The following is a 47,035-nucleotide window of genomic DNA, read 5'->3' as shown; positions in this document are numbered from 1 at the left end:
GGTCAACGCCTTCGCGATCACCTTCGCTGACCGCTGGCCCAACGCCCAAACCTACTGAGAGAAACCGCCGGAAACACCGTTAGCGAGATAGTCCCGCCACGGCGGCTCACGACGCCTTACTCACGTCGGCGGATCCGGATCAGCGGCTCAGGTTGCGGAAGGCGTTGATGGACAGCGGGATGAATATCAGGAGCAGGGCTGCTGGCCAGAGTACGGCCATCAGGGTGGCGTGGGCGGTGACCCAGGAGTCGGTGACGACGCCTGGGTTGCCGAACAGGGCGCGGGTGGCGTTGACGGTGGCGGACAATGGGTTCCAGTCGGCGAGGGTGCGTAGCCAGGTGGGCATGGCGGTGGTTGCTACGAAGACGCCGGATAGGGAGCCGATGGGGAATTCCGCGGTTTGTACGCCGATGATGGCTGCGCTGCTGGTGAAGGCCAGGCCTAGGTAGACGCCGATCCAGATCAGGGCGAACCGTAGTAACAGGATTAGGGCGATTGCGGTGCAGAGGTCGCCGAGTGAACCGTGGTGGCGCCAGCCGAGGACCAGGCCGGTCAGCATCATCACTGTCAGCGTCAGCACCGATAGCAGCATGTCCCCCGCTGCCCGGCCGATCAGTACCGCGGCCGCTGAGATGGGCATGGAGCGGAAGCGGTCGGTTACGCCGCGGTCGACGTCGGTGGTCACTGCCAGTGCGGTGGCGCCGATGCCGAATAGCATTGTCATGGTGAACATTCCGGGGACCAGGTAGTCGCGGTAGTCGCCGCCGCCCGGGACTCGCATCGAGCCGCCGAACAGGTAGACGAACATCAGCACGACGACGATGTTGAACGCCAGGGCGAAGACCACCGGTCCGGGATTGCGCCGCCAGTGCGCCAACCCTCGCAGGGTGAGTGTCCAGCTGTCGAGCAGCATCCAGCGGACGCCACCGATGGATGGAATATCAACTGGTGCAGTCGTACTCATGCCGCTACCGCACTGACGCCAGGCTCCGACATGTGAACGGCACGCTGTATCACGCTGCACTCGTTCATGCCCGCCCCTCGCTAACGCTCGGCTCCGGCACGAGCGAGTGCTCGGCTGTGTCTATTGTTCGCTCGCTCATGCGGTGACCACCTGTTCAGCTTGGCTTCCCGTGAGGTGGAGAAAGACTTCGTCCAACGTCGGACGCCGCAGGATGAGGTCGTCGAACTGGATGCCCGCGTCGTCCAGGGCCCGGACCGCCGCGGACAACGCGCTCGCCTTGTCGGCGACCGGCAGACTCACCTGCCTGGTGTCGAGATCGAGCACCGGATCCGCGGTGCCGAGCCGGGCCACCGCCGCGGCCGCGTCCGCGATCCGGCCGTGCACTACGAATTCGATACGGTCGCCACCGATTCGGGATTTGAGCTCGCTCGGCGTGCCCTCCGCGATCACCTTGCCCGCGTCGATGACATTGATCCGGTTCGCCAGCTGATCGGCCTCATCCAGGTACTGGGTGGTGAGCAGCATGGTGGTGCCCATCGCGACGAGATTGCGGACCGCCTGCCAGACCTCGTTGCGGCCGCGCGGATCGAGGCCGACGGTCGGCTCGTCCAGGAACAGCACCGCCGGTGCCAGGATCATGCTCGCCGCGAGATCGAGGCGGCGTCGCATGCCGCCGGAGTAGGCCTTGACCGGTTTGTCGCCCGTGTCGGCCAGCTCGAACTGCTCGAGCAGTTCGACCGCGCGTCGCACGGCCGCCCGCCGGGACAGATGGAACAACCGGCCGAACATGATCAGGTTCTGGCGGCCGCTGAGCACCTCGTCGAGTGCCGGATGCTGGCCGACCAGCCCAATTCTGCTGCGCACCAAGGCAGCCTGGCGAGCCACGTCGTAGCCGGCCACCCTGGCCTGCCCGCCGTCGAAGCGCAGCAGCGTCGCGAGGATCCGCACCGACGTCGACTTGCCCGCACCGTTGGGTCCGAGCAGCCCGCAGACGGTGCCCTGCGGCACGGCGAGATCGAAACCGTCCAGTGCCTTCTTGGCGCCGTACTGTTTGCGCAGTCCTTCAGCGACCACCGCGAACTCACTCGACATCATCCTAATTCCTAATGCCGTTGCAGCAGTGTGTGCTTCACTTCGTCGGCGGCCGGTTGAGCGCATCGAGGAACAGCAGGCCACCGAATACCGCCATGGGCAGCCCGATCACGATGGTGCCGACCGCCGCACCGATCGTCGATCCCACCAATCCCGTTGCCAGGCAACCACCGAGGAATCCGGGAATGGCCAGCACGCCGATGGTGGCGACCAGCCCGGCCGCCGCACCGACGACACCGCCTACCAGACAACCGATCCCGGCGCCGACGGCGGTGCCGAGCAGCGTGCCGAGCAGCACGCCGACGTTCAACTGCGTGGAGAACTGCATGAGCGCGTTGTTGAAATCAGCCGAACGCGGGTCGAGCCCGATATCGCTGGGCTGGGCGATCGGCTCGGGTTCGGGCACTGCGGTATTCGGGTCGACGCTCGGCCGCAACGTGGCGGTATTGCCGTCGACGGACGCGGCGATCGGCCAGCGCAGGCCGTCTCGAACGTAGGACAGCGGGAGCTCGATCATCGCCCGGCCGTCGTCGTCATTGATCCGGAAGCTCGTGGCATCGGCGCTCAGCGATCCGCCGTCGGTCCGAAGCACCACCGCCCCGTCGACAACGTCGGCGGCATAACCTATTTCGCCGCGCGACTCAGCCCTCCCCTCGGGTGCCGAACTGAGCAGCCCGGCAGCCATGGCAACCACAACCACCGGCAATGCGATCCGCATCTTCCACATAACGTTCACTCTCCTCGAAACGAAGCCGGATACGGCGCGAACAGCTCGCGATAGAACGGGCTGGACCGGAACTCCGGCCCACCCAAATAGGTTCCATCCCAATCTATTTCGGCCTCGGACTGATCGGCAGAGCGCGCGGTCAGCCAATAGTCCGGATGGATACGGTCCGAGCTCAACCCGACCGTGAAGGTCAACGCCACCTCGTCACCGACCGCGACGGCGCGCTGCTGCTCCACCGAGGCAGGCACGAACACCGGAAGCCACGACGTTTGCTGCTCCAGCGAATCGATGGGATCGCGGTCCTCCGGCGAGACCCAGAGCCGGATCCCGAGCGCGATACCACCGAGCCGACCGGGCCGCGTTATCCGGACCCGCGATTCGTGCACCGCGTATTCGTATTCCGCGACACCGAATTCCAGCACCTCAACTGTGGTGGGCTCCGCCAGCCTTGCCTCGTGCGGTATTTCGGTCCAGCAGAGGCGGAGATCGAAAGGCCGCCCCACGGCCTGAAATACCCGGTCGACATAGGTCGCGTATTCCGCCTGGAATGCCGGACCCGTGTCGCCGAGCACAGCCGCGTAATCGAAAGGCACGGCGACGGTTTCCACCCGGTGCGGTATGAAAATGCCGGACTCACGCACCAAACGCCTTTTCGCGTCGGCGAATATTTCGCACACGCCTTCGGAACTGGCTATGGCACCGATGGTCTCGGAGACACACACGTCCGCCTTTTCCGGCAGTTCGATCTCCCGCGAGTCGCCGGTGACCACCGTGATGACATCCGCGAAGCCCCGCTCCGCGATCAACGCCCGCGCCTTCTCCGCCGACTCCGGCAGCGCTTCGATCGCCCACACCCTGGTCGCGCCCGACTCCGCGGCCGCGATCGCCCAGTTAGCCTCGGCGCCGGTCCCGATGTCGACTACCGTCCGCCCGGGCGCGCAGCGGCGGACGGCGCGATCGAACGCTGCGACCCGCACCTCGTCCGCGGTCATCATCGAATACAACAGCTCGTCATAGATCGGATATTCGCCGACCGACGGTATCAACGTGATGCGGGGACCGTCATCCCCGACCGCCGCGACATTCGCGCGCAATCGACCGCCGTATCCAATGGATCTAGACCGCAGACCAGCCACCCGAATTCCCTTCCACAAAGCATATCGACAGCTCGGCGATATGCCGTATTGCCATGCAGGCGAATGAGTTTCACCGTTCGAAACCTTCGCATCCGACTCTAGGCAACCCCCGGCAACACCGTCAACGTTCACAAACCCCGACTATTGGACGGCCGAAAAAGGGCAGCGGCGAGCCAGAAAGGTGAATTAGCGGTCCCGGAAATCGGGATCAGGCAGTGAGTCCACCGTCTACGCAGAACGTATGCCCGGTGATATAGCTGGCCTCGGCCGAAGCGAGGAACGCGACCAAGTTCGCCACCTCACGCGGCTGCCCGAAACGCCGCAGCGGGATGGACTTTCGAGCCGCAGTGGCCGCAGCGGCATCGAGCGCCTCGGTCATATCGGTGGCAATGAAGCCAGGCGCGACGGTATTCACCCGAATACCGAACCGCGCGACCTCGGCCGCGAGCGCCTTGCCGAAACCGATCAGGCCCGCCTTCGTCGCGGCATAGTTGGTCTGCCCGAGCGCCGCCGTCAGGCCCGACACCGACGACAGCGTGACGATCGCGCCCGACCGGCGCCGCATCATGGCGGGCACGACGGCCTTGCACACATGACGCGTGCCCGACAGATTCGTGCGGAGCACGTCGTCCCAGTCCGGCTCCGAGGACCCGAAAAGCAGTCCGTCCCTGGTGATTCCCGCCGCAGCCACCAGCACCTCGGCATCGCCGAGCCGTTCCTGCGCGGTCTCGACGAAATCCGCGACGGCCCCAGCGTCGCCCACGTCGCAGACCGCTCGATACACCTGCGCCCCGCGCGCCTCGCAGTCGGCGGCGACCGCATCGGCGGCGGCACTCGGCCGCAGATGACAGAACGCGATGTCGTATCCGTCGGCGGCGAGCCGGACGGCACAGGCGGCACCGATGCCGCGGGCACCGCCGGTGACGATCGCCAGCGGTCGCTGGCCCGTCACCGCCGCGCCTCCGTCGCGCCCTTAACCCACGCCGGGCCGGTCAGGAACCAGATGACAGTGATGAGTCCCAACGGCTGCACCACCTCACGCAGCGCGGCGGCCTGCTGCGCGTCGGCCACCGTCACCGAGAGACCGAAGCACACGACCAGCGCGATCGCCGCCGCGACCAGCCATTTGACGAACGATTTCGTCTCGTTCTTCACGGCTTCCGGCCCCTGCTTGGGGCGTTTCACCGGACGCGGCGCGCCGGCGAACCGGTACGCAAACCAGCCGTCGAGCCAGGCGATGGTCGATTTACCGAAGACAACGGTCCAGCCGAGATAGATCCCCGCGAGCCGGTGTATGCCGTTGACCTCCGCACCTTGGTACACATCGATGGCCACGGCGGTGACCAGACACCCGTCGATCAACGGAACCATCGCCAGCACAACCGAACTCGCCTGTCGCCAGCGCGCCACATACCGCAACAGCAGCCCGCCCGCGGCAAGAATCCAGAACGCGACCTCACAGGTCAGAATGACCGTCACCATCATCGATATCACCGCACCTGTCGAAGTGTGCTCGAGCAAGCGAGCAGATAGACAACCAACCCGACCGCGATCAACCCGGCACCGGCGACAGCCGAGGTGACCGGATCGAGCACAACATCGGTGAGCCCAGCCCAGCTCAAGTACTTGCAGACCGCGTAACCGAACGCCGAGCCGACCGCGAGCCCGGCCACGACGCCGACGATGGCGACCACCGTCGCCTCGACCCCGACGCTGCGCAGCACCAGCCCTCGGCTGAACCCGATCTGCCGCAACGTCGCCCACTCCTTGGCACGGCCGCCGGTCAGCACACCGAGCACCACGCCGAGGGCAAGCAACAGCCCCGCCCCGACCACCCCGGACAGCTGGGTCAGCGCCGCGATGATGGTCCGCGACTCGGCCTTCTGCTTGACCCGATAGTCATCGATGGAGCGCACCACGAGATTCGGCAGCCCCGCCGCGACCGTGCTGACCTCGGCGACGGCCGTCTGTTGCTCAGCACGGATCAGCACGTACTGGAATCCGGCACCGGCGGCGTAGTCGGACGACACCACGAAATCGCCCAATGTCGGCGCGTCGACATAGATCCCGGCAACCTGCACCGATCCCGCCGTCAGTCGAATCGAATCACCCACCACGACACCGATCTTCGCCGCTTCCGAGGCGGAAACCATGGCATGCTCCCGGTCCACGGTCGCGGTACCGCCGACCATCGTGAGCTGCAGCGCACCGCTGCCGAGCGGACCGTCCACCGCCACACCGTTACTCGTACGGCCCGACACGTCGGCGCCGTTCTGCGGGGCGACCGCCACCACGCCAGTCGCCCCCGGCGCGCCGCGCAGGGTGGCGACGTCGTCGGCCGAGATCGCGAAGCCGGTCTTGGGCTCCACCACCATCTGCGCGCCGACGTTCGCATCGATCTGGCGGTTGATGGAGGTGTCGGTGGAAGTCGCGAACACCGAGATGATCGCGACCAGGGTGGCGGTGAAACCGATGCAGGACACGGCAACCGCGGCCTGGGTGCGCACCCGGCCGACGCTGCCGAGCCCGAACCACGGCAGCAGCACCCCGCGCGTCCCGCCCACCTCGGTGAACGGAGTGAACACCCGCAGCGCGGGAGCGGCAAGGACGAACAGCCCGAGCAGCACCAGGCAGTAGCCGATGACCAGTCCGGTGAAGCCGAAGCGCTCGGCGACCGTGCACCAGATGCCGAGCCCGATCGCGGCCACAGCGACGACGGGCAGCACCGCTCGGCGGACAAGCGCGAATCGCGCTGCCGCACCGGTGGTTTCCGCGCGCTTCGGCCCCGAGATCGCGTCCCCGAGGAACCAGGCGCCGCCGATCGCGGCCGCGAGAGCGAGCACGGCACCGGCCCACGTCCACCCGTCGACCGCGACACCGTCGACGGCAAAAGTGCCGAGCAGCAGCCGGTTCGCGGGCAACAGCGCATCGACCACCAGGGTGATGACCGTCCCGACGACCGCAGCGGCGAGCACCATCGCCCCGGCCTGAATGGCCTTGACGCCCCGGATTTCCCGATTCGGCACCCCGATCCGCCGCAGGATGTCGAACTGCGGCCGCAGGCTCATGGCCAGCAGCACCAGCGAGAACACCAGCGCCGCAGTCAATCCGCAGATCAGCACCACGGCAAAAATAATGGCGATGACCCCGATAAAGCTGATCGCAGCGATCTGCTGGGAGGTCAGCTCGCCGAGGTAGTCGGCACGGGTGCTTACCGTCGCGCCCGCAGCGGCGAGCCGGTCGGCGGCCCCTCGCGCACCGGATCCGCTGAGCGCCACCATCGTGTATCCATCTGTGGCGCCAAGGATCTCGCGTGCCATCGGCTCGTCGGCGAAGCGCACCGACGTGGCCTCCGCAAGAACAGGACTGTTCGTCTCGACAGCGCTCCGCGCACCGCCGATCCCCATCACCTCCGCGCTGCCCCGACCGGTCGCGGGCTGGGCCACGATGTCAGCGGCACCGAACACCGGCGCGGCACCCGGATCGGCGCAGGCTCCGTCGGCTCGCTCGAAGTACCCCGGAATCGACTGCGAGGCAACACCTCCCGCATACACCACCACTTGACCCGAGAACTGCGACAACGCGCACACTCCCGGTGCCGCACTCACCGCATCGGCCACCGCGGCGGCAGGCAGCGCCGTGCTCGCCGTGACGATCAACTCCCCCGGCAGCACGGTCGCCGCGATGGCCTCAGAAATCTTGTCCCGGTAGGACATATACAGCCCCGCCGGAATCAGCAGCGAAACCAGCAGCGCGATAGAGATAACCAGCACCAGGAATGTCTGGCGCCGGAACCGCCGAAGCTGACCGACGGCGAGGCCGAACATCATCTGCGCCCGTGGCATGACTACACCGCCACCCGGTCCTGCGAGTACGCCACGACCTCTTTCACCGTGGCGCCGACCAGGTCGTGCTCGATGCGGCCGTCGCGGATGAGCAGCACCCGGTCGGCATATTCGACGAACTGCGGGTCGTGGCTCACCGTGACGATCGAGATCCCGCGCTCGTCCACGATCCGGCGCAGCAGCTCCCGGATGCGGGCCGCGTTGTGCGAGTCGAGCGCGCCGGTCGGCTCGTCCGCGAAGATCACGTCCGGCTCGGCGACCAGCGCCCGCGCACACGCCACCCGCTGCTGCGTGCCGCCGGACAGCTCATCGGGCAACATCCGCAGGTACTGCGCGATCCCCAGGTCCGCGCACAGCGCGCCGAGCTTCTGCTCGTCGACCTTCTTCCCTGCGGCGCGGGCGGGCAACAGGATGTTGCCGCGCGCCGACAGCGAGTCGAGCAGCCCGTACTCCTGGAACACGAAGCCGAAGTGCTCGAGCCGCATCCGGGACAGGTCCCGATCGGATTGTTCGTACACATTGCGGTCGGCGTAGAAGGCCTCCCCGCTGGTCGGCCGCAACAGTCCGCTCAGGCAGGAGACCAGCGTCGTCTTCCCCGAGCCGGAGGGGCCCATGACCACGGTGAACGAACCGGCGCCGATGGCAAGATCGACATTGTCCAGCGCGACCACCGACGCATCCTTCTTACCGAAGCTCTTGGTGACACCACGCAACCGCAACACCGGAGCCGACGGATCTGCCGAGACCTTCACAGCACCAATTCCTTTCGCTCAGAAGCCACCCCCGAGGACGCGCAGCCCGCGTTCCACAGTGATCATGGTCCCGTCGCGGGGCCGCCGCCGTCGTCCTCCTTTATGACTACTTCGGGTACCAGATCAGCCGATCTCACCGGCGGAAAGGCTGGACGGTCGCTCAGCCGGACCACGACCAGCCGCGCTCCGCTACCCGCCAGCGCATCGCCGAGGGTCTTGGCCAGCAGGTGCGGTTCCGACACCACCGCCGTGGTGTATCCGGCCGCGTCGGCCAGCGCGATGATCGACGCGCCCGCATCGAAATCGACGATCGCCGTATCGGTCCTGGACAGCGACGGCCAGCCGAATCCGCCGTTGTCCAGGCAGATGTAGCAGATATCGGCCGCCATCCGGGCGGCCGCGAGAATGCTCGGCAGGTTGGTCAGAAACGCACCGTCGCCGCCCACCGCAACCACCCGGCGTCCGTCGGACGCGGCACCGAGCGCGGCGCCGAGGCCGAAGCCGAGCGGCGTCTGCTCGCTCGGCACCAGGGGCCGCACGCCGGGCGGGAGGGTGAAGCACGGCGCGTAGTAGCCCCACAGATCGGCCAGGCCGTTCTCCTGCGCGAGCACATCCACGCGCTGGTCCCGCAGCGCCGCCCGCAGCGTGGTCCAGAACAGCACGGTCCCGAGGCCCGCGCCGTCGTCTCGCATCGGCTGCCACGGCCGCCACCACGGTGCCGACGCACTCGGCGGACCCGCGAAATCGGCTGCCAGCCGCAGGAATACGCCCGAATCGCACACCACCGGATAACGCGCGGGCACCGCGCGATCGAGCACGGCCGGGTCGGTGTCGACATGCGCCAGCAGCGCCCGCTCCGGCGCGTCCCAGCCCATCAACGCGGTTTCCTCGAGCTGACTGCCGAGCACCACGACCGCATCGGCTTCGGCGAGGGCCGCGCGCGACTCCTCGGGCAGATACAGCCCGGCCAGGCCGCCGAAATGCGGGTCGTCCTCGGGGAACACGCCACGGCCAGACGCGGTGACCAGGCACAGCGCGTTCAACGCCGCAGCGAGCGGCAGACCGTAGTCGGCCACGTCCGCCTGACGAGTGCCGCCGCCGAACAACAGCACCGGTCGTTGGGCCGCCCGCAGGGCCTCGAATACCGGAGCCAGCGTCTCTGCGGTCTGTCCCAGTGGCATCGGCGCCCGCACGAGGGTCTCGGCCAGGCCGTCAGGCACCCGTGCATCGGCCAGCTCGGGCGAAATCATCAGATGAACCGGCCCACGCTGTCCGTTTTCGGCCAGATAGCGGGCACGAGAAACGGCCCAGGCCAGGTCGGCGGCGCTCGCCACCCGGTGCGTCCAGACGAACAGGCCCTCACTCAATGCCGCCGCCGGAAACTCCTGAAAACCGCCACGGCCGACCTCCGTGTCCCGGTTGATCGTGCTCACCACCAGCAGCGGGGTCCGCGAGGTGTACGCCTCGGAGATACCGATCAGCGCGTTTAGCAGATTGGGCCCGGTGGCGGTCGCGAGCACGGCGGCCCGGCCGTTCAGCCGCGACCAGCCAACGGCCGCGAACGATGCCGAACGCTGATCCTGCAAGGCGGCGAATTGCGCACCCGCCGCCCGCGCGGCATCGATGATGTCCGGATCGTCACCGGGTACCCCGGCATACAGCCGCGGCCCGGTCCGCTCCAGCAGCCCGACGATGTCGCCCCAGATCCCTTTCACCACAAGTCCTTTCACACTACGAATCGCAACCGCAGCACACCGGCCGCGCACACCCGCGGCCGCGCGGCGTCGAGCCACACCGTCACGTCACAGCGCACGTCCACGTGTCCCTTACCCGGCTGCGCGTCGATCATCTTGGCGTCCAAGCAGATCGCGCTGCCGACGGGTGCCGGCGACGCGAAGCTGAGCCGGTCGAACCCGAGGTTGATCACCCGATCACACTCGGGGGCCTCGATCACCTCGTCCAGCAACCCCGGTATCAGCGCGGCGATCAGCATGCCGTGTGCGAGCGTGCCGCCGAGCGCCGCGGCCCGCTCCGGATCGGTGTGGATCCATTGCATGTCTTCGGTAAGTTCGCCGAAGGCAGTCACGCGTTCCTGAGTCAGCTCGATCGACCTGGACCGCCGCGGCGGCTTACCGACCTGTTCGAGCAGCGTGGACGCGACCTCGACCGTGCTCATAACCGCGCTCCGATCTCCGCGACCACCCGCTGCCGGACGGAACGCCAGCGCTCATCACTGAATTCACTCGCGCCGGGCACCTGATAGCCGACCTCGGCGAACTCCGGCTCGGTCAGCGTCCCCACCGCCCGCGCGGTCAACCGCGGCCCGTCCGCGACGCAGTCGGCGAGCAGCGCCTCCGGCCGCACCGCCTTGTGCACGAAGATCCGGATGGTATTCGGATTGTGCACGGCCGCAGTCATTTCGAACCCGCGCCTGCCGTCGAAGTGATACAGGTACCGCAGCAGCGCCAACATCGCGTCCATCCCGACGCCGTTGCCCCACTCGGCATCTCCGGCCAGCACCACCCCGACGTGCATCCGCGCGGGCTCGGCCAATCGGCAGTCATAGATGCCGATCGGCCGCTGCCCGGCCGCGCCGTCGCGTCGATAGATGTAGCCCAGCAACCGATCCGAGGCCTTCGCCATGTCGTCGAGCCCGCGCGAGTCGACGGGTGCGACGGCCGACCCGGCGAACAAGCGCTGCGTCGCGGACTCGAAGACATGGGTCAACATGTCCGAGGGATCGGCGCCGTGACTCTCCTCGAGCCGCGTCCACCTACCGAACAGGGTCACCGCTACTCCGTCTCGGCCAGGTGCTCGCGGATCGCCTGACGCAACCGGCGCGCGGTCCGGGCATAACTCCGTTCCGCCTCGGCGGCACCGGTATCGGCCGCCTGGACGCGGCGCAGCGACGGTCCGGTGATCGACCACACCAATCCGTCCCAGTACCGGCCCTCGGCGAAGAACCGATCCTGCACCAGGCCCTCGCACCGGAAGAACTCCGAGTTCATCGCGTAGTCGAGCAGCACCCGGTTGTACACGCCGAACCACAGCTCGATCCGATGCACCTCGGTGCCGCTCAGCAGATAGCGCACGAACTCGTCGAGCGCGCCGCCGACCCCGGCCTGTTCCAGCGCCGCGTCGTCGGCACTGTGCAGCATGATCTCGAAAACGCCTGGCGTCTGCAGACGTTCGGCGCGGACCACGCCGAGTCCGTCCACCCCGCCGCGAATCACGAAGGCGACCGCCGAGCGGTCGATCGCGGCCGCCGCCTGACGATCACGCAACCACTGCGGCCCCGCGGTGGACACCGCCGAGATCGGATCGGAGCTGATGAGCCGGGCCGCGTGTGCCGAATCCTCTTGGGTCAGAATCGGTTCGAGCGCCGCGAATTTCATCATTGCAGCACCGGATCCTTGCTGTTCACCAGGTCGAGCAGGTCACCGGCGGTCTTGGCGCCGATCACTTCCTCTTCCGACAGCGACACCGAGTACGCCGACTGCAGGCGCAGCACGAGCTCGAGCATCCCGAGCGAATCGAGCTCGAGATTGTCCACGATCGACGCCTCCGCCGTCACCGTGGGCAGTTCGTCCAGGTCGTTGATCCGCTCGATCTCCGCGGCGACCAGGTCGAAGAATTCCTTCTCGTTGGCAGGCATAATCATTCCCTTCCTCTCTGAACCAGAAGCGAGCACGAAGTCCCCCCGAAGCCGAAGGCGTTGACGATCCCCGCGCTCGGTCCGGTGTTGTCGACAGTGTGGCCGTGGGGCACGACCATGGCGCCGGGGGCCTCGATCGGATCGAGGCAGTGCTGCGTTCCGAAAATCCGTCCACCGCGCAAGGTTTCGAAGGCGACGATGGCCGAGGCCAATCCGGCTGAATGCACCGAATGCCCCACCTCGCCCTTGCAGGACGAGACGTACAGCTCGGTGTCCAACGAGCGGCCGAGCGCCGCCACCGCATCGAGCTCGACCCGGTCACCGTGCTTGGTGCCGGTCGCGTGCGCCGCCACGAACTGCGGGTCGACCCCGGCCTGCCGGACCGCGCTTGTCATGCACCAGAGTTGGCTGTCGAGATCGGATTGCGCGCCGAGTCCGAGCGTCTGCACGCCGATGCCGCTGATCACCGGGCGGTCGGGTCGATCGGCGGCGGCCGTGCCGATAATGACCGCCCCGACAAAGAAGCCGAGGGCCGTTCCGTCCGCGCTCGCGTCGAACGGCCTGCAGTACTCGAGGTCGGTCAACGCGCCCGCACTGGCGAACGCGGCCCGCTCGATGAAGCCGGGCGCGGTCGCACCGAGCACCAGGGCGTGATCGCACCGGCCGCGCTGGACCAGAGCGGACGCGACCGCGAGCGCCAACCCAGCCGAGGCGCAGGCGTGCGAGATGATCAGCCGATCGCGCTGCCAGGACGCCAGCCGCGGATAGGTCTGGCTCGGCGGTGGCTGGTACTCCTCGATATTGGAGGGAAAGTAGGCGCCGGTGGTCTGGGTCGCATCGACGATGACCAGTCGACTGTCTGCCACTTCTGGGTTGCGCGCGAGCAGCGTATCCACGCAGTGCGCCAGCACGTCAGCACGGGAACCGCGCGCGATCTCCGCCTCGACGATGTGCGGTCCTGGATCGAAGGCCGATGCGGTCTCGTATCCGGCCGCGCGATGAGCGCCGAGATAATCTACGACAGTTGCGTGCATGGCATCTCCATCGATCCGTTCAGATGAGCCGCCACCTGGGCCGAGAGCCTGCGACGATCCACTTTTCCGGCCGCGGTCAGCGGCACGTCCGCATGCTGCATCAGCAGGATCTCGCGCGCCTTGAACTGCACGGGAAACTCTCGGGCGTTCGCCACGATCGACCGCGTCAGCTCCGCGTCGTGCGCGGCATCGCGCTCGGTGATCGCGACCAGCACCACCCGCCTGCGCCCGTTCTGCGCCGGATCCACTTGCAGCACGGCGACTTCGGGCGCATTGCGGGCCGTGCCGCGCACCTGCTGTTCGAGCACGCTGGCATGCAGTTTCGCGCCCTGGCTGATCAGCATCGCGTCGAGCCTGCCGTGCACCGCGAGCTGCCCCGACGCGCCGAGCGCGCCGAAGTCCCTGGTGCGCAGCCAGCCGTCACCGGTGAGATCGGGATTCGGGATCAGCTGCCGCCGTTCGGCATCCCAGACCCGGTCGGCGACACTCGGGCTGCGCACCTGGATCTCGTCGTCGACGATCCGGACCTCGGTGCCCAGCAACGGAATTCCGACATGTCGCGGCGAGTAGTGCGCTCCGATCGAGATGGCCACGTTCGGCCCAGCCTCGGTCAAGCCATATCCGTTGTGCAGCGGGGCACCGGCATCCTCGAAGAAATCCAGCAGATCGTGCGCGACCACCTCGCCGCCGACGCCGCGCACGGCCAACGCCCGTACCGCCGCCGCGATGTCGGCGTCGGTGCGCATCGCCTGCGCCAGGTAGCGCCACACGCCGGGCAGGGTGTCCAGGCTGTCGCAGCTGCGCGCGGTGAGCATCGCCAGCAACTCACTGAAAGCCGTTGCGCTGCAAGTGCGGAACTCGGTGCCGAATTCGAGAGCGAGATTGAACACGCTGAACCCGTACGAACTGCTCAGGCCGAGGGCCGTGGCATACCGCGTCGTCTCGTTCGTGCCGAGCCGTTCGGCCGTGGCGCGGGCTTGATAAGCGAGCGCGGCCCGCGACCAAGCGACGTAGCGGCCGATACCGCTGGTGCCGGAGGTCGTCGCGAGCACCGCGGGCACGTCACCGTCGGTCGGGCAGGACACCACGTTCAGCCCCGCGATCGTCCGGTACGTGTCAAAGGCCTTCGCCTGCTGTTCCAGTGCGCCCAGGACGAACGGCACGCCGAGCTCACGCGCGGTCAGATACGCGTAGGCATACAAGCGTGGGTTCCCAGGGGCAAGCAGGGCGTGTTCACCGGAGACAAGAACCGAATCCAGTTGTCGGCGTATTGAATCCAGCTCACTGGTGGCAAGCGGCATCCCGCTGATCTCCGGAAGCTCACGACGGTCAGACATGGCGGAAGCTCCCGAGGGTGATTGCCGCCGAGCTGTCCGGCGCCGTCAGCTCGGCCTCCAGCAGCACACACAGCGGCTCACCGGTGCCCTCGGCCAACGCCGCGAGCACGTCGAGCGCGACGTGCCGCTCGCACGACACGGCCAGTGCCGCACCGCGCCAGCCGCGCTTGGTGCTGGTGCCGAATACCCGGCAGCCGTCCGCGTTGAGCACCTCGGTGGGCAGGGTCGGCCGCTCCTCGCGCTCGGCGGACGCGTACATCGCCGCAGCCCAGTCGATCACCTCCGGCGAGCGGAAGATTATGTTGGCCGCGGACTTTTCCTGCTCCGGTGCGTCCAGGTTGTGCAGGTAGTCGGTCAGGATCCGGCCGATCTGGGTGTTCCAGCGCAGAAAGTCCAGCGGGCCGACCGTTTCGGTGCGCAGCTGCGCCAGCACCGGCTCATCGTGTTGCATCGACGTCTCCCCGTTCGGCTGCGTAGCGGGCCAGCTCGGCGGCCAGCAGCAGCGGTCGGCCGACCGGCTCGCGGCCGAGACCGGCCGAGACCGTGCCGTTGGGACCGAACCCACCGAACGGCTCGTGCCCGTTCTCGAACTCGAAGGCCGTGCGCGCCCCGGTGTTTCGCGCGCTGCCCACCCGGTCGACGCCGACTAATTCGGCGACACCGAACGCGCTGAGGTACATCCCGTAGGGGTCGGTCTCCTCGGTGCCGAGAAAGTCGAGCACGTCATCGAGGCGGTCGTAGACCACCACGTTGAACAACGGACCGAACAGCTCCGGCACCGCGGCCGGGACCTCCGCCAGCCGCCGGACCGACACCGCGATCGGGCAATGCCGTTGGTCGGCACTGGTTTTCCCGCTCCACACCACGGTCTTGTCCAGCTCGTCCAACACCGCGACGGCCCGATCGTAGGTGGCCGTGTCCGCCAGCGGCGCGCTGATCAGCCCGGGTACCGCACCCGTCGAAACGACCGGGACGGTGCCGAGCTGCTGCACCAGCTCCGCCACGAAATCATCGGCCAGGGCGGCATCGACGAAGATGGCGTCGGGGCACAGGCAGTCCTGGCCGTTGTTGTAGAGCCGGGCGGCCACCGTGGCCGCCACCGCGCTCGACAGCTCTGGACGGGACAGATCCCGGCCGATCACGATCGGATTGATGCCAGTGCCGAACCCGAGGAACAGCCCACTGCCGCACTCCTCGTCCACCTTTCGCCCGTTCTCCGGCTTGCCGCTGAAGACCACGACACTGCCCTGCGATATCTCGGCGAAGGTGCTCTGTGAGTAGGTGCGCATCCGCCCGTCGATATCGATCGGACCGTCGGACAGGAGCTGTGCGAGCTCGAGGTAGGCGTCCTGCACCCGGGAAGCGGGGCGAGCCAGCACATTTCCGAAGAACAACGAGGGCAAGGCCACGAAAAGCGCCATGCTGTACAGCAAGTTGTTCGCGGGCAAGAACACCCGCACCTGACTGTCGGGATCACAGGCCCGGTAGGCGGCATACTCCAGTCCGGCGGTGCGCAGCAGCTCGATCGAATCCGCGATCTCGGTGTCGATGCTGTCGAGCGTGGCGATCGGGGTAAGCACCTCGCGGATCCGGTCGCGGCGGCATTCGATGAGCGCCGCAGTGCCGCTGGCCGTTTCGATGATCCGCTCGAAGTCGGCGGCGCTGCGTAGCGGCGGTATCGACAGACTCGTCATCGCGGCCGCCCGCAGGGCAGCGCGCAATCGCCGATCTTGACGGTGATGCGGTCGGCCACGTCGAGCACCGTGCCCTTGGTGTTGACGTACTTGACGGTGCTCACCGTCGAGGTCTCCGGCGAATCCCGCAGGTACTGCAGCACACTGCGCGCTCCGCGCCCGGCCGGTTCCCACCGCTGATCGCCGACCGAGGAGCGGACGGTGACCACGTAGTCCGATTCGGCGTCCACTCCGACTATTGGGCAGGCCCAGTCGACACGATCGCACGCGGCGGCGAACGAACCGGCGCCGAGCCCACGCAGCACCGTCGCCTGTGCGCGCTCCGAGAGCGCCGAATTGCCGCCCCCCGTCGGCGAGTTGGTGTCCTTGCTGATGACATTGCCGATGTCGCCGCAACCAGCAAGCGCGGTGCCGGCCACCGCAATCACCATGCCGCGCGTCGCGACACGATAAATGGTGTCGTGCATGTGCACTCCTTCCTACCTACCGGATCCGGTTGTCGTACCGAATGTTTCGATGACAGCGCCGCCCGCCACGTAGTCGACCCAGCTGCCCGGCGCACGGCGCGCGAGCACCGCGCGCTCGACCTGCCCGGCGACGGCATCCACCGTCGGCAAGGCCGCACCCGAGCGCAGCGCCGCGCGGCGGCGATCCTCGGACGCTGCCGGCTCACGCAGGTCCATCAGCAGGGCCGCCGGGGTGCCCTCGACCATGTCGCTGACCACGGTGGTCATGGCGATGGCCCGGCCGTTGGTCCAGCGGCCGACCAGCTGTTCACCGCGGTGCTTGCTCCGCGCGATGGCGTAGTAGCTGTCGAATTCGTCGATGGTGCCGAAGCCATGGGATTGCACGCTGGTCAGATAGATCACGGAGGCATCGGGCCGCAGCAGCGGCGCGAAGGCCTCGAGCACCGCCACCTGCGCATCGCCGTTCACCACGTCCGCGTATCCGGGTGGGGCGTCATGCTCCATGCCGCCGGACGCGTTCAGTACGAGTGTGGTTACCGCGCTTCCTGTTTCGCCGACCTTTGCCGCGAATTCCGCCAGCGCAGCCGGTTCGGTGATATCGGCCTGGTAGCAGTGCGCGGCGGCATCCGGGTAGGACTTACGCAGCCTGGTCACCGTCGCCTCGGCCCGGCGTTGCGCACGCCGATAGCAGAAGTGCACCTCGAATCCTGCCGCCACCAACCGCTCGCAGATCCGTGCGCCGATCCCGCGCGACCCACCGGTCACCACCGCGACCGGGGCGCTCACCGCGCCTCCCCCGGGCAGATGCCGGGCAGCCAGGATGTGCTGCGCCCCAACCAGAACGACATCGCGGCCAGCACACCCGCGGCACCCGTCGCGAAATCGGCGGAGGCGCGGGCCGACAGTTGGCCTGGCACATGGAATCCGCGCGACCCGGTACCGGAGAAGGCGGCAATGCTCGTCGCGATCTGCTCGTTGCACCGATCGAGATAGTCCGCGTCGAACCAGTCCGTGCGTTCCCGCAGAACCGCGTTCGCGGCGAGGCCGCCCGCCAGCCCGATGTACAGGCCCGGCTGCACGCCCACCCGGCTGCACGCCGCGCGTTGCAATGCGCGGCGGGTGTCCGCGTCGATGTCCCAGGCCGAGCCGAGCTCGGCGGCCGCGATCAACAGCCCGGCGTTGCCCCGATCCAGATAGCTGAGCATCCGAATCTTGCCGTCCCAGTGGTAGAGCAACGGTTCGTCATCGGCGTCGTGCCTGACGTAGGTGGCCAGCTCCGCATCCATGGCGGCCCGTGCGGTGTCGAGATAGCTCGGCTTCGCCAGCACCGTGTGCGCACGAAACAGTGCGAGTGCGGCGCCCGAAAGTCCGTTCAGCAGACCGGTGATCGCGGTCGGCGACCCGAGCTGCTCGCGCACCCGGCGCTCCAGTTCGTCCGCAGCCCGTTCGAGCCAGTCGGTACCGAAGTCGGTGTCGCCGTTGGCGCGCCACCACAGGGCGAGCAGGATCTGTCCGGCCAAACCACCGCGCAGATGCCACGGCGAGGCGGAAAACTCAGTGGTGGTGACGAATCGGTCCATTAGCCGGGTGGCCAGCTCGTGCGCGCCGAGCTCGGCGCTGACGATGACGTTGCCCGCCCAGCCGTCGAGCAACCCGTTGCCGAGCGCACCGAACTGGTCGAGGTTCTTCTCCAGCCAGGTGGTGTATCCGGTCACGACGTGATCCGGCACCGCACCGGTGCGCGACAGCGCCCATACCGCGCCCGCCGGACCATGCTCGATACCGAAGCGCGCGTGCTCGCCGAAGCCGGTCGGGCTGCACGGAATCGGGTACCGATCGTCGAAATCGAAACAGCCACGGAGGGTTTCGGTAACCCGGTCGACATAGCGGGCGAAGGTCTCGTCGAGCGTCTCCGCCGCAGGCAGCACGGTCGCGGCGACGCCGAGCCTGCGGCGCATCCCCTCCCTCCACTGCGCATCCAGGTGAAAGGTGTTGGCGGCGAGGTCGATCAGCGACGCCAACCCATCGGTGATGTACGAAGCCATCGGCACCATCGGCACATACAGGTAGAGCTCGGTGGCAGCGAGTGCGAACTCGTCGGCGTCGCGGCCACCCTGGCCGGGCCGGCCGAACCCCTGTGCGCCAACGAACAGCGCCGCCGACTCGGTGCTACTGGTAGCGGCCTCGAGATCGATGATCCGCAGCTCGCCGTCCGGTTCGACGATCACGTTCGCCGGATGCAGGTCGACCAGGACGATGCCCGCGTCGTGTGTGGCGGCGACCAAACGTGCGAGCCGCTCAATGTGCTCGGTGACCGACTCGGCGAAGGCCCGTGCGGCTTCGACGGGCACCGGCTGGTCGGGCCGCCCCTGGATCAGCGCGGGATTCCGCGCCGCCGACCACTCCTGCAGGGTCGACCCCGGCGCGAAGCGGTAGGCGAGAAAGTCGCTGTCGCCCTGGGTGAAATAGTCGAGCACCTCCGGCGTCACGCCGGTGTCGGCCAGTGCCCGCATGCTGTCGCGCTGCGCCTGCAGCCGATCGACCGCGCTACGCAGCCCCGCGTCGAACCCGGTGAAATGTCTTGCCTCTTTGAGCGTTACGGCATCGCCGGTCTCGATGTTCTTGGCGCGGTACACACCGCCCGTGTTGGACGAGTGCAACGCGCTGTCCACGGAGTACACCGGGCGCTGCGATTGCTCGCTCGGCGTGCTCGACGCGGCATCGATTGCCGCGGGCCGCTCAGCGAAAGGCGGGGTATAGGGGCGCACACCGCGTCGGTCGGGCACCAACTCCCCCGCCGCATCGGTCAGCGCGAGCACCGGTTCGCCGGTGGCGTCGCGGCCGTACCGTGCGGTGAAGGCCCCGTAACGGGTGTGCACGATCGAGTCGCCGAGCCGATAGTCGCCGAGCACCCTGGGCCCGCGATAACCGCCGAACACCCGCAGGAGTTCGCCGAACAGCTCGTCCAGGTCGGTGTCCGCGTCCGGGTAGACCACCGCGACCTTCCCGGAAGCCGAGCGCGGCGCGTACTTACCGTTCAGCGCCCACGCATATTCATGGCGCGCAAGATGTTTGAAGGCCAGCCCGCGCTCGAAGCACAACCGTGCGGTCGCGGCAACCACCTCGGCCACCTCGGGCAGGGCGGGTGCCAGGTGCACCTTCCAGCCCTGCGGCATCAGCTCGCTCCCGAGCGGCGCGACGACCGTCCACGGTCCGCGGCTGACCACGCCCCACTGGGGTGGCAGGTCGTAACCGTCGATCGGACCGTGCGGGATCGCGGCAAGGTGCGGATGCCGGACCGCGTCGAGCCGCCATTGTTCCAGCGGCGCAAAGTATTCCGGGTCGGCCAGCGTCTCGAGATAGAACTTCATGGCGAGCTCAAGCCACCTTTCGGGCCGATTCGGCGTCCATGACGCCGAACACGTCCCAGATCGGCGGCGCTACCGCCGCGTCCTCGGACACGCTCGCGCTCGGCCTGGCCACCGGGTCGACGACCAGCGTGCGCGGTCGCTCGCGCAGCGTCTCCAGCAGCGCGAGCACCGCGGGCGCCCGGTCGGCGCCGGGCGGCAGATTGGGCACCAGGACAACCCGGGCCGACGTGCACTGCACCGCGTTCAGCATCGGGGTTGACGCGTCGACGGATGCGATGCGCGACAACGTGTTCAGCGTCGCGGGATAGATCAGGATCACGTCGTGTCCGGCGAGCCAGGTGTGCGGTGCGAACGATTCGGCACACAGCACCGGGTCGGCCCAGTCATCGATCGCCACCGGAGAACCGGACAGTGCGTGGAGGCTGTGTGCGCTGACGAACTTCGTAGCCTGCTGCGAGAGCACGACGCGAACCGAGTCATCGGCCCGATTCGCCTTCATCCAATTGATCCAGACCGGCAGAAAGCAGCTGTTCAGCGTCCCTGTAGAAAACAAGATGAGCCGCATGACGACAGCCCCGCCTTTCCGAACCAAAAGAATGAATTTCGGGAAATAGAAAAAATATAGATCGGTGTGGCAGGAGCCGGTGTTCATGTGCCGGAGCACATGAACACCGGAGCCTCAGACCTGCGTCAGCAGCCGTTGGACGAAATGGAGGCAACCAGCTCCGCAGCGCCCGACGCGGCGTCGATGTCGTGCAGGTCGGCGATGTTGGTGACGTCGATCATGATGATCTCCTTGGTTTCTTTTGTGGCGGAGTCGGTAATTCCGCTCCGGCCATATTTTTAGCAGAGCCATTCCGAATGCGGCAATGGCGCGACAGGGCGTTCGGCCCGCCATTTACACGCGCTTTCCGCGCACTTGCCTTTTTGTACGGAATACCGAACGGACACGAAATCGCAGGTCGTTCGGAATTACCGCAGCTCACCGATAACCCCCCGAGTGGGGGGTGTCTATGCCAATTCGGCTGGGCAATACCAAGGAATTGTGGGCATCCCTGCCCATAGAATTGAGGGCAGCGCGCCGCCTGAACACGCGGCTACGCGGTTCGATCGACGTCCGAATCCGGTCGCGCACGATCCAATCCGTTGTCCAGTCGGGCGGCCAGGTCCAGCCACGATCTGGCATTGGCCCTGGCCAGTTTCGCGAGCGCAAGGCGGGTATGTCCGGGCGCCTCGGCGGCATGCCGCTGCAGGGCATGGATATCGGTGAAGGACAGGGCAAGGCGGCGCAGCAGCACTTTCCCCTTGTCGTTGAATCTGAGCGCCGGATCGTTTCGCAGCGTGCGCAGGATGAGTTCTTGCGTCGAGGTCGCATTCCCCGTTCCGGCACTGTGCTGCGGACCGACCATTTGGTTCTTGATAGGTGATTCGTGGCCGATAGGCGCGCACGACCCATCCGTCGCGGGCACCGCCGCGCCACCGCACCCCGCGGCCTGCTCGCCGACCGGTCCCGGCCGCGCGGCGCGATATCCGGGCCTGGTCAACCGATCGCGCACGCTCTTGGCGGTACCCACCGAAATGCCTGCCTCCCGCGATATCTCGCGCAGTGATGCCGCCGGGTTGTTCCTGATGATCTCGACCGCGACTTCCCTGCCCTCCGACACGGTCAGGCGATGGACCTTGCCGTCGCGCCCCACCCGGCTGTTCAGCCGGGTACTTTCCCCACCTGAACGCCGCCGCTCCACCCCGACGGTCTTGTGCGACAACCCGATCACGCTCGCGATCAGCCGGTCCGACCACAGCGGATGCGACGCGACCAGCCTGCGCGCGGCCGCTTTGCGTTCGGCCAGCGACAGCGGAAGTCCGTGCGAGACATTCACTTGCACCGCGAGCGCGAATGCATCATCATCGGTGCCGTCGAAGTATTTGACCGCGATCGTCGCCCGCCCCTGCTCCCGGGCCGCCTGTAATCGGTGCGCGCCATCGATGACTCGCATTGTCGTGCGGTGCACAATGATGGCGGGCAATGGTGATTCCGTTTCGACGAGCAACCGAACATGATCGGCGCTCGTCCCTGCTTCGATGCGCGGCGAACAACCGGGCAAAAGCAATTCGATCGGAACTTCTTCGACGGGAATAGACGATGCCCGCGAAAGCCACTCGTGCACGGGAGAGGATTCACCCCTTCGCAGATGTACAGAATCGCCGTCGTAACTGTGAATCATGATCCCACCTGTCCCAGTTGAACTCGACCTGCACCGACGTGTACGCTCATCGAGACGATCGTCTGCCACAGCACAATTCGCAGCGCGGCCCGCGTTCCACAGTTCGACCGCACCCTGCTGTGGTATGCACGCATATGGCCGACCGGTGGAATTTCGAGATCAACGAGTTCCATCAGTGAACTCGGGATCGAGCAGGCACATCGATGCGAAATCCGTCCTGGTGGAATCCCCCCTCATCGCTACCCGACACCACAACCGCGTATAGGTCAATGCTGTTTCCATCGGGAAGTAAAACAGCGACTTTTAGAAAAGTCAACGCTTCACTTGACGACCGGAAACCGGTGCACTGTCGGCGATTCCGGCACCGCCACAGTAATCCTGTGTTACGATGACGCATTTTCGCCCACCTATTCCGCAACTGCGACACTTCGGTTCCATTCGGAACCTATCGCCTCCACCGGCCTCCGTATCTCCTTCATCGGATCGAGCCGCCTCCTACTTTCGGCGGACCCGGGTAGACCCCGCAATGTGCTGTCATGACCAAGTGAGCTACTGGTCGAGTTTGTCGGCGACGACACAGGACGCACTGGTCTCGGTTCTCGGCTTCACCATCGGCCTGCTGCTCTACCTCGCCGACCTCGACACCATCGTCGGTGCGCCCGACCCGTCGCTGGCGCAGCGACTGGCCGTGCTCGCGGCGATGTGCGTGGCCACCCTCTTCCGGCGCCGCCGACCGGTTACGGCGCTGGTCTGCGGCCTCGGTCCGTTGACCGTCGACCTCCTGATCGCGCCGTCGGTGCCGATCTGGCTGCTCTATTCGGACCTGATCTACGCGTCCGTGCTCTACGGCCGCGGCAACCGGCCGCGGTACGTCGTGATCGTCAGCGCGACCGCCGTGACCGCCGGAGTGCTTGCGACACTGGTCATTACGGGCGAATGGCGGACCGCGGCGCTGGTCGCCACCCTGTCGGCCGCGTTCGTCGCGACACCCATCTGGTGGGCGACCACCGTCTCCTCCCACAAGGCCATCGCCGATGCCGAACGCATCCGGGCCAGGGCGATGAGCCTGGTCGCCGAGCTCGATCGACGCGCGGCCGTCGCCGAGGAGCGCAAAACCATGGCGCGAGACCTGCACGACGTGATCGCCGGTCACCTGTCGGCCATCGCCATCCAATCCGAAGCGACGCTCGGTGTGCTGGCCCGCCGCAGCCCTGGCGCGGCGATGGCGGATCTCGTCGGCTCGATCCGCGTGGAAAGCGTGCACGCGCTGCAGGAGATGCGGACCATGATCGGGCTGCTCGGCAGCGAGGACGGCAGCGCCGACGGTCCGGCGGCGCCGCGACGCCTGGCGCAGCTGCCGCTGCTCGTCGACGAGGCCTGCGCCGCAGGGGTTATCGTGCGCGTGCACTCGGCGCTCGACGGCGTCACCCTGCCGAGCGCGGTCGACCAGGCGGCCTACCGGATCGTCCAGGAGGCGCTGACCAATGCGATGAAACACGCGCCAGGCCAGCCGATCGACATCGATATGTGCGCGCACCCAACCACGTTGGACATCACGGTCCGCAATCCCGCCGGGCTGATGAGTAATCTGGCCGCCCCGCCGACCGGTCAGCACTGCGGACTGGTCACGATGCGCGAACGCGCGACGGCACTCGGCGGCGCCATCTCGGCAGGCCCGGTCTCCGGCGGCTGGGAGGTCGCCGCCCGACTACCGCTGACGACCCCGCAGGTCGGCGCACGATAGGCAGCTTCGCAAGTGTTCATCGAGTTCCGCCCGCGGCACTGCCACCGCGCGAACGGATCACCGTCAAGAGAAGATCAAAATGTCGTTTACCCGCCACTCTGCTTCCATAGACTGCACAGGCCCCTTGCGCTCGAACGTAAATCCCTGCGTATCGGCGTCACAGCACACCTGGTGGTGGATCTGATATGAGTTTCCCGGCCGACGAGCCGCTGCTGTTCACGCCGCTACCACTGGGCGCGCTCGCCGCGTCCGCCATGCTCAGCATGGCCGATGTGGTCTTCCTGTCGAAGCTGCCCGCCAGCACCCTGTCCAGACTGTGGCGCAACGAGCTATGGCTGGATCGGGTCTCCGGCGCGACGTTGCAACAGCTGGTCGCGGTGGTGCCGGGCCTGTCCGAGTACGTCACCAGGCGCAGCTACGGATCTCGACTCGGCAACGTGCTGCGCGAATGCGACGAAGCCGGCCTGGACATCTCGAACGGACCGATCGGCGCGCTGCTGACCGACGGCCGGTCGGCCCAGCACGTCGCGACCGCACTCGCGGCCGCATCCAGCATGATGCGGCTCGACTCGCACGCCGCGGTGTCGAACCTGGCCCGATGTTGGGGTGTCAGCCAGGATTTGGCGCTGGACGCGTTGTTCTCGGCCGAACCGCACGGGCTGGTCGCCGACATGGCGCCGCTGGTCGAGCGGGGCCTGCAGGTGATCGACATCCTGGACGGCGGCAGCAACTCGCTGCATACGACGGTCGGCTACGGCATCCTGGTGCACAAGCTGACCAAGCTCACCGGCGCCGTCCCCGCCGACACCTCGCCCGATGCCCGCGAACGGAATTCGGCGTTCGCCTATCGCAGCGGCACCATCGGTGTGCTGCTGCGCTCGGGCGACATCGACGCCTCGATCGCCTACGCGCACAGCCTGGACCAGAACGTGCTGCTGCGGCGAAACGAATTGTGGTCGTTGACTTCGTATTACGCCGATATGCCGCAGTCCCCTGATTTCTCGCTGCCGGCCAGGGGTGGTTTGCACAACACCGAAGCCGAGATGAGCAAGGACATCGCGAGCAGCAACGAGGCGTACCTCCATTATCTCGTGACGTCCGCGATTCCGATACTGCTCGAGCACGATCGATTATTCGGCGCCGCCACCGGCGAGATCGCCCGCCAGCTGCGACATCGCCTGGAACGAGCGGTATCGGACCGGCGGGTGGAGGCGGCCATCTCTACACTGTTGACGTCCATGCCGTAGCGAATCCACACGGAGTACAAGGCCGGTATGTTGGGTGACGATCGCGTGACCTCCGCCTACGCACAGAACGCGCAGTTCTGGATCGACATCGTGCGTGGGCAGTTGGACGAGTTCCAGAAACGCATCACCGATCCGGCGCTGCTGGCTACCGTAGGCGATTGCCGCGGGCTGCAGATTCTCGACGCGGGCTGCGGCGAGGGGTATCTCACTCGCGAACTCGTCCGGCGCGGTGCCGCGCACGTGCACGGCGTCGACACCGGCGAAGCATTCATCGAAGCGGCGCGGACACATCCCGAAGCCCGGCCGGATACGGCGACCTTCCAGCTCGCCGACGTGGCTGACCTGCCGCTGGCCGATCGCAGCGTCGATCTGGTGATCGCGAACCGGCTGCCCAATGGAATCACGAACCCGGGCAAGCGATTTCACGAATTCGCCAGGATACTGCGGCCGACCGGCAGGCTGATCGCGCTCGGCATGCACCCCTGCTTCTACGTCGCCCGCGCCGACCGCACCGGCGACGACAGTGCCCCCATGGCGATCGATTCCTACTTCGGTGGCCGAACCGTCGAGCAGAAGTTCGACGTCGCGGGGTGGTCGTCGCCGGCCGCCTCGGTCCAGCAGTTCTACCCGCTGGAGACCTATATCCGGATGATCACCGCGGCGGGGTTCGTCATTACCGACCTGCGCGAACCCCACCCGACGCCGCTGCAGCGCGATGAAGATCCGTGGTGGAACGAGAATTTCCGCCGACCGCTGTTCATGCTGCTCGACTGCGCGTTGCGGACGTAACGAGCACCGCCGGTACACGGTCAGCCGAGTCGCTGCGCATCCGCGGCAGGCGGCCGGGACGCGGGATCGTTCTCCAATTGGTCGGCGAGCTCGTGCCAGGACCGGGCATTGGCGCGGGCGAGCCGCGCGAGCGAGTCGAAGCAGTGGTTCGGCGCATCCGTGGTCAATTGCCCCCAGGCCCGGATGTCCATGATCGAGGAGGTCAACTGCCGCAGCAGGGTCCGGCCTTTGTCGTTGAATCGGAGCGCGGGATCGCTGCGCAGGCTGCGCAGGATCAGCTCCTGGACCGGCGCAGCGGCCGAGAACCCGGCGCGGTCCGCCAGTTCGGCGACGCTGCGCGGAGGAGGCGCGGCGGCGGTGTGGTCGGGCAGGGTGGTTCTCTTCGGAGTGAGTGTTGCCGGTCTACCGGCCTGGTGACATCGCTGCGCGGCGTCGGCGTGAAACAGGCGGTCGCGCACGTCCTTCGCGGTGCCGACCGAAATGCCGGCCAGCCGCGAAATCTCGCGCAGCGACGCGTCCGGCTTGCTCTTGATGATCTCGGCGGCGACGCCCCTGCCCTCGGCGACCTCCCGGCGATGCACCTTGCCGTCCTTGCCCACCCGGCTGTTCACGTGGGCATTTTCCCCTGGTGAACGCAGTCGCTGCGCGCCGACGGTCTTGTGCGAGAGCCCGGTGACGTCCGCGATCAACCGGTCCGACCATTGTGGATGCGACAGCACCAGCCGCCGCGCCGCCGCCTTGCGCTCGGCCAGCGACAGCGGCAGTCCGTGCGCCACATTCGCCTGCACCGCGAGCACGAACGCGTCGTCCGCGCTGCCGTCGAAGTACCGGACCGCGATGGTCTCGTGCCCGAGCTCCATCGCCGCCGCCAGCCGATGCGCCCCATCGATGACCCGCATCGTGGACCGGTGCACGATGATCGCGGGCAGCGGAGTCGGCGCCTCGGTCAGCAACCGGACATGGTCGTCCTTCGTGCCGGTGCTCACCCGAGGCGTGTTACCCGCCGAGATCGAGGCAACGGGAACATGCTCCACCGGAACCGACGCCACCCGGGCGAGCCACTCGCTCGCACCAGCTACATCGACACGATCATCAAGCGTCATTATCCGGTTCTCCCCGTCGACGAAGAAGCCGCACTGCGACGAGCCTCGGCGCCGCTACGCCCTCCCCCATCGAAGTGCGATATTGCCCACAACCCTGACGCAGCCCCCCACCTCGCGGCCAGCACTGTTCCATCCATGTCACGACCCTTGCGAATGCCCTTGTGGCCGAGCTAAATTGAAATCTTCTGCGCCTTCGCCCGCGAACCTCTCCCGGACGCCCGGTCCCGAGGCCGCCCCCGTCCCGGGATCGAATCTTCGAATAAGCGCCTGACATGCGATGATCGTGTGCTCAAACGTTCCATCGCAGTCGAGGAGGCCGGGTCATCGAGCGCTACGAGATCGAGACGTTCCTGGCCTTGGCCGAGGAGCTGCACTTCCGGCGAACCTCGGAACGGCTCGGGTTGTCACCGGGGCGGGTCAGCCAGACGATCAAGAAGCTGGAGCTGCGCGTCGGCGTGCCGCTGTTCGACCGCACCAGCCGCCAGGTCGTGCTCACCGCCGCCGGACGACGGCTCCGTGACGAGCTGCGGCCCGCCTACGAGAGCGTCCGGCTGGCTATCACCCGAGCGATCGAATTCGGCCGTGGTGTCACCGGCACCCTCCGCGTCGGCTACTCCACCCCGTGGGTGGCCGACCTGCTCGGTCTCGCCGCCGAAACCTTCCGGGAGCGCAATCCCGACTGCGCGATCGAACTCCACGAAATACAGCTCTGCGACCCGCTCGGCGGGCTCCGCTCGGGCCACTTCGATCTACAGCTCAGCGAATTCCCCATCGACGAGCCGGATCTCACGGTCGGCCCGGTGATCTTCGCCGAACCACGCGCGCTCATGGTGCCCGCCCAGCATCCGTTCGCGCGCCGCGACAGCCTGTCGCTGGAGGATCTCGCGGACGTCCCCCTGGTGTCCCTGCACGGCGACATCCCGCCGTACTGGCTGGACTTCCATCTCCCCACCCGCACACCTTCGGGCCGCCCGATCCCGCAGGGACCGATCGCCTCCTACTGGACCGAATTCCCTTCGCACGTCGCGGCGGGCCGCGGCGTCGCACCTGTCGCTTTCCGCGGTCGCGGCTATCACGCGCGCCCCGGCATCGAATTCGTGCCGTTCCACGACGCGCCGCCGATCGAATACGGCCTGCTCTGGCCGACGAACGGGGACTCTGCCCGGGTGTCCGCCTTTGTTCAAACGGTGCTCGAAACCGCTGCCGCGCAACGTATCGACGCCTTGTTCCCTGCGCATGTCAGTCGGGTCGACGATACGTGCGGCGTGTACTGCCTGCGTGACGTCGGACGAGCCATCGAACCGGTCGTCTAGCATGGAATCATGGTGCGGCGAGCCACTTTTCGATGGCTCGCCGCACCAATGTCCGGTCAGTCGACGGTAAGGACGATCTTTCCCGCGATGCGTCCGCTCTGGCTGAGCTCGTGCGCCTCGGCAGCCAGTTCGAGCGGCAGGATCGTGTCGATCTGCGGACGCAGGCGCCCGGTTTCGACAAGCGCCACGATCTGCTGCATTCCCGCTCGGTCGGCTTCGACGATCAGGAACGTTGCGCGCAGGCCGAGCGGGCGGGCCTCGTCGGCCAGGTATGCCTCGGCCGGCGAAGCCAGGGAGACGAGCACGCCGCCCGCCCGCAGGGTGGTCAGCGAGCGCGGTCCGTATTCGCCACCGATGGTGTCGAGCACAACGTCGATGTCGTGGGCGACAGTGGCGAAATCGACCTGGGTGTAGTCGATGACCTCGTCGGCGCCCAGTCCGCGCACGAAGTCGTGCTTGGCGGACCGCGCGGTGCCGATCACATAGGCGCCGCGCGCCTTGGCGAGCTGAACCGCCAGGTGCCCGACACCGCCCGCCGCGGCATGGATCAGCACCCGCTGGCCGGGCCGGACACCGGCGGTGTCCACCAACGCCTGCCACGCGGTGAGCGCAGCCAGGGGCAACGCGGCGGCCTCGACATGCGACAGCTCGGACGGCTTGCGAACCAGATGTCGCGCCGGGGACGTGACGTACTGCGCATAGGTGCCCGCCGGTTGCGGATGACGAGGCAGACCGAACACCTCGTCACCGGGTTCGAAGAGGGTCACCCCCGGCCCGATCGCTTCGACGACTCCGGATACATCCCAGCCCAACCTGATCGGCGTCTCGCCACCCGCTAGGCCGCCACTGGCCCGATGCCACAGGTCAGTGGGATTGACCCCGATCGCCCGCACTCGAACAAGCACCTCGGCAGGCCCAGGCTCGGGCCGACGCACCTCGACAACCTTCAACACGTCGGACCCACCGAACGAATCCTGGGCAATGGCAAGCATGTTCATACTGCTCCCTGTCGTTGCGCCGGGATCTGCTTGCCGAGGTTGATGAAGAACAGAATCAAGCCGACGGTCAGCACGATGTGCCCGAGCCCGGCGATGCCGGAGACCGCGGCGCTGGTGTCGGCGCCGACGACGGTCTGGATGCCGTGCACGGTCATCACCGTGACGGTCAGTGCGAGACCCGCGTTGTAGACCCAGAAGAACCAGTCGAACAGCTTGCTGGTGCTCAGGGTGAACAGCTTCTCCAACGGCAGCACGATCAGGTGGAACAGCATCCCGAGGGCGAGCAGATGCGTGTGCACCACCCCGAGCTGGGTGTCGCCGGTGAAGTCGTACCACTTGGTGAGCTCGCGGTAGAACAGACCGCTGATGACGCCGACGATCATGTAGGTGTGCGCCGCGTAATAGAGCTTCTTCACGACTGACTGCGCCGAAAACGAAGCAACGCCACCGCGAAGCAGACGAGCGCGCCGACGTTCGCGACCGTGCGGGCGATGTTCCACGCCACCCACGGACCCTCGAATTGCGCACGCACAGCGGCCAAGTCGGCGATCTGGGCCGGGTCGCCCGCGGCTGCCAGCTTGTCGTTGAGCGGGACATTCGCGCCGCTGGTGATCACGAACATCAGCAGGTAGCAGGCGAACCCCGCGATCGCCCAGTACCGGACCGCCGGATCACCGGAGCGCCAATTCACCACCACGGCAGCCAGTCCGGCGGCCAGCCCACCCACGAACAACGTCATGAACAGTGGGTTCACGATGGCCACGTTGATGTTCTGCATTACTTCGACAAAGGCCGCGTCGCCGCTGCGTCGCAGGCCGGGCATCACGGCGTAGACGAACCCCGCGAACAGCCCCGCCATCAGTCCGGTGAGAACCGCCGCCACCACCAGGGTGACCGATCGGGCCGCCCTCACTGCACTGCCTCATCGACGAGAGGGGCTGTGCCGCTACCCGTTTGGCGGCCGATCCGCAGCATGCGCTGCTCGAAGATCAGCAGTCCACCGGTGAACGCGACCAGGACCGCGGTCAGGCCGTGCACGTTGATGGCCGTCGCGGTCGATCCGTCGTAGTGCAGCACCGTCAGCATGTCCCCGAACGGGTTCAGCGCGATCACCAGCGTGGCAACGCCCAGCGCGAACCGCTGCCGAGCGGCGAGCAGGGCGAGGATGATCAGTCCGCTCGTAATGTCGCGGATGCCTTTGAGATTCAAGAAGGCCACCGCATCCCCGTGCGGCCACTCGGGCAAGCCGAACTGCGGGGCCATGGACCCCGGCGTGAGCACATAGCTGACGCCGACATAGATGATGAACGCGGCACCGATCAGCGAAAGTGCGGTGGCTATGCGGGAGAGATTCAAACTCGTGCTCCAGAAGTCGATCGTTGAACTGCCTGTCCAAGGATTCAGAACGGGAGATCCGGGAACAATGACGTATTGATCAACCGACGTTTACATCCACTCAACGATCGACGAAGGAACAAATCCCACGTCTCGGCGGTAGTTAGTGGAGCCCTCGAGTAGGCGGGCACCAGTACGAGCGAGCGGGAGTAGCGATGGAACGGTATGAGATCGAGGCCTTCCTGACGCTCGCCGAGGAGTTGCACTTCGGCAAATCCGCTGAGCGACTGCAGGTCTCGACCGGACGGGTCAGCCAGACGATCCAGACGCTCGAACGCCGCATCGGCGCCCCGCTGTTCGAACGCACCAGCCGCCGGGTGACGCTGACCCCGATCGGCCAGCGGTTCCTCGACGACCTGCGCCCCGGCCACGACCTGATCCGACGGGCCGTCGAGCGCGCCACCGCCGCGGGCCGTGGTGTGTCCGGTGTGCTCGAAGTCGGCTTCGTCGGCGCGGGCGCAAGCACTTTCTTGCTGGAGGCGGCCGACCGGCTCGCCGACACTTACCCGGGTACCGAAGTCCACATCCGGGAACTGTCCCTGTACGAAGGCACCGCCGCCCTGGATGCCGACCTGGTCGAGATGGTGTTCGCGTTCCACCCCGTAGCCGGGCCCGGCCTCGGCGTCGGCCCGGCACTGCGGCGCTTACCTCGACTGCTCGCCGTCCCGAACGGACACCCGCTCGCCGCGCGCGACTCCGTCTCACTGAACGATCTGGCCGACATCACCCTGATCGGCGCGCCCGACTCGACACCGCCGGTCCTCGCCGAGCATCGAGTGCCCCGGCACACACCCGACGGCAGGATGATCCGACACGGCAAGACCGCCAACACCTTTCAGGAGGCCACCAGCCTGGTCGGGGCGGGCGAGGGCGGATTCATCGTCGGCGACGAAGGCTCCTGCTACCGCGGCCACCCGCGCGTCACCTACCTGCCCATCGATGACGCAGCACCGCTGGAAGGACGGCTCATCTGGCGCGAATCCCGGGAGAACTCCCGCATCAGAGCCTTCAACGAAGCCGCGCTGGCGACAAGCCGAAACGATTGCCGGGGAACACAATCGGCGGAACTCCTCGGCGCCGCCTCGGTCCGCTCCCCCAACGGTCAACCCTGCCCGCCCCGAGAGATCCCGGACTAGCCGGCGCCGGGCAGCGGTCGCGCTGGTCCAGCCGCCGGTGATCCGAGTCACATGCACATTCGGCTGCCGCGACGTGGGGAGATCGATTGTATTGTTTCCACTCGGAACCAGGGGGTCGAGGAGCGCGTTGCAACCACACTTGTTCGAGCTGTTCCCGCCGTATTCGTGCGAGGTGTGCCGATGAGCCAAGCCCTGCGGCAGGTACCCGGTTTCGGCAGGCTGATGCTCGGGCGCACGCTGTCGTTCCTGGCCACCGCGCTGGTGCCGATGGCACTCACCCTCGCGGTGATCGATGCCACCGGCCGGGCAGGCGACCTCGGCCTCGTCCTCGCCGCGGAGTTGTTCCCGCAGTTGGTATTACTGCCGATCGGTGGCGTGCTGGCCGACCGATTCCCGCCGCAGAAGGTGGCCTTCGCCGCGGACCTGACCCGCAGCCTCGCCCAGCTCGGGATCGGCATCGAATTACTGTGCGGCGCAGTCCGAATCACCGATCTGGCGATCCTCTCGGCGATCACCGGCATCGGCATCGCCTTCGGCACTCCAACGATGTCACCGCTCATCTTCGCGACGGTCCCGCAGGCACATCGGTTGCAGGCCAACAGTTATCTCGGCGTGGTGCGCGGCGTCACCCTGGTCGCCGGGCCCGGCGTCGCCGGCGTGCTCGCGATAACCGTCGGCCCCGGTTGGACATTCATCGTCACCGCCGCAGTGTTCGCGTTCGCGGCCTGCACCCTCGGCGGACTCCGGCTCGCACCGCGCCCGATCGTCGAGCACCCGGTCTCGTTCTTCCGGCAGCTGGCCGACGGCTGGCTCGAGGTACGCAGCCGAACGTGGTTCTGGTCCAACCTGATCGGGCACGGCGTCTCGAATCTCGCCGCGGGCGTCCTCATGACCCTCGGCCCACTCATCGCGGTGCGATCACTCGGCGGCGAGGCGTCCTGGGTGCTGATCTACCAGGCAGGCATGGCCGGAGTGGTACTCGGCGCCCTGATCGCACCACGGCTACGAGTACAACGCCCACTCGTCCTGACCTCGTTGTGCGGCACCTTGTTCGCCCTCCCGATGATCAGCTTCGCGACACTGAGCCCAGTGTGGGTCGACGCCATCACCTACGGAGCCGCAATGCTCGGCGTCGGCCTCCTGAACACGGTGTGGCAGAACACAATCCAACGCGAATTCCCCCCCGACGCCCTAGCCCGCGCCGATTCCTACGACGTCCTATTCTCACTAGCCGCCCGCCCCCTCGGCACAGCCTTCGCCGCCCCCATCGCCGCAGTCACCGGCAACACCGCCCCCCTCCTGACCATGGCCGTCCTGGTCGCGGTGGTAAACCTGGCGATCATGGCGCTCCCCGACGTCCGCGCGATGACCACCGAGAAGGAACCGACACGGCGATAGCCTGCCCGGACTAGCCGATCGCGGAGACGGACGAGCCCGTCGGGGTGTCCCCGAGGACGAAGGTCAGTTCGCTGCGGCGGGCGATGTCGAGTTTGCGGTAGACGCGGGTTAGGTGTTGTTCGACGGTGCTGGTGGTGATTTCGAGGGCGGCGGCTATGTCGCGGTTGCGGTTGCCGTGGGCGGCTAGTTCGGCGACGCGGCGTTCGGCGGGGCTGAGGGTGTCGAGGCCGTTGGGGTGTGGGCGTAGTCGGGGAGCCGGGCGGGCGGTGTGGTGTGGGCGGTCGCCGAGTAGGTCGCGCAGTAGGGGTGCGGCGCCGCAGGAATCGGCGAGGCGGGTCGCCTCGCGGATCAGCAGGCGCGCCTTGTCGTAGTCGCCGACGGCGCGGTGCGCGGCGCCGAGTTCGCCTAGGGTTGTTGCCAATTCGAGGTCGCAGCCGCCGGAGCGGGCGATCGCCGCGGCGTCGCGTAGCAACCGGACCCGCTGGTAGCGGTCGGCGGTCGCGGCGAGCAGGCGCAGCGATACGCCGCCGGTGCGGTGCCGGGTCGCGGTGCCGAGCAGCTCGAGATGGCGGGTCGCGACGGCGCGCGCGTGCTGGTCCTCGCCGAGCGCAAGGTGGGCTGCGGCGACGTCGTTGCGCCACGGCACCAGCCAGGCGAAGTCCATGTGCCAGCGGCGCATCAGGTGGCCGCAGCGGCGGAAGGTACGCAGCGCCTCGGCGGCGTCGCCGACGGCAAGGTAGTGGTGGCCCCGCGCGTGCAGGTAGGGCAGCCCGAAGCGCGACTCGAACATGGCGCGGGGCACGGGTCTTCGTAGTTGTGCCTCGGCGTCGGCGTGCCTACCGGTCAGCGTGCACGCGCGCACGAGTGCCGCGACCGGTGTCCCGATCCAAACACCGAGCTGTTCGGCGGGAACATGATTCAATGCGAGCACCGCGTCCTCGGCCGCAGCCGCCGCATTGCCCTTGCGCAGCATGGTTTCCGCGCGCAAGCCCGCGAAGATCGACTGCCAGGTCGGTGCCTGCCGCGCCTCGGCCTCGGCCAGCAGCGAGTCGCACCACGCCGCGGCGGTATCGAGCCGGTCGGTATAGATCAGGCAATGCACCGCTGCCGCAAGGGTTTCCACGGTGCTCGGGTCGAGCCGATGACAGGTGAGTAAACGCTGTGCCAGGGTGCCGGTTTCGTCGCCGGGACGCCCGGTGAACAGCCCCGTCAACAGTTCCGCGCCGAGTAGGTGCGGTGACGGTAGCAGCACGTTCGCCGGACGTCGCAGCGCCTGCCCCGCGAGCAGCCGATGGTGGCGTTGCGCATGCGGCGGATGCGCGGACCGCAGCCACGCACAAAGAAAGTCCACCTTCGGTGCCGCTTCGTCGAGCTGTTCCCAATCCAGTTGTCCGAGAGCCTGATCCGCGTGCTGGGTCTGACCGTGCCAGAGCAGGAACATCACGGCGGCGGGCAAGCCCGCGGCGGGCACCCGGCCCGCTCGCACGGCCGCGCGCATCCGGGTGTAGTTCCGTGTTCGATTCGACGGGCTGAGCCGCCATTCGGCCCGGACCAGGCGGATCGCGATGGCGGCCCGCTCCGCCGGGTCACGCGTGGCACGGTAGGCCAACTCCAGTCGTTCCACCGCGCGGTCGATCTGGTCGTTCGCCAACGCCGCCGCAGCGGCGGTGAGCAGCACCCCGGCCGCCCACGGCTGGTCGGGGACACCGGCTGCGACCAGCTGATCCGCCACAGTGTCCGCTGAAAACCCTTTGTCGTGCAACAACTTCGCCGCACGCGCGTGCAGCTCACGGCGGACCTCCGCCGGAGTGTCACGCAGGATCCGCTCGGCGAGGTCGAAGTCGTCGAACAGCGCCCGCGCGGACGACCCGGCGGCCAGCTGCCGAACCGCCGTGCGCACCGCCGCCTCGTCGGCGGCGAGCAGCTCGGCGACCAAGCCGACCGTGCTCGCGCCGCCGAGCACGGCCATCGCCTGGCCGACCCCGGATTCGCCGAGGGTCGACCACTGCTCGCCCTGTGCTGCGATCTGCCGGTGCATACCCGAGCCCCCTTTGTCGATGCGGTGTGCCCGACTGGGGAAGAGCACCATCGAAGAGAGCAGCTCGGGTGCGCTGAAGATGCGGCATCGTCGCAGCAGGGACGTCACCGGACGCCCCATTGATCCAGCCGGTGCCCATAGCGTAGGTCGCCGACCGCGCCCTGTCATCGAATCATGGTGACAAGATCGCGGAAACTTTTCCGACACGAATGACGGAATCCCAGTAACATCAACGTCTTTCGCTGCCAAAAGCACCGCCGACGCCCACCGTGGCGACGGCCGCCGACTGCGGATGGTAGGCGAGACAGGCCGCCGCGGCCTCGTCGGCGGCCAGGAACAGCACCGAGGCGGCGGTGTCGAGCACACCGGATTCGCGCGCGTTCAGATACGCGTGCACGGGCGCCGCCGTGTACGGGTCGCCGACCGCCGGAGCGACGCCGATCACCGATTCCATTGACAGTCCCAAAGTTTCGGCCAGCTCGGCCCCGAATCCCACCACCGGGGCCGGCGCGAGCAGCACCGCTCGCCCCTCGGCGAAATCGTCGCCGTCGAGGCCCTCGTCGGCCATGCAGGCCCGGACGGCCGACGCCGCGAGCTCGATCGACTCCTGCGCGCCGGGCCGAATCCGCATGGCCGAGCGGCCGTTCGCGCCGGCCTCACCGAGGTTCACCCAGGCAGACGGTTCGGCCGACCCGCCGGTCTCCCTGCTGTGCAGTGGACAGAACCCGCCCGCGGTCGGCGAATTGCCGAGCAGCAGAGCCGCGGCCCCCGTGGTGTATGGGAACCCCGCGACATAGCGCTTGGTGGACGGATGGGTATCCCCCGCCACCAGCAACGCATACTCCACATCGCCGGTGGCCAGGAAGCATTCGGCGGTGTTGATGGCGTGCAGCAGACCGGTGGCGCCGTGCATCAGGTCGAAGGAGAACGCGGGCACCCGGCCGGGCTGGTATTCCAGGCCGAGCCCGATCCGCTTCTGGATGAGCGCGGACACCGCGGGCTCGGAAATGTTCTCGTCCCGGAAGACGCCGACGTTGATCAGCATGCCGACCTCGTCGACCGAGACATCCGAACCGGCCAGACAGCTGCGGGCCGCGCGAGCGGCCAGTTCGAAATAGCTGCCGGTGTCCAGATCGGTGTTGGTCGCGGCCGCGATAATCGTGGTACCCATGGCTTACGCCTCCAGACGCGAAATAGTCGCGGCTAGATGGCCGGAAACGAGGCCCGAAGCCGCGGGAATCATGAGGACCTTCGATCCTCGGGGAATTTTCTGCTGCTCGAGATACTCGTGCAGCACCAGGAAATGTGACGTCGACGCGGTATTGCCGAAGTCGTGCAACACATTCAGGGCCTGCGGCATCGGGGTGCCGAAATGCTGCTCGGTCAGGTGTCCGAGGTACTCGATGACCGGCCCGCTGAATTGGTGATGGATCCAGTAGTCGTATTTCTCGCCCTCCCAGGTGCGCCCGGTCTCCTGCAGGAAGGTGTCCAGGCGCTTGATCGCCTGCATATACCTGCCCTCGTTCTGCATGGCGCGGTTGTCGGTGTAGAGCGCGATCCCGGACGACCGGTCGCTCGGCATGCCGAGGCAATGCTCGGCCCCTTCGGCGGCGGTCATCAGTTCCACGTAATGGATTTCGTCGTGATCGTCGCCGCGACCGTCGAGCACCACGGCCACCGCCGCGTCGCCGACGGTCAGTGCCGCGAATTGCGGGTCGTACGGTTGACTGATCTCCCGCACGGCGGTCTCCGCGATCGGTGTGATCTGTTCACCGCTCACCACCAGCCCGTTGCGCACCACCCCGGCCTTGATCATCCGGTCCAGCACCAGCACTCCGGTCATCATGCCCGCGCACGCGTTGGAGACGTCGAAGTGCCGGGCCGACGTGGCGCCGATCGCGTTGCCGAGCATCAGCCCGAATGCCGGTGCGTAGCAGAAGATTTCCTTGCCTCGGGTGCGGGTGATGGAGGCCGAGATGACGATGTCGAGCTCGGCCGCGGTGTAGTCGGAATGCCGCAGACAATCGTCGATGGCCCGCAGCGCCAATTCGAACGACGATTCATAGTGGTCCGGACGCGAGTCGTAGACTCGCCGATTCTTGATCCCGGTTATCCGCTCCAGATCCAGCGACCTCGGCACGGCCAGACTATCGATCAGCTCCTCGGTGGAACGGATGGTTTCCGGAGTGTACGAGCCGATCGACTCGAAACGCGTACGCTGCATTGCCCCTGCTTTCTGCAGATCAGCCGATGACAAACATGTTGTGTCGCTTGCTAATTCCGACAACGTTGTCGTTGACTGCCCAGCCCCTGCTAGTCGGCGGGCGCGACCAAGGCCGCGCTCACCTGGCACAGCCGCTGCCCGAGCGCGTCGTCCCGCGCACGACGCGACGGAGTCTTGATGCGGTTCTTCTGGAAGTAGGCGCCGGTCACCGCCTCGACCTCGGGGTCGGTCGCGAGATAGCTCAGCGCCCGGCCACCCTCCTCGACCGGGATCATGAACAGCCGCTTGGCCACCGCGACCAGCGGCTGCCCGAACCACGGCAGCGAATCCCAGATCCCGCTGGCCACCGCGCCGGGATGAAAGGCATTGACCGTCACGCCGGTGTCCTCGACCCGACGCGCGAGTGCCCTGGCGTACAGGATATTGGCCAGCTTCGATCGGCTATAAGCCTGCTCACCCGAATATCCACGCTCTAGGCCGAGGTCATCGAAATCCAGGGTCGCGCCGAAATGCAGCACCGACGACGTGAACAGCACACGCGAGGGCGCACTGCGCACCATCAGATCGATGAGCAGCTCGGTGAGCAGGAACCCACCGAGGTGATTGACCCCGAACGTAGCCTCCACACCGTCCTCGGTCTCGACCCGATCCCGGTGATACCCGCCCGCATTGTTGGCCAGCACATCCAGCCGGTCATATTGCGCCAGCACACTTTTGGCGAGCTGCCGGATCGAAGCCTGCGACGCGAAGTCACATTCGAGGGTATCCACACCACCCGCACCCGCAGCCCGCACAGCAGCCGCTGCATCGGCCAACTTCCCCGGATTCCGCCCGACAAGCACCAGCCGATCCCCACCCGCCGCACACTGCCGCGCCGCCGCAAGGCCGATACCCGATGTCGCCCCCGTGATCAGGATCGTCTTCATAGCCGATCACCCTGCCACACGATTTCGGCCACTCGACGATATCGACGAACCCCCACCACACTCCTGAAAGATGCTGCGCAGGAACAACATCTGCCGAAATACGCAGGTCCGGCACCGCCCAATCGACTCACCCGACCTCCATCGCCGCCACCGCGAGCGTCACCGCAAGGCCGCGGGTAGGGGGTTATAGGGGGTATGCCCCGCGCCCCACCGAATCACCGCGCCATCGCAAGTGTGACCGATCGCCCTATCTGTCACCTGATCAGGCAATCTGTCACCGAGCGTTTGCTGGGGTATCACTGTGGCTCGGAGTTGCCCCGCTCGGCGGCAGTAGCGGGTGTTCCCAAGTGAGATCGCGCTCCCAGCGTTAACCATGCGGGCTTGATACGTCGCTGGGTTGTTGATCTGGTCGGGTGGAACGGCTCCGATGCCCCCTTGCCAGTGGGACGATTCGTACGGGACGCCACGCGGCCCGTAGCGGTATCGCTCAGTGCGCCAAGTATTTCCAACTGTAGGAGTGCTCGTGACCATCAATGAAACTGAACCCGCCGCAGATTTCGCGAGCGACGGTATCCAGCAAATTCCGGCGACAGTGCCTCAAGCGCCGCCCGCCCCTTTGCCGCCTGCCGCCGCAGAGGCCCGCGATCAGCTGTTGCGTGCGATCGGTCGCGAGGCCGAGCAGGTCGTGACCACCAACCCTGGTCACGCGTCTGCGGCCCTGGTCGAACTTGCCAGCGCTTACGCACTGGTGGCCAACGGAACCCCGTCGGGCACCGTGCCCGTCCGGGTAGGTAGCCGCAGTGCGGAATACGGAGGGGCGACGAATCCGGCGTACTTCAGCTGAGATAGATGGCTGGGTGTGTGTTCGGCATGCCGAGCACACACCCGGGTCACTTGTGGCCCGCACGGTCATCGGCAGATCTGGACGTTCGCCGAGCGTTCGGCCGACCACTTGATCAGGGTCGGTCGAACGCCCGCACATCGGCAATTGAGTGCGTTTGCCAGGCTGCGGCCGAGGCTCTCAGAAACGAGCGGGTCGCGGATTATCGCTCGCCGTAGGCTCCGGTAGAACCTCCGAGGCCAGACGTAGTTGCTTCCGCGCGGGCGTGTCAGTGCGTTCGGCCGCGCTCGGCTCGGCTGGGCGTTTGTTCATTGTCCGGTGTGCCCGCGGATCGTCTCGCGGAAGGCGATGGGGGTCTGGTCGGTGCGTTGGTGGAAGTATTTGCTGAAGTGGGTTGCGCTGGCGAAGCCGAGGTGGTCGGCGATGCGGGCAGCGGTCTGATCGCTGTGTGCGAGTAGGCGTTTGGCTTCGAGGATCAGGCGGCGGTCGATGAATTCCTTGGCTCCTATCCCGGCGGCGGCGAGGGTGGCGCGGGATAGGGTTCGGGCCGAGTAGCCGAGGGTGGTGGCGTAGTCCTGCACTCGGCGGGTGTGGGTGAAATTGTGTTCGACGGCGTCGCGGAAGCGCAGGTAGGTGGGGTCGGGGTTGCTGGCGGGTTGGTCGGCCGGCGCGGTGAGGTGGGCTAGGCGCAGCACGAGAACCGACAGCAGGTGGCGCAGGGCTGCGATGTGGACGTCGAGCGGCAGGTGACCGAATGCGTGGAATTCGGCGATGAGGTGATCGGTGGCCAGCCGCAGAGCGTCGGCGTCGCTGGCGAGGGGTTGATGCAGGACGGGGGCGTGGGTGTCGTCTATACGGGCCGTGGCGACGGTGGCCGGGGTGAGGAAGCTCTGCTGGAACAGGATCAGGGTGCCTTCGGCGCGGGTGAGTTCGCCCCATTGATTGACCTGGCCGGGGCGTATCCACAACCAGGAGCCGGGTTCGAGGGTGTGGGTGGTGAAGTCGACCGTGTGTCGCAGCGTGCCGGCGGTCAACGTGAGCAAGTGGTGGAACTCCGGTCGCTGCGGTACCGCGAGCTGCGCGGTCGGCACCCGGTGGCGCAGCTCGGCCAGGGACAGCACTTCGACCCCGGCCGGGGTTCCGGCGGGGGCGGTGAAGGAGATCGTGGGGATCGGTCGGGCAGCAGTATGTCGGTTTTTGACCATAACTAGTCACGAGCGTATCCGGTTGCAGGTGCTAGTGCCTCGTAGCTTGGAGTTGGTTGATCTTTCCGACGCCGGTTCGATGTCGGAAAGTGGCAATTCTGTCGAACCTGCCCGATCCACTCGATACCCAAGGAGCGCCGAAGATATGAGCAACGCAGAGAACATCGTCCTGACCGCCGCCACCGAGCTGTTCGGCAAGAAGGACCCGAGCGCGGTAGACCGCTGGGTCGCGCCCGACTACAAGCAGCACAGCTCCTTGGCCGCCGACGGCCCCGAGGCCCTGCGCAAGCTGGTCACCGGACTCGGTCCCGACTTCCACTACGAGGGCGCCCGCGTCATCGCCGATGGCAATCTTGTTGCGCTGCACGGCGTCTACACCGGTTTCGGCCCTGACCCGCTGGTCGGCTTCGACATCTTCCGTGTCGATGCGAACGGCAAGCTCGCCGAACACTGGGACGCCCTGACTCCGCTCGTGCCGAACACCGCCTCCGGGCGCACCCAGACCGACGGCCCCACCGAGGTTACCGACAAAGACAAGACCGAGGCCAATCGTGCCCTGGTCACCGAGTTCGCGCAAAAGGTCTTCGTCGACGCGGACTATTCGGTGCTGACCGACTACATCTCCACCGAGACCTTCCACCAGCACAACCCGGAAGCCGCCGACGGCCTGGCCGGTTTCGGTGCGGCCGTGGCGAAGTGGGGCGAGCAGGGCAAGAAACTGGTCTATAAGAAGGTGCATAAGGTCATCGCCGAGGGCGATTTCGTCCTGCTGCAGTCCGAGGGCGAGTTCGGTGTCCCGGTGGCGTATTACGACCTGTTCCGCGTCCAGAACGGCAAGCTCGTCGAGCACTGGGACGTCATCGCCCCCATCCCGGCACAGCTGCCACACAACAACGGCCTGTTCTGATGAGTGGCCTCACCTACGCCGGCCGAACCCTGATCTTCCGGGTCGACAACGGAGTCGTTTTCCGTATTTCTTACTCCGCCGATGGTGCCACCCTGCATTACGAAACCCTCGAGGGTCCGGCCAAGGGTGCACAGGAAACGGTCGCACTGCACGCCGCCGAACTCGGCCCCGGCAACTTCATGCTCGGCTGGGTCGAGAAGTCCGGCATGTCGATCACCCACGTCATGAATCTCACCGCCCGGACCGTACATGCCTTCTGGACCTACCAGGACGGAGGTAGCCGCGTCGCCGAACTCCACACCGGAACCCTCGAACCTGCCTGAACCGGTGGAACTACCCATGCTCAACAATGCCGACAACACCAGCCAGGACCCGTCAATCCGCTACCCGTGCAATCCAATCAGGCCGTGGCTCCGAATCCCTGATGGCGCATCCCTTTGCACGCGCCATTCGGATACGAGCGTCGCCGAAGCGCAGAACCTCTGCGCTTCGGCGACCGTATGTCGAGTTCGACGTGAGCCACGTGGTCACCCACGCGCTGAGCCGTTCCGCGTGATCGACACCCGACCAGGTCGGCGACCATCCGCAATTCGGCAATATCGTGCGTTGCGAAGCCTTGTCGACCAACAGATTTGGACGGCCGACCAAACGCGCGGCATGTCCGGACATTCGACGACCGCATCAGTGCCCTGTGTCGCTCAGGGCCCTCAACGAGCCGCCTCGGACATGCGCCAAATGCCGAGCCCTCCCTCGCACTTCGAAACCTCGGCGACTGGTGACAGATGTGGTTGTCAGTCACAGCAAGAGTGGCGAGACCGTCAGCCGTCTGCCGACGATTCCCCTTCGTTCTCGATTCGCTGCCGAATCGCTTCTACCGTGCGGTCTTTCGGGTGCGCTCAGGCCAGAGGACTGCCGTGATGACTACCGCCAATGGCAGACCGATGACGATGACGTACCCGAGCGTGATCGCGTTCATCGAATCTCGGCGTCTACGACTGACAACCTGCGGAGATGTTCGACATTGCGTGGCATGAGTACGCCCATTGCCCGCCCCCTTCGGCAGTGCGGTTGGTGGCGCCCGCAGCCGGGGATGTAGTGCCGGCGGCAGGGCTGAAAGCACACTATGAGTGCAGCATTGGCCGATGCCATATTTGATCCAACGGGACACACCGGACACCTTCACCCGTCTGTTCGCCGAAGCTCACACCTACGCGTGGCACTTGGAGACCCGGGACGACTATCGCGCTGCCGAGGGCGCGGGCTACGACCCGTGGGTTCCACTGGTGCAGGACACCGTGGCGCGCGGGGTACAGATTCAGCGCACGTCGCGCACTCGGCGAACGACTGCGCGAGCTACGACGCGACGCCGGGCTGTCGGGCGTCGCCTTGGCATCGGCCGCGGACTGGCAGGGCTCGAAGGTTTCGAAGATCGAGCACGGCAGACAGACGCCGACCGAGGCCGATATTCACAAGTGGTGTCGCTGGTGTCGCGCCGACTATGCCGAACCGGATCAGGCACCCGCAACGAACTTCGTGATCCATGATCGCAAGGTGGTATTGGTCGAGACCGTCGCCGCAGAGCTGACCATCACCCGGCCGTCCGAGATCGCGCTGTACGAGAAGTCCTTTGCCCTGTTGGCCGCGCAAGCCGTCCACGGTGCTGCTGCCCGAGCCTTGATCGGAGCCGCCCTGACAATTCGTACCGAGAGCGGTGATGCCGGCGCCCCGGGCTGATGGGATTCGTCATCACCAAGGATGAGGTTGGTCCTACTCGAGTCGTACGAAGACCGGGTGCGGCGGTTGATGTGGTTGGGTGCTGGTGCTGGGCAGACTCTTCGTGACTTGGTCCAGCGACGGAGGTCGAAACATGCAGCTCTCGGTGCGGTCCCGCCCAGACACCCCGGTCGTTCCCGCGTTCGCTGGACGGGCCGTCCTCGTGATCGCGGCCGTGGTCGCACTCGCCCACTTCGTCGGTAGTTTCGGCGGCGGCTACTGGTTCGACGAGGCCTACATGCTGGCGATCGGGCGGAATCACCTGGACTGGGGATCCGCCGACCAGCCGCCGCTGGCACCGGCGTTGGCGGCGGCACTGGATTGGCTCGACCCGGGATCGGTCGTGCTGATCCGGGTGCCCGCGGTGCTCGCGACAGCGGCCGCGGTCGTGGTCGCGGCCCTCATCGCCAGGGAACTCGGCGGTGATCGGCGCGCGCAGACGCTCACGGCGGCGGCGCAGGCGACCGCACTGTGGGTGACCATGACCGGCCACTGGCTCACTCCCTACACGCTGGAACCGGTGCAATGGCTGTTGCTCGTCTGGTTGCTGGTGCGCTGGGTTCGGGTGCGGGATGATCGGTTGCTGCTCGCGCTCGGTGTGGTCGCCGGGATCGCCGCCGAGACCAAATTCCAAGTGCTGCTGCTGTGCGCGGTGCTGCTGGCCGCGATTGCGATCTTCGGTCCACGAGAACTGCTGCGTCGTCCGATGCTGTGGCTGGGAGCCGGAGTCGGCCTGCTCATCGCGCTGCCGACCTTGCTGTGGCAGGCCGCGAACGGCTGGCCACAGCTGCGGATGGGTGCGGTGGTGGCCGGGGAGGCGGACGCGCTGTCCGGCGGCCGAGCGGGCGTGGCTTTCTCGCTGATCGTCATGGCGGGCATCGCCGGAACAGTGCTGTCGCTCTACGGGTTATGGCGGTTGCTGCGCGCCGACGAACTGCGCGCCTATCGCTTTCTGGGCGTGACCGCAGTGGTGCTGTACGTCTTCTTCGTCGTCACGGTCGGCCGCCCCTACTATCTCGGCGGGCTCTACGGAGCACTGTGTGCCGCAGGTGCACTCGGATTCCAACAGCGCAGGTTGGCAGGCGGTCGCCGCGGCTGGGTGGTGTGGCCTGCCTACGTGCTGAGCATCGCAGCGGCCGCAGGCATGCTCGCGGTCGCCGCGGTGTCGACCAAAACCGATGTCCCCCAAGCGATCGTGCAACGAACCGTCACCGCCTATCAGGCGCTACCAGCCCAGGATCGCGACAGCACCATCGTGATGGGCCAGTCCTACATCATCGCCGCGTACCTCGACGTATACGCACGTCCTGGCGAACTACCGACGGCATACAGCACCAACCGGAGCTACGGCTATTTCCCGCCCCCACCGGACTCGGCACGCAATGTCCTCTACATCGGTACCGCGCCCGACGAACTCCGCGACCATTTCGCGTCGTGCCGCAAGCTGATCGATGACGATGAGGATCAGGCGGTCTGGCTGTGCAGCGACCGGCAGGCCTCCTGGCAGGACCTCTGGCCACAGCTGCGGCACCTCGACATGACCTGACCCGCAACGACAATCGAGGGCTTGCATCGTCAACGATGTTGAGGCGCTGTCACTCTCGGCGCACGTACCCGAGCAGCCGCTGCAACACGACCACGACCAGCAGGAAAGCACCGCTGACCACGGACTGGTAATTGCTGTCGAGAGTGCCGATTTCGTTGATGATGTCCTGAATGACGTTGCGCAGCAGGACACCGAAGATGGTGCCGATGACGGTGCCTACGCCGCCCGTCAGCAGCGTGCCGCCGATCACCACCGCGGCGATCGCGTCCAGCTCGGTGCCGACGCCGATCACGGTGACCCCGGATTCCAGATAGGCCGCGGTCATCGCGCCCGCGAACCCGGACAGCAGTCCGCTGAGGGTGTAGACCAGGATCTTGGTCCGGATGACCGGCAGACCCATCAGTACCGCGGAGCGTTCGGAGCCGCCGGTCGCGAACACCACCTGCCCGAAGGCGGTGCGCCGCAACAACACCGCACCCGCCGCGAACAGCAGCAGGGTGAGATAGACCGGATAACCGATGCCGAACACCGTGCCGCGGCCGATCTCCAGGAAGGCCTGTCCGCGTTCGATTTTGTAGGTTGTCGCGCCTTCATCGGTAATGGCAAGCAACAGCCCACGGGCGAACAGCAAGGTCGCCAAGGTGACGATGAACGGCGCCATGCCGGTTCGAGCCACCAGTATGCCGTTGATCATGCCGATGAGACCGCACACCGCGAGCGGCAACAGCAACGCCGTCACGAACCCCCACTGCGATCCGTACGCGGCCAGTACCCCGCCGAGCGCATACACCGAGCCTGCCGACAGGTCGATGCCACCGGAGATGATCACGAAGGTCATACCGAGCGCGATCACGGCGAGGAACGAACTCTGCATCGCCAGATCGCGCATATTGGTGCCGCTGCCGAAGTGCGGCAACGTCATCCAGGCGACACCGGCCACAGCCACGAAAACCACTGCGGCGGGCTGCTTCTGCAGTAACTCGAGCAGGAACCGAACGCCTTTGACGGCGGTCGATTCGGCAGCGTCGGCGCGAGCCCGGCGATCGGCCGGTCGGATCGTAGTGCTCATCGGCTGTTCCGCTCCCGCGCGACATACACGGCCGCGACGATGATGACCGCCTGCACCATCTGCGCGGTCGAGGACGGTAGATCATGCTTGATCAGGGTGGCGAGCACCAGTTGCATGAGCAGCGCACCGGCCACGGTGCCGACCACCCTGACCTTGCCGCCGGTCAATGGCGTGCCGCCGACGACGACCGCGGTGATGGCCGAAAGTTCCATCAGCAGACCGACATCGGCCGGATCACTGGCGCGCAGCCGGGCGGTGGCCAGCACCCCCGCCAACCCGGCGCACACGCCGCAGATCGCATAGACGGTGATGAGCACCCGCCGGACCGGCAGTCCGGCCAGCTCGCTCGCTGATCGGTTGCCGCCGACTGCCACCAGCTGACGACCGAAAGTGGTTCGGCGAATGAGCAATCCGGTACCGACAGCAAGCACCGCCGCGATCAGCACGCTGATCGGAATGCCGAGCACGTCACCGGAACCGAGGGTGAGGAAAGACGCGTTCTTGATGTCGACGAGCTGCCCGTTCGCGATCACCAGCGCCAGTCCGCGCCCGCCGACCAGTAAGGCCAGCGTGGCGATAATGGGTTGAATCCCGATGCGCGCCACCAGAATTCCATTGAACACCCCCGCCACCAGACCGACCAGCAACGCGACGAGCACCGCCGCCGCGGGCCCGTAGCCGAGGTATTGCGGAATCATCGCGGCGGCCAGCGCCATCACCGCGCCGACGGACAGGTCGATGCCCTCGGTCCCGATCACCAGCGCCATACCGAGCGCCACGATGATCACCGGCGCCGCCTGCAGCAGCTGGGTGCGTAAGTTGTTGAGCGTCAGGAAGTTCGAGGTCGCCACCAGGTTGAACAGGATCAGCCCGCCGAGCGCCGCGTACACGCCGTACGCCTGCAACCAGACCGTGGTCCGGCCCCGCCACGCAGGCGGCCGCCGGACAGCAACCTGCTCAATCATCTGCTTCCCCTTCGGCTTCCGGTGCCTCGGCGAGCGCGGCCAGCACATTGCTCTCGGTCAGCTGATCGCCGACGAGTTCACCGACGGTCGCCCCGTCACGCAGAATCAGCAGCCGGTCG

The 47,035-nt window shown here is 66.9% G+C and carries 46 protein-coding genes (1 of these 46 only partly in view); 11 read left to right on the top strand and 35 right to left on the bottom strand.

Annotation, left to right across the window (positions count from 1 at the left end; all coding sequences use genetic code 11):
* Window positions 1–139 precede the first annotated feature (139 nt).
* From ACIBK2_RS43745 to ACIBK2_RS43640, 22 genes are all read right to left on the bottom strand, one after another.
* On the bottom strand, window positions 140–964 hold the full coding sequence (locus ACIBK2_RS43745) for an ABC transporter permease (protein WP_396976826.1): 825 nt from the start codon (window positions 962–964) through the stop codon (window positions 140–142).
* A 135-nt stretch (window positions 965–1,099) separates the two neighbouring features.
* Entirely contained in the window at window positions 1,100–2,059 is a 960-nt protein-coding gene (locus ACIBK2_RS43740; protein WP_396976824.1) for an ATP-binding cassette domain-containing protein, read from the bottom strand.
* A gap of 34 nt (window positions 2,060–2,093) precedes the next feature.
* Window positions 2,094–2,783: a hypothetical protein gene (locus tag ACIBK2_RS43735; protein ID WP_396976822.1), complete on the bottom strand. Its 690-nt coding sequence runs from the start codon at window positions 2,781–2,783 to the stop codon at window positions 2,094–2,096.
* 5 nt (window positions 2,784–2,788) lie between these two features.
* Entirely contained in the window at window positions 2,789–3,877 is a 1,089-nt protein-coding gene (locus ACIBK2_RS43730; RefSeq protein WP_396976820.1) for a hypothetical protein, read from the bottom strand.
* A gap of 250 nt (window positions 3,878–4,127) precedes the next feature.
* On the bottom strand, window positions 4,128–4,871 hold the full coding sequence (gene fabG / locus ACIBK2_RS43725) for a 3-oxoacyl-ACP reductase FabG (protein ID WP_396976818.1): 744 nt from the start codon (window positions 4,869–4,871) through the stop codon (window positions 4,128–4,130).
* Entirely contained in the window at window positions 4,868–5,404 is a 537-nt protein-coding gene (locus ACIBK2_RS43720; RefSeq protein ID WP_396976816.1) for a hypothetical protein, read from the bottom strand. Before ACIBK2_RS43720 ends, fabG begins: the two co-directional genes overlap by 4 nt.
* Before the next feature lie 5 nt (window positions 5,405–5,409).
* A complete protein-coding gene (locus tag ACIBK2_RS43715) occupies window positions 5,410–7,764 on the bottom strand; it encodes an FtsX-like permease family protein (RefSeq protein WP_396976814.1) in 2,355 nt (784 codons plus the stop codon).
* Between the two features lie 2 nt (window positions 7,765–7,766).
* Window positions 7,767–8,516, bottom strand: a complete 750-nt coding sequence (locus ACIBK2_RS43710; protein WP_396976812.1) for an ABC transporter ATP-binding protein — start codon at window positions 8,514–8,516, stop codon at window positions 7,767–7,769.
* A gap of 62 nt (window positions 8,517–8,578) precedes the next feature.
* Entirely contained in the window at window positions 8,579–10,231 is a 1,653-nt protein-coding gene (locus ACIBK2_RS43705; RefSeq protein ID WP_396976810.1) for a thiamine pyrophosphate-binding protein, read from the bottom strand.
* Between the two features lie 11 nt (window positions 10,232–10,242).
* Window positions 10,243–10,692: a MaoC/PaaZ C-terminal domain-containing protein gene (locus ACIBK2_RS43700; RefSeq protein WP_396976808.1), complete on the bottom strand. Its 450-nt coding sequence runs from the start codon at window positions 10,690–10,692 to the stop codon at window positions 10,243–10,245.
* The gene (locus tag ACIBK2_RS43695) at window positions 10,689–11,306 is read right to left on the bottom strand and encodes a hypothetical protein (RefSeq protein WP_396976806.1); all 618 of its coding nucleotides are present in this window, start codon (window positions 11,304–11,306) and stop codon (window positions 10,689–10,691) included. Before ACIBK2_RS43695 ends, ACIBK2_RS43700 begins: the two co-directional genes overlap by 4 nt.
* Window positions 11,307–11,308: 2 nt before the next feature.
* A complete protein-coding gene (locus ACIBK2_RS43690; protein ID WP_379282804.1) occupies window positions 11,309–11,914 on the bottom strand; it encodes a hypothetical protein in 606 nt (201 codons plus the stop codon).
* A complete protein-coding gene (locus ACIBK2_RS43685; protein ID WP_379282803.1) occupies window positions 11,911–12,171 on the bottom strand; it encodes an acyl carrier protein in 261 nt (86 codons plus the stop codon). Before ACIBK2_RS43685 ends, ACIBK2_RS43690 begins: the two co-directional genes overlap by 4 nt.
* Window positions 12,172–12,173: 2 nt before the next feature.
* Entirely contained in the window at window positions 12,174–13,205 is a 1,032-nt protein-coding gene (locus tag ACIBK2_RS43680; protein WP_396976803.1) for a beta-ketoacyl synthase N-terminal-like domain-containing protein, read from the bottom strand.
* Complete coding sequence (locus ACIBK2_RS43675; protein WP_396976801.1) at window positions 13,187–14,542, bottom strand: AMP-binding protein; 1,356 nt, start codon at window positions 14,540–14,542, stop codon at window positions 13,187–13,189. The genes ACIBK2_RS43680 and ACIBK2_RS43675 overlap by 19 nt, the downstream gene beginning before the upstream one ends.
* Window positions 14,535–14,993: a hypothetical protein gene (locus tag ACIBK2_RS43670; RefSeq protein WP_396976799.1), complete on the bottom strand. Its 459-nt coding sequence runs from the start codon at window positions 14,991–14,993 to the stop codon at window positions 14,535–14,537. Before ACIBK2_RS43670 ends, ACIBK2_RS43675 begins: the two co-directional genes overlap by 8 nt.
* Window positions 14,980–16,236 (bottom strand): aldehyde dehydrogenase family protein, encoded by a 1,257-nt coding sequence (locus ACIBK2_RS43665; protein WP_396976797.1) that lies wholly within the window; start codon window positions 16,234–16,236, stop codon window positions 14,980–14,982. The genes ACIBK2_RS43670 and ACIBK2_RS43665 overlap by 14 nt, the downstream gene beginning before the upstream one ends.
* Window positions 16,233–16,703: a hypothetical protein gene (locus tag ACIBK2_RS43660; RefSeq protein WP_396976795.1), complete on the bottom strand. Its 471-nt coding sequence runs from the start codon at window positions 16,701–16,703 to the stop codon at window positions 16,233–16,235. Before ACIBK2_RS43660 ends, ACIBK2_RS43665 begins: the two co-directional genes overlap by 4 nt.
* A gap of 12 nt (window positions 16,704–16,715) precedes the next feature.
* The gene (locus ACIBK2_RS43655) at window positions 16,716–17,489 is read right to left on the bottom strand and encodes an SDR family NAD(P)-dependent oxidoreductase (protein WP_396976793.1); all 774 of its coding nucleotides are present in this window, start codon (window positions 17,487–17,489) and stop codon (window positions 16,716–16,718) included.
* A complete protein-coding gene (locus ACIBK2_RS43650; protein ID WP_396976791.1) occupies window positions 17,486–20,074 on the bottom strand; it encodes a hypothetical protein in 2,589 nt (862 codons plus the stop codon). The genes ACIBK2_RS43655 and ACIBK2_RS43650 overlap by 4 nt, the downstream gene beginning before the upstream one ends.
* 7 nt (window positions 20,075–20,081) lie before the next feature.
* Window positions 20,082–20,639: a flavoprotein gene (locus ACIBK2_RS43645; RefSeq protein WP_396976789.1), complete on the bottom strand. Its 558-nt coding sequence runs from the start codon at window positions 20,637–20,639 to the stop codon at window positions 20,082–20,084.
* Between the two features lie 532 nt (window positions 20,640–21,171).
* On the bottom strand, window positions 21,172–22,071 hold the full coding sequence (locus ACIBK2_RS43640; protein ID WP_396976787.1) for a hypothetical protein: 900 nt from the start codon (window positions 22,069–22,071) through the stop codon (window positions 21,172–21,174).
* Between the two features lie 772 nt (window positions 22,072–22,843).
* Here ACIBK2_RS43640 and ACIBK2_RS43635 point away from each other — a divergent pair.
* The 3 genes from ACIBK2_RS43635 to ACIBK2_RS43625 all read left to right on the top strand — a co-directional run bounded on the left by ACIBK2_RS43635 (window position 22,844) and on the right by ACIBK2_RS43625 (window position 26,079).
* The gene (locus ACIBK2_RS43635) at window positions 22,844–24,043 is read left to right on the top strand and encodes a sensor histidine kinase (RefSeq protein ID WP_396976785.1); all 1,200 of its coding nucleotides are present in this window, start codon (window positions 22,844–22,846) and stop codon (window positions 24,041–24,043) included.
* Between the two features lie 185 nt (window positions 24,044–24,228).
* The gene (locus ACIBK2_RS43630) at window positions 24,229–25,290 is read left to right on the top strand and encodes a hypothetical protein (RefSeq protein ID WP_396976783.1); all 1,062 of its coding nucleotides are present in this window, start codon (window positions 24,229–24,231) and stop codon (window positions 25,288–25,290) included.
* A gap of 27 nt (window positions 25,291–25,317) precedes the next feature.
* Window positions 25,318–26,079 (top strand): class I SAM-dependent methyltransferase, encoded by a 762-nt coding sequence (locus ACIBK2_RS43625; RefSeq protein WP_396976781.1) that lies wholly within the window; start codon window positions 25,318–25,320, stop codon window positions 26,077–26,079.
* Window positions 26,080–26,099: 20 nt separating this feature from the next.
* On the opposite strand, the gene ACIBK2_RS43620 is transcribed toward ACIBK2_RS43625, so the two are convergent.
* On the bottom strand, window positions 26,100–27,182 hold the full coding sequence (locus ACIBK2_RS43620; protein ID WP_396976779.1) for a ParB N-terminal domain-containing protein: 1,083 nt from the start codon (window positions 27,180–27,182) through the stop codon (window positions 26,100–26,102).
* Window positions 27,183–27,505: 323 nt separating this feature from the next.
* Between ACIBK2_RS43620 and ACIBK2_RS43615 the strand changes: the two genes are divergently transcribed.
* On the top strand, window positions 27,506–28,495 hold the full coding sequence (locus ACIBK2_RS43615; protein WP_396976839.1) for a LysR family transcriptional regulator: 990 nt from the start codon (window positions 27,506–27,508) through the stop codon (window positions 28,493–28,495).
* 56 nt (window positions 28,496–28,551) lie between these two features.
* Here ACIBK2_RS43615 and ACIBK2_RS43610 read toward each other — a convergent pair whose 3' ends face one another.
* The 4 genes from ACIBK2_RS43610 to ACIBK2_RS43595 are packed head-to-tail and all read right to left on the bottom strand — an operon-like array spanning window position 28,552 to window position 30,849.
* A complete protein-coding gene (locus ACIBK2_RS43610) occupies window positions 28,552–29,493 on the bottom strand; it encodes an NADP-dependent oxidoreductase (RefSeq protein WP_396976777.1) in 942 nt (313 codons plus the stop codon).
* Complete coding sequence (locus tag ACIBK2_RS43605) at window positions 29,490–29,909, bottom strand: DUF2871 domain-containing protein (protein WP_396976775.1); 420 nt, start codon at window positions 29,907–29,909, stop codon at window positions 29,490–29,492. Before ACIBK2_RS43605 ends, ACIBK2_RS43610 begins: the two co-directional genes overlap by 4 nt.
* Window positions 29,906–30,406 (bottom strand): DUF1772 domain-containing protein, encoded by a 501-nt coding sequence (locus ACIBK2_RS43600; RefSeq protein ID WP_396976773.1) that lies wholly within the window; start codon window positions 30,404–30,406, stop codon window positions 29,906–29,908. The genes ACIBK2_RS43605 and ACIBK2_RS43600 overlap by 4 nt, the downstream gene beginning before the upstream one ends.
* Window positions 30,403–30,849 (bottom strand): DUF4267 domain-containing protein, encoded by a 447-nt coding sequence (locus ACIBK2_RS43595; protein WP_396976771.1) that lies wholly within the window; start codon window positions 30,847–30,849, stop codon window positions 30,403–30,405. Before ACIBK2_RS43595 ends, ACIBK2_RS43600 begins: the two co-directional genes overlap by 4 nt.
* Window positions 30,850–31,043: 194 nt before the next feature.
* On the opposite strand from ACIBK2_RS43595, the gene ACIBK2_RS43590 reads away from it, so the two are divergent.
* Both ACIBK2_RS43590 and ACIBK2_RS43585 read left to right on the top strand, forming a co-directional pair.
* Window positions 31,044–32,024, top strand: coding sequence for a LysR substrate-binding domain-containing protein (locus ACIBK2_RS43590; RefSeq protein WP_396976769.1), 981 nt, complete (start codon window positions 31,044–31,046; stop codon window positions 32,022–32,024).
* A gap of 180 nt (window positions 32,025–32,204) precedes the next feature.
* A complete protein-coding gene (locus ACIBK2_RS43585; protein WP_396976767.1) occupies window positions 32,205–33,422 on the top strand; it encodes an MFS transporter in 1,218 nt (405 codons plus the stop codon).
* A gap of 10 nt (window positions 33,423–33,432) precedes the next feature.
* On the opposite strand, the gene ACIBK2_RS43580 is transcribed toward ACIBK2_RS43585, so the two are convergent.
* The 4 genes from ACIBK2_RS43580 to ACIBK2_RS43565 all read right to left on the bottom strand — a co-directional run bounded on the left by ACIBK2_RS43580 (window position 33,433) and on the right by ACIBK2_RS43565 (window position 38,610).
* Window positions 33,433–35,460, bottom strand: a complete 2,028-nt coding sequence (locus ACIBK2_RS43580; protein WP_396976765.1) for a LuxR C-terminal-related transcriptional regulator — start codon at window positions 35,458–35,460, stop codon at window positions 33,433–33,435.
* Between the two features lie 229 nt (window positions 35,461–35,689).
* Complete coding sequence (locus ACIBK2_RS43575; RefSeq protein WP_396976763.1) at window positions 35,690–36,631, bottom strand: hypothetical protein; 942 nt, start codon at window positions 36,629–36,631, stop codon at window positions 35,690–35,692.
* Between the two features lie 3 nt (window positions 36,632–36,634).
* The gene (locus ACIBK2_RS43570) at window positions 36,635–37,684 is read right to left on the bottom strand and encodes a 3-oxoacyl-ACP synthase III family protein (RefSeq protein ID WP_396976761.1); all 1,050 of its coding nucleotides are present in this window, start codon (window positions 37,682–37,684) and stop codon (window positions 36,635–36,637) included.
* An 89-nt stretch (window positions 37,685–37,773) separates the two neighbouring features.
* Window positions 37,774–38,610 (bottom strand): SDR family oxidoreductase, encoded by an 837-nt coding sequence (locus ACIBK2_RS43565; protein ID WP_396976759.1) that lies wholly within the window; start codon window positions 38,608–38,610, stop codon window positions 37,774–37,776.
* A gap of 523 nt (window positions 38,611–39,133) precedes the next feature.
* Between ACIBK2_RS43565 and ACIBK2_RS43560 the strand changes: the two genes are divergently transcribed.
* Window positions 39,134–39,454 (top strand): hypothetical protein, encoded by a 321-nt coding sequence (locus ACIBK2_RS43560; RefSeq protein ID WP_396976757.1) that lies wholly within the window; start codon window positions 39,134–39,136, stop codon window positions 39,452–39,454.
* 305 nt (window positions 39,455–39,759) lie between these two features.
* Here the strand turns inward: ACIBK2_RS43560 and ACIBK2_RS43555 are convergent, their stop codons facing one another.
* Window positions 39,760–40,656: a helix-turn-helix domain-containing protein gene (locus ACIBK2_RS43555; RefSeq protein ID WP_396976755.1), complete on the bottom strand. Its 897-nt coding sequence runs from the start codon at window positions 40,654–40,656 to the stop codon at window positions 39,760–39,762.
* A gap of 145 nt (window positions 40,657–40,801) precedes the next feature.
* Between ACIBK2_RS43555 and ACIBK2_RS43550 the strand changes: the two genes are divergently transcribed.
* The 4 genes from ACIBK2_RS43550 to ACIBK2_RS43535 all read left to right on the top strand — a co-directional run bounded on the left by ACIBK2_RS43550 (window position 40,802) and on the right by ACIBK2_RS43535 (window position 44,882).
* Window positions 40,802–41,563, top strand: a complete 762-nt coding sequence (locus tag ACIBK2_RS43550) for a nuclear transport factor 2 family protein (protein ID WP_396976753.1) — start codon at window positions 40,802–40,804, stop codon at window positions 41,561–41,563.
* A complete protein-coding gene (locus tag ACIBK2_RS43545) occupies window positions 41,563–41,886 on the top strand; it encodes a MoaF-related domain-containing protein (protein ID WP_396976751.1) in 324 nt (107 codons plus the stop codon). The genes ACIBK2_RS43550 and ACIBK2_RS43545 overlap by 1 nt, the downstream gene beginning before the upstream one ends.
* 916 nt (window positions 41,887–42,802) lie before the next feature.
* Entirely contained in the window at window positions 42,803–43,297 is a 495-nt protein-coding gene (locus ACIBK2_RS43540) for a helix-turn-helix domain-containing protein (protein ID WP_396976837.1), read from the top strand.
* 133 nt (window positions 43,298–43,430) lie between these two features.
* Complete coding sequence (locus ACIBK2_RS43535) at window positions 43,431–44,882, top strand: glycosyltransferase family 39 protein (protein WP_396976749.1); 1,452 nt, start codon at window positions 43,431–43,433, stop codon at window positions 44,880–44,882.
* 49 nt (window positions 44,883–44,931) lie between these two features.
* Here ACIBK2_RS43535 and ACIBK2_RS43530 read toward each other — a convergent pair whose 3' ends face one another.
* The 3 genes in view from ACIBK2_RS43530 to ACIBK2_RS43520 are tightly spaced (each overlapping or abutting the next) and all read right to left on the bottom strand, a layout consistent with a single transcriptional unit that may run on beyond the window.
* Window positions 44,932–45,951, bottom strand: coding sequence for an ABC transporter permease (locus ACIBK2_RS43530; protein WP_396976747.1), 1,020 nt, complete (start codon window positions 45,949–45,951; stop codon window positions 44,932–44,934).
* Window positions 45,948–46,916 (bottom strand): ABC transporter permease, encoded by a 969-nt coding sequence (locus ACIBK2_RS43525; RefSeq protein WP_396976745.1) that lies wholly within the window; start codon window positions 46,914–46,916, stop codon window positions 45,948–45,950. Before ACIBK2_RS43525 ends, ACIBK2_RS43530 begins: the two co-directional genes overlap by 4 nt.
* Window positions 46,909–47,035, bottom strand: partial view of a sugar ABC transporter ATP-binding protein gene (locus ACIBK2_RS43520; protein WP_396976743.1) — the 3' end only. The gene runs 1,409 nt beyond the window's last position; 127 of the gene's 1,536 nt are visible here — the last part of the coding sequence; the start codon falls outside the window, past its right edge — the gene reads right to left on this strand; it ends in the stop codon at window positions 46,909–46,911. The genes ACIBK2_RS43525 and ACIBK2_RS43520 overlap by 8 nt, the downstream gene beginning before the upstream one ends.

The organism is Nocardia sp. NPDC050175, from assembly GCF_044459885.1.
Lineage (GTDB): Bacteria > Actinomycetota > Actinomycetes > Mycobacteriales > Mycobacteriaceae > Nocardia.
This window is presented reverse-complemented; position numbering and strand designations above follow the sequence as displayed.

Excerpts from the sequence above, each read along its gene's own strand:
- ACIBK2_RS43680 (WP_396976803.1), bottom strand. The coding sequence starts at position 13,205 with ATGCACGCAACTGTCGTAGATTATCTCGGCGCTCATCGCGCGGCCGGA.
- ACIBK2_RS43700 (WP_396976808.1), bottom strand. The coding sequence starts at position 10,692 with ATGAGCACGGTCGAGGTCGCGTCCACGCTGCTCGAACAGGTCGGTAAG.
- ACIBK2_RS43545 (WP_396976751.1), top strand. The coding sequence starts at position 41,563 with ATGAGTGGCCTCACCTACGCCGGCCGAACCCTGATCTTCCGGGTCGAC.
- ACIBK2_RS43740 (WP_396976824.1), bottom strand. The coding sequence starts at position 2,059 with ATGATGTCGAGTGAGTTCGCGGTGGTCGCTGAAGGACTGCGCAAACAG.
- ACIBK2_RS43630 (WP_396976783.1), top strand. The coding sequence starts at position 24,229 with ATGAGTTTCCCGGCCGACGAGCCGCTGCTGTTCACGCCGCTACCACTG.
- ACIBK2_RS43685 (WP_379282803.1), bottom strand. The coding sequence starts at position 12,171 with ATGCCTGCCAACGAGAAGGAATTCTTCGACCTGGTCGCCGCGGAGATC.
- ACIBK2_RS43580 (WP_396976765.1), bottom strand. The coding sequence starts at position 35,460 with ATGCACCGGCAGATCGCAGCACAGGGCGAGCAGTGGTCGACCCTCGGC.
- ACIBK2_RS43535 (WP_396976749.1), top strand. The coding sequence starts at position 43,431 with ATGCAGCTCTCGGTGCGGTCCCGCCCAGACACCCCGGTCGTTCCCGCG.
- ACIBK2_RS43525 (WP_396976745.1), bottom strand. The coding sequence starts at position 46,916 with ATGATTGAGCAGGTTGCTGTCCGGCGGCCGCCTGCGTGGCGGGGCCGG.
- ACIBK2_RS43650 (WP_396976791.1), bottom strand. The coding sequence starts at position 20,074 with ATGAAGTTCTATCTCGAGACGCTGGCCGACCCGGAATACTTTGCGCCG.
- ACIBK2_RS43690 (WP_379282804.1), bottom strand. The coding sequence starts at position 11,914 with ATGATGAAATTCGCGGCGCTCGAACCGATTCTGACCCAAGAGGATTCG.
- ACIBK2_RS43640 (WP_396976787.1), bottom strand. The coding sequence starts at position 22,071 with ATGCGAGTCATCGATGGCGCGCACCGATTACAGGCGGCCCGGGAGCAG.
- ACIBK2_RS43625 (WP_396976781.1), top strand. The coding sequence starts at position 25,318 with ATGTTGGGTGACGATCGCGTGACCTCCGCCTACGCACAGAACGCGCAG.
- ACIBK2_RS43550 (WP_396976753.1), top strand. The coding sequence starts at position 40,802 with ATGAGCAACGCAGAGAACATCGTCCTGACCGCCGCCACCGAGCTGTTC.
- ACIBK2_RS43585 (WP_396976767.1), top strand. The coding sequence starts at position 32,205 with ATGAGCCAAGCCCTGCGGCAGGTACCCGGTTTCGGCAGGCTGATGCTC.
- ACIBK2_RS43660 (WP_396976795.1), bottom strand. The coding sequence starts at position 16,703 with ATGCACGACACCATTTATCGTGTCGCGACGCGCGGCATGGTGATTGCG.
- ACIBK2_RS43670 (WP_396976799.1), bottom strand. The coding sequence starts at position 14,993 with ATGCAACACGATGAGCCGGTGCTGGCGCAGCTGCGCACCGAAACGGTC.
- ACIBK2_RS43675 (WP_396976801.1), bottom strand. The coding sequence starts at position 14,542 with ATGTCTGACCGTCGTGAGCTTCCGGAGATCAGCGGGATGCCGCTTGCC.
- ACIBK2_RS43555 (WP_396976755.1), bottom strand. The coding sequence starts at position 40,656 with ATGGTCAAAAACCGACATACTGCTGCCCGACCGATCCCCACGATCTCC.
- ACIBK2_RS43620 (WP_396976779.1), bottom strand. The coding sequence starts at position 27,182 with ATGACGCTTGATGATCGTGTCGATGTAGCTGGTGCGAGCGAGTGGCTC.
- ACIBK2_RS43720 (WP_396976816.1), bottom strand. The coding sequence starts at position 5,404 with ATGATGGTGACGGTCATTCTGACCTGTGAGGTCGCGTTCTGGATTCTT.
- ACIBK2_RS43715 (WP_396976814.1), bottom strand. The coding sequence starts at position 7,764 with ATGCCACGGGCGCAGATGATGTTCGGCCTCGCCGTCGGTCAGCTTCGG.
- ACIBK2_RS43530 (WP_396976747.1), bottom strand. The coding sequence starts at position 45,951 with ATGAGCACTACGATCCGACCGGCCGATCGCCGGGCTCGCGCCGACGCT.
- ACIBK2_RS43745 (WP_396976826.1), bottom strand. The coding sequence starts at position 964 with ATGAGTACGACTGCACCAGTTGATATTCCATCCATCGGTGGCGTCCGC.
- ACIBK2_RS43735 (WP_396976822.1), bottom strand. The coding sequence starts at position 2,783 with ATGTGGAAGATGCGGATCGCATTGCCGGTGGTTGTGGTTGCCATGGCT.
- ACIBK2_RS43570 (WP_396976761.1), bottom strand. The coding sequence starts at position 37,684 with ATGCAGCGTACGCGTTTCGAGTCGATCGGCTCGTACACTCCGGAAACC.
- ACIBK2_RS43665 (WP_396976797.1), bottom strand. The coding sequence starts at position 16,236 with ATGACGAGTCTGTCGATACCGCCGCTACGCAGCGCCGCCGACTTCGAG.
- ACIBK2_RS43610 (WP_396976777.1), bottom strand. The coding sequence starts at position 29,493 with ATGAACATGCTTGCCATTGCCCAGGATTCGTTCGGTGGGTCCGACGTG.
- ACIBK2_RS43590 (WP_396976769.1), top strand. The coding sequence starts at position 31,044 with ATGGAACGGTATGAGATCGAGGCCTTCCTGACGCTCGCCGAGGAGTTG.
- ACIBK2_RS43575 (WP_396976763.1), bottom strand. The coding sequence starts at position 36,631 with ATGGGTACCACGATTATCGCGGCCGCGACCAACACCGATCTGGACACC.
- ACIBK2_RS43645 (WP_396976789.1), bottom strand. The coding sequence starts at position 20,639 with ATGCGGCTCATCTTGTTTTCTACAGGGACGCTGAACAGCTGCTTTCTG.
- ACIBK2_RS43565 (WP_396976759.1), bottom strand. The coding sequence starts at position 38,610 with ATGAAGACGATCCTGATCACGGGGGCGACATCGGGTATCGGCCTTGCG.